The sequence below is a fragment of the Escherichia sp. GZ89 genome (genome assembly GCF_019366485.1).
Classification (GTDB): Bacteria; Pseudomonadota; Gammaproteobacteria; order Enterobacterales; family Enterobacteriaceae; genus Escherichia; species Escherichia fergusonii.
Genome location: NZ_JAEOHX010000005.1, coordinates 230,686 through 279,240, shown reverse-complemented (window position 1 = coordinate 279,240; position 48,555 = coordinate 230,686). Strand labels below are relative to the sequence as shown.

Sequence of the window (48,555 nt, the reverse complement as noted above, 5' to 3'; positions counted from 1 at the left end):
GCTCAGAGCAAAAATGCGGCTGAATCCGCGGCAACGCGCGCCGAGACAGCTGCAAAACGGGCAGAGGATATTGCATCTGCCGTGGCGCTTGAGGATGCAAGCACGACGAAAAAAGGGATAGTACAGCTCAGCAGTGAGACCAGCAGCGAATCTGAGACGCTCGCTGCAACACCGAAAGCGGTAAAGTCCGCATACGACAACGCTGAAACACGCCTTCGGAAAAACCAGAACGGGGCAGATATACCTGATAAAGACACCTTCGTAAAAAATATTGGCGCAGCGAAAGCTGCCAGCGGCAATATCAGCATCGGAGGAGACAGCAATAACTGGACGACGGCGCAATTTATCGAGTGGCTGGAGTCTAAGGGGGCGTTCAATCATTCATACTGGATGTGCAAAGGCTCATGGGCTTACGCTGCCAATAAAATCATCACGGATACCGGTTGTGGAAATATACAACTTTCTGGCGCTGTAGTTGAGGTTATGGGGGTTCGAGAGGCTATGACTATTCGCATCACCACCCCCACGACCGCAACGAACGGCGGAACCGTCAAGGCACAATTTACCTACATCAACCACGGTGACAATTATGCGCCAGGCTGGAGACGGGACTTTAATCGAGCTGGTGATTCAATGTCAGGCCAGTTAACTTTGGCGGATATGTCACAGCCATTAAGAACACCAGGTGGTGGCATATTTGCCAATGATGGCAACTTGTATATCAATAAACCGGGTTTCGCTGGATGGATTGATGCGCTCTTTTTGAAATTAACAGGAGGCACAATAACCGGGGCGCTTACCGTTAATGGCGGCATTAAGGGTAATGCTTCAACAGCTACGAAGTTGCAAACAGCGAGAAACATCAATGGTGTTAAGTTTGATGGCTCAGGCGATATCAACATTAATACATTGGTATCTCGTGGCCGAGTTACGGCGTTAAGCGGCTCTACTCAAGGCACTGCTGGCATTCAAATGTACGAGGCGTACAACAATGGCTACCCCACTGCTTATGGCAATGTGCTTCATATGAGAGGTGCGAATGCTGCTGGAGAGGGCGAATTGCTTATCGGGTGGAGTGGTACAAGCGGTGCACATGCTCCGGCATTTATTCGTTCGCGACGGGATACAACCGACGCCAACTGGTCGCCGTGGGCGCAGCTTTACACTACTGCCCATCCTCCGGCAGAGTTTTATCCAGTTGGCGCACCAATCCCGTGGCCATCAGATACCGTTCCGTCTGGTTATGCCCTGATGCAGGGGCAGACTTTTGACAAATCTGCCTACCCGAAACTTGCAACCGCTTACCCATCTGGTGTGATCCCTGATCTGCGTGGATGGACAATTAAGGGCAAACCCGCCAGTGGTCGCGCTGTATTGTCTCAGGAACAGGACGGTATTAAATCGCATGCCCACAGTGCCAGTGCATCCAGTACGGATTTGGGGACGAAAACAACCAGTTCGTTTGATTATGGTACTAAGACCACGAATAACACCGGAGCGCACACCCATAGTGTCAGTGGTACGGCTGCTTCTGCAGGGGCACATACACACACGGTTGCCTGTTACCCATCTGGCAATACCGAGCAGGGCGATAAAGCCCTCAAAGGTGCGTCTCGTGCAGGCTCGAGTACTGGCACATCGTCAGCCGGAGCGCATACCCACCCGGTGTCAGGTACTGCTGCAAGTGCAGGTGCACACGCGCATACTGTCGGTATTGGTGCTCATACGCACTCCGTTGCGATTGGCTCACACGGACACACCATCACCGTTAACGCTGCTGGTAACGCGGAAAACACCGTCAAAAACATCGCATTTAACTATATTGTGAGGCTTGCATAATGGCATTCAGAATGAGTGAACAACCACGGACCATAAAAATTTATAATCTGCTGGCCGGAACTAATGAATTTATTGGTGAAGGTGATGCATATATTCCGCCTCATACAGGTCTGCCAGCAAACAGTACCGATATTGCACCGCCAGATATTCCGGCTGGCTTCGTGGCTGTTTTCAACAGTGATGAGTCATCGTGGCATCTCGTTGAAGATCATCGGGGTAAAACGGTTTATGACGTGGCTTCCGGCGACGCGTTATTTATTTCTGAACTCGGTCCGTTACCGGAAAATGTTACCTGGTTATCGCCGGAAGGGGAGTTTCAGAAGTGGAACGGCACAGCCTGGGTGAAGGATACGGAAGCAGAAAAACTGTTCCGGATCCGGGAGGCGGAAGAAACAAAAAACAACCTGATGCAGGTAGCCAGTGAGCATATTGCGCCGCTTCAGGATGCTGCAGATCTGGAAATTGCAACGGAGGAAGAAATCTCGTTGCTGGAAGCATGGAAAAAGTATCGGGTATTGCTGAACCGTGTTGATACATCAACTGCACCTGATATTGAGTGGCCAGCAGCACCTGTAGGATAAAACAAAAACTTTATATAGAGTGCTCTTTTTACAATGTCAGATAAATGCTGGCCGAAATGTAATTCATTAGAAGTAAAAAACAGAATGGTTTGAGGGTGTGTCATCCCTTTATTATTAATAGTAAAAGGGATGACATTCTTTTTTAAGGAGTGTCTTTTTTATCGGAATATAAGTTGAGATAATGTTTAACTCGATTATAAAAATGTTTTTTCTTATCTCTTGGAATGCTTACTATTATATGCATTATGGGGCTTGTGTTTGCCGATAATTTAGCTGATGCATACATTGAAGCAAGGAATTCAATATCAGTATTGTCAAAATTAAAACTTTCTCCATCCATTTCAATTCCTTATGTGTTTGGCTCGGTATACTGTATCCCATGAGATTTTACGTAAATTGTCATATCTAATATTGCAATTATAATTGTAGCTAATTATTTTAAATTAGGTGAAAGTTTATTGCGAATGATTAACTCGGAAAAAAAGATTTCTCACGGTTAGTAAGTATATTAGGTCAGTATTCAGATATGAGTAGTGTTAACGACTAAATTTGCAATCACATATAGATTTTTGTTCTAATAAAGATGTTTTATTTGGCGATTCGTCAAGCATCTCCACTTAAGCAATCGTATATATTAAGAGTGCAAAAGAGAAGGGACAACGTTGCTCGCACTCTGGAATAAATATCGGGTATTGTTAAAGTGTGGTGATACATAATTGTACGGGATATTGAGTGGCCTGAAGTCCCAGTCATTGAGTAATCTTTTCGTGATATGCCGCAGAAACGTTGTATGCAGGAACGTGCTGCGGCTAACTGGTGAACTTTCGATAGTGCGGGTATTGAATGATTTCCAGCCGTTACCGATTTTACGTGCTAATTAGTGAACAAACCACTCGTCAGCAGACTCCCAGGTATCTTTCAGAGTTTCCTGAACAAAAGTTTTAGCTGAATCTTTATCGGCAGTGCGCGTAACAGAAAGGCCATCGTTGCTGGTGGTTTTTACGATCACCTCTACATCGTCATAACGCTTACTGATGCGTCGAGTTAATTCTTCCTTTAACGCATCCACAGCACCGTTTGGCATTTTAGTCATTTTCTCTTTGGCTATGCAGATCTCAATACGCATAAAAATCCCTCTACACTGTGTTTGTATACAGTATTATTTTTAACTGTATGAATAAACAGTGTCAATAGAACAAAGATTGCTGCATGTACAAATGTTCTTTGGCTACAAATACACCTACTGATCATGTTCTGCTATGCTCTGATACCTCCAAAATGTACAATCAGCGGCATGAATTTTTCTTTGTACATATGATTGTACATAATCAAAGAGACAACAATTATGACAAGCCTTTTGGCCGCAGAGGTAGCGAAAAGAAGAACCTTTGCAATTATTTCTCACCCGGACGCCGGTAAAACGACCATCACCGAGAAGGTGCTGCTGTTCGGACAGGCCATTCAGACTGCCGGTACAGTAAAAGGCCGTGGTTCCAACCAGCACGCTAAGTCGGACTGGATGGAGATGGAAAAGCAGCGTGGGATCTCCATTACCACCTCTGTGATGCAGTTTCCGTATCACGACTGCCTGGTTAACCTGCTCGACACCCCCGGGCACGAAGACTTCTCGGAAGATACCTATCGTACCCTGACGGCGGTGGACTGCTGCCTGATGGTTATCGACGCTGCAAAAGGTGTTGAAGATCGTACCCGTAAGCTGATGGAAGTTACCCGTCTGCGCGATACGCCGATCCTCACCTTTATGAACAAACTTGACCGTGATATCCGCGATCCGATGGAGCTGCTCGATGAAGTTGAGAACGAGCTGAAAATCGGCTGTGCGCCGATCACCTGGCCGATTGGCTGCGGCAAGCTGTTTAAAGGCGTTTACCACCTTTATAAAGACGAAACCTATCTCTATCAGAGCGGTAAAGGTCACACCATTCAGGAAGTCCGTATTGTTAAAGGGCTGAATAACCCGGATCTCGATGCTGCGGTTGGTGAAGATCTGGCACAGCAGCTGCGTGACGAACTGGAACTGGTGAAAGGCGCGTCTAACGAGTTCGACAAAGAATTGTTCCTTGCGGGCGAAATTACTCCAGTGTTCTTTGGTACTGCGCTGGGTAACTTCGGCGTCGATCATATGCTGGATGGCCTGGTAGAGTGGGCACCTGCGCCGATGCCGCGTCAGACTGATACCCGTACCGTAGAGGCGAGCGAAGATAAATTTACCGGCTTCGTATTTAAAATTCAGGCCAACATGGACCCGAAACACCGCGACCGCGTGGCGTTTATGCGCGTGGTATCCGGTAAATATGAAAAAGGCATGAAGCTGCGCCAGGTGCGCACCGCGAAAGATGTGGTGATCTCCGACGCGCTGACCTTTATGGCGGGCGACCGTTCGCATGTTGAAGAAGCGTATCCGGGCGACATCCTTGGTCTGCACAACCACGGCACTATTCAGATCGGCGACACCTTTACCCAGGGTGAGATGATGAAGTTCACCGGTATCCCGAACTTTGCGCCGGAACTGTTCCGTCGTATCCGCCTGAAAGATCCGCTGAAGCAAAAACAGCTGCTCAAAGGGCTGGTACAGCTTTCCGAAGAGGGCGCGGTGCAGGTGTTCCGTCCGATCTCCAACAACGACCTGATCGTTGGTGCGGTTGGTGTGCTGCAGTTTGATGTGGTGGTAGCGCGCCTGAAGAGCGAATACAACGTTGAAGCAGTGTATGAGTCAGTCAACGTTGCCACTGCACGCTGGGTAGAATGTGCGGACGCGAAGAAATTCGAAGAGTTCAAGCGTAAGAACGAAAGCCAACTGGCGCTTGATGGCGGCGATAACCTCGCTTACATCGCTACCAGCATGGTCAACCTGCGCCTGGCGCAGGAACGTTATCCGGACGTTCAGTTCCACCAGACCCGCGAGCATTAATTCTTGCCTCCAGGGTGCGGCAACCGCTGCGCCCTGTCAATTTCCCTTCCTTATTAGCCGCTTACGGAATGTTCTTAAAACATTCACTTTTGCTTATGTTTTAGCGGATATCCCGAGCGGTTTCAAAATTGTGATCTATATTTAACAAAGTAATGACATTTCTGGCGGCGTTAAATACCGTTCAATGCGTAGATATCAGTATCTAAAGCCGTCGATTGTCATTCTACCGATATTAATAACTGATTCAGAGGCTGTAATGGTCGTTATTCATCACCCATCGCTTTTGTGATGGCGACCATTGACTTCTGTAGAGGGTGAAGTCTCTCCCTATTCAGCAATGCAACCTCGTGTTGCCAGGCTCAAATTACGAGCAAACATACAGGAATAAATCGATGACTATGACAAGACTGAAGATTTCGAAAACTCTGCTGGCTGTAATGTTGACCTCTGCCGTCGCGACCGGCTCTGCCTACGCAGAAAACAACGCGCAGACTACCAATGAAAGCGCAGGGCAAAAAGTCGATAGCTCTATGAATAAAGTCGGTAATTTCATGGATGACAGTGCAATCACCGCGAAAGTGAAGGCGGCCCTGGTGGATCATGACAACATCAAGAGCACCGATATCTCTGTCAAAACCGATCAAAAAGTCGTGACCCTGAGCGGTTTCGTTGAAAGCCAGGCCCAGGCCGAAGAGGCAGTGAAAGTGGCGAAAGGCGTTGAAGGCGTGACCTCTGTCAGCGACAAACTGCACGTTCGCGACGCTAAAGAAGGCTCTGTGAAGGGCTACGCGGGTGACACCGCCACCACCAGTGAAATCAAAGCCAAACTGCTGGCGGACGATATCGTCCCTTCACGTAAAGTGAAAGTTGAAACCACCGATGGTGTGGTTCAGCTCTCCGGTACCGTAGATTCTCAGGCACAGAGCGACCGTGCTGAAAGTATCGCCAAAGCGGTAGATGGTGTGAAAAGCGTTAAAAATGATCTGAAAACTAAGTAATTCGTCGTAATTCGACCTCCCGAACTTTGTCGGGAGGCGCGATGTGCACCACACTAAAAATATCGCATTGAGTGATTTTCACGTTCATATCAAGCGGTGACATTAACTATGGTAAAGGAGACGCTTATGTTTCGTTGGGGCATCATATTTCTGGTTATCGCGTTAATCGCCGCCGCACTTGGGTTTGGTGGTCTGGCCGGTACTGCTGCAGGCGCAGCTAAAATTGTCTTTGTCGTCGGGATTATTCTGTTCTTGGTGAGTTTGTTCATGGGCCGAAAAAGACCCTAGATTTCAGACCATTAAGAAAATTTTATCCAAAGCCAGTCCAGCGGACTGGCTTTTGCGGTTTTAGCGAATAATAAATTGCGTTACTTTGTCATTCTTTCACAACAAAAACAGGAAGGCAGAGGTGGGGCAGCGAATACCTGTAACGCTTGGTAATATTGCGCCGTTGTCGCTAAGGCCGTTCCAGCCTGGACGGATTGCTCTTGTGTGCGAAGGCGGCGGACAGCGTGGAATTTTCACAGCTGGCGTGCTGGATGAGTTTATGCGCGCGCAGTTTAATCCTTTCGATCTTTATCTTGGCACATCTGCCGGAGCGCAGAACCTCTCGGCGTATATCTGCAATCAGCCCGGTTACGCGCGCAAAGTCATCATGCGTTACACCACAAAACGCGAATTTTTCGATCCATTGCGCTTTGTCCGTGGAGGAAATCTTATCGATCTCGACTGGCTGGTGGAGGCCACCGCAAGCCAGATGCCGTTGCAAATGGACACCGCAGCGCGGCTATTTGACAGCGGCAAATCGTTTTATATGTGTGCTTGTCGTCAGGATGACTATGCGCCGAATTACTTTTTGCCAACCAAACAGAACTGGCTGGATGTGATTCGCGCCTCCAGTGCAATACCTGGCTTTTATCGTAGCGGAGTGTCGCTGGAAGGCATTAATTACCTGGATGGCGGGATCAGTGATGCGATCCCGGTTAAAGAGGCGGCAAGGCAGGGAGCAAAAACGTTGGTCGTCATCCGCACTGTGCCGTCACAAATGTACTATACGCCGCAGTGGTTCAAACGCATGGAACGCTGGTTGGGTGACAGTAGCCTGCAGCCGCTGGTCAATCTGGTGCAGCATCATGAAACCAGCTATCGTGAGATTCAGCAATTTATTGAGAAACCACCGGGCAAGCTGCGGATATTCGAAATTTATCCGCCGAAGCCATTACATAGTATCGCGCTCGGCAGTCGGATTCCGGCGCTGCGTGAAGACTATAAGCTTGGTCGTTTATGCGGGCGTTATTTTCTGGCAACGGTCGGTAAGTTATTGACTGAAAAAGCGCCGCTGAGCCGCCATCTGGTGCCGGTGGTGACGCCGGAGTCGATTGTTATTCCTCCTGCACCCGTCGCCAACGATACGCTGGTTGCCGAAGTGAGCGACGCTCCGCAGGCGAATGACCCGACATTTAACAATGAGGATTTGGCTTGATTTGCCGTTATATCGACACCCACTGCCATTTTGATTTCCCGCCGTTTAGTGGCGATGAAGAGGCCAGCCTGCAACGCGCGGCACAAGCGGGCGTAGGCAAGATCATTGTTCCGGCCACCGAGGCGGCAAATTTTGCCCGTGTGCAGGCGTTAGCGGAAAATTATCAACCGCTGTATGCCGCTTTAGGGTTGCATCCGGGGATGTTGGAAAAACATAACGATGCGTCGCTGGAGCAGTTACAGCAGGCGCTGGAAAGGAATCCGGCGAAGGTGGTGGCGGTGGGGGAGATCGGCCTGGATCTCTTTGGTGACGATCCGCAATTTGAGAGGCAGCAGTGGTTGCTTGATGAACAACTGAAACTGGCGAAACGCTACGATCTGCCGGTGATCCTTCATTCACGGCGCACGCACGACAAACTGGCGATGCATCTTAAACGCCAAAATTTGCCACGCACTGGTGTGGTTCATGGTTTTTCCGGCAGTTATCAACAGGCCGAACGGTTTGTGCAGCTGGGTTACAAAATTGGCGTAGGCGGTACTATCACCTATCCACGCGCCAGTAAAACCCGCGATGTCATCGCAAAGCTGCCGCTGGCATCGTTGTTGCTGGAGACCGACGCACCAGATATGCCGCTCGATGGTTTTCAGGGGCAGCCTAATCGCCCTGAACAGGCCGCCCGTGTGTTTGCCGTGCTGTGCGAGTTACGCCCGGAACCCGCGGATGAGATTGCCGAAGTGTTGCTTAATAACACGTATGCGGTGTTTAACGTTCGTGGGTAGTCTGCCCTTCGTAAGCCGGATAAGGCGTTCACACCGCATCCGGCAGTCGACGCACAATGCCTGATGCGACGCTGACGCGTCTTATCATGCCTACAGGTCTGTGCCGAACCGTAGGCTGCATCCGCCATGTCACAAATACAGCGCCGGAAATATTAATCGGCTCACCCCGTGCTCCCGTAACGCATCAGCCAATTGCTCAACGTCTTCCGGCGTGGCGCTCGCCCAGCTTTGCGCCTCGCCATACACGCCGTGGGCATGAAACGCGTTCAGGCGTACCGGAACATCGCCAAGTCCCTTGATAAACGCCGCCAGCTCATCGATATGCTGCAAATAATCCACATGGTCTGGGATTACCAGCAAACGCAGTTCTGCCAGTTTGCCGCGCTCGGCAAGCAGACTAATGCTGCGCTTGATCTGCTGATTATCGCGTCCGGTTAGCTGTTGATGACATTCGCTTCCCCACGCTTTGAGATCGAGCATCGCGCCGTCGCACACCGGGAGTAATTTTTCCCAGCCGGTTTCGCTCAACATGCCGTTACTGTCCACCAGACAGGTGAGATGACACAGTTGTGGATCATTTTTGATGGCAGTAAACAGCGCCACCACAAACGGTAACTGGGTCGTGGCTTCGCCGCCGCTTACCGTTATCCCTTCAATAAACAGCACCGCTTTGCGGACGTGACTAAGCACCTCGTCCACGTTCATGGATTGCGCCATCGGCGTAGCGTGTTGTGGACACATCTTCAGGCAGGTATCACACTGCTCGCAGACGGCTGCGTTCCACACTACTTTGCTGTTAACAATCTGCAACGCCTGATGCGGACACTGTGGCACGCACTCACCGCAATCATTACAGCGCCCCATTGTCCACGGATTGTGACAGTTTTTGCAGCGCAGATTACAGCCCTGTAAAAACAGAGCCAGACGACTGCCTGGCCCGTCAACGCAGGAGAAGGGGATAATCTTACTGACTAAAGCGCATCTGCTGTTCATGGCTTATAACGCGCGGCTGGCGTTCCAGAATACGAGTGTTGCGTGCGGCTTCTTCTCCCAGCCAGGTGGTATTGGTACGTGAACCTTCGGCACGATATTTTTCTAAATCCGACAAACGCACCATATAACCGGTAACGCGAACCAGATCGTTACCGCTGACATTGGCGGTAAATTCACGCATTCCGGCTTTAAAGGCACCGAGGCAAAGCTGTACCAGCGCCTGCGGATTACGTTTGATGGTTTCGTCGAGCGTCAGAATATCGCTGATGCCGGAATAATAATAAGCATGATGCGGGGCGACAGTTTGCAGATGGGTGATCGGATCTGGCTCATCGCCATACGGCAAGCGTGCGCCCGGCGTGGTGCCAATATCAGAACTGATCCCCGACTGTGCGTGTAGCATGGCGCGTTTTTGCCAGCCATATTTCACGGGGGTATTGGCGACAAACTCCGCCAGTTGCGCGCTAATGCGATAACCCACTTCATTTGCGGCGGCTTCTTTACCGTAACGCGCGGCAATTCCTTCTTTTTCACACAGCAAGTTAACCGCTTCCGCCAGCCCATACATGCCAAACATCGGCACAAAACGTTCAGGATCAATCAACCCTTCTTTCACCAGGAAGCTATTCTCAAAGAAGTGTGATTGTTGATAGAGGAATTCACACCGTGCATCGATGATGGCGATCTGCTGCTGGCAGTAGTGCGGTAGAGTGCGTGTAAAGAAGTCATCCAGCGACTCACTGCGCTCGGCAATGGCTTTCAGGTTAAGGCGTACCAGCGTGCTGCCACCACCCGCTAACGGCAGTGAGTTGTAACAGCTCACAATCCCGTAGCTCCCTTTTGTGAAAATTTTATCATGCACGGGACCGTTGGCGATGTGCGGTTTGCTACATTCACAGATGTTTTTCGCCACTTCCAGCAGCAGGTCATCAGGGGTGATTTCAGGATCGTAGATAAAAGTCAGGTTCGGTGAAACCTGCTTCAGCTCTGCGTCTGCGCGTAAAATCGCACGGGTAATGGGCGAATCAGACGGGCCAATATTGGCGTGCATAAAGGCGTCTGGCAGGGTTCTGTCGAGGTAACGCCAGAAACGTTTTATTCGAATATCGATCTCGTTTTGTGTTAGAATTCTAACATACGGTTGCAACAACGCATCCAGTTGCCCCAGGTAGACCGGCATCGATGTGACCGAAGGAACGTGGTGGTAAAGAATGGTCAGCAGAGAGAGTGCGTCATCAAGATCTTTTGCGCCTTCCAGCTCCAGCCATTCTGAACCGTTGGCCAAAAAACGGGCGTAATCGGGTAAGACATAGCGCGGTTTATACGGCGCATGACCTTCAAACATATCGCAGATTACACCTTCATCCAGCGCGCGGCGGGCTTCGGCAGGCAACGCCGGGTAAGGCAGATTGTTTTCTGCTTCCAGCGCCAGAAAATGGCGTTTCTGCTCCGGGCTAAGTACCGGGCTGGTGACAATTTGCTGGCAACGTTGTTGCAGTGCATTTTCATGAGAAGTGGGCATCTTCTGTTCCTTTTATGCCGAAGGTGATGCGCCATTGTAAGAAGTTTCGTGATGTTCACTTTGATCCTGATGCGTTTGCCACCACTGACGCATTCATTTGAAAGTGAATTATTTGAACCAGATCGCATTACAGTGATGCAAACTTGTAAGTAGATTTCCTTAATTGTGATGTATATCGAAGTGTGTTGCGGAGTAGATGTTAGAATACTAACAAACTCGCAAGGTGAATTTTATTGGCGACAAGCCAGGAGAATGAAATGACTGATCTGAAAGCAAGCAGCCTGCGTGCACTGAAATTGATGGACCTGACCACCCTGAATGACGACGACACCGACGAGAAAGTGATCGCTCTGTGTCATCAGGCCAAAACTCCGGTCGGCAATACCGCCGCTATCTGTATCTACCCTCGCTTTATCCCGATTGCTCGCAAAACGCTGAAAGAGCAGGGCACCCCGGAAATCCGTATCGCTACGGTAACTAACTTCCCACACGGTAACGACGACATCGAAATCGCGCTGGCAGAAACCCGTGCGGCAATCGCCTACGGTGCCGATGAAGTTGACGTAGTGTTCCCGTACCGTGCACTGATGGCGGGTAACGAGCAGGTTGGTTTTGATCTGGTGAAAGCCTGTAAAGAGGCTTGCGCGGCGGCGAACGTACTGCTGAAAGTGATCATCGAAACTGGCGAACTGAAAGACGAAGCGCTGATCCGCAAAGCGTCTGAAATCTCCATTAAAGCGGGTGCTGATTTCATCAAAACCTCTACCGGTAAAGTGGCTGTGAACGCGACGCCGGAAAGCGCGCGCATCATGATGGAAGTGATCCGTGATATGGGCGTAGAGAAAACCGTTGGTTTCAAACCTGCGGGCGGCGTGCGTACTGCGGAAGATGCGCAGAAATATCTCGCGATTGCAGATGAACTGTTCGGTGCTGACTGGGCAGATGCGCGTCACTACCGCTTTGGTGCTTCCAGCCTGCTGGCAAGCCTGCTGAAAGCGCTGGGCCACGGCGACGGTAAGAGCGCCAGCAGCTACTAAGGCCTGATTTGCCGGATGACGCAGCGATGCTCATCCGGTTCCCCGATTACCTCGTCTCTTTTCCACGGGAGGTTACCTTGTTTCTCGCACAAGAAATTATTCGTAAAAAACGTGATGGTCATGCGCTGAGCGATGAAGAAATTCGCTTCTTTATCAACGGTATTCGCGACAACACTATCTCCGAAGGGCAGATTGCCGCCCTCGCGATGACCATTTTCTTCCACGATATGACAATGCCGGAGCGTGTCTCGCTGACGATGGCGATGCGAGATTCAGGAACCGTTCTCGACTGGAAAAGCCTGCATCTGAATGGCCCGATTGTTGATAAACACTCGACCGGCGGCGTCGGCGATGTGACTTCGCTGATGTTGGGGCCGATGGTCGCTGCCTGTGGCGGCTATATTCCGATGATCTCCGGTCGCGGCCTCGGCCATACTGGCGGTACGCTCGACAAGTTGGAATCCATCCCTGGCTTCGACATTTTCCCGGATGACAACCGTTTCCGCGAAATTATTAAAGACGTCGGCGTGGCGATTATCGGCCAGACCAGCTCACTGGCTCCGGCAGATAAACGTTTCTACGCGACCCGCGATATTACCGCAACCGTGGATTCCATCCCGCTGATCACTGCCTCGATCCTGGCGAAGAAACTTGCGGAAGGTCTGGACGCGCTGGTGATGGACGTGAAAGTGGGTAGCGGCGCGTTTATGCCGACCTACGAACTCTCTGAAGCCCTTGCCGAAGCGATTGTTGGCGTGGCTAACGGTGCTGGCGTGCGCACCACCGCGCTGCTCACCGATATGAATCAGGTGCTGGCCTCCAGTGCAGGTAACGCGGTTGAAGTTCGTGAAGCGGTGCAGTTCCTGACGGGTGAGTATCGTAACCCGCGTCTGTTTGATGTCACGATGGCACTGTGCGTGGAGATGCTTACCTCCGGCAAACTGGCGAAAGATGACGCCGAAGCGCGCGCGAAATTGCAGGCGGTACTGGACAACGGTAAAGCGGCAGAAGTCTTTGGTCGTATGGTTGCGGCACAAAAAGGCCCGACCGACTTCGTTGAGAACTACGCGAAGTATCTGCCGACAGCGATGCTGACGAAAGCAGTCTATGCTGATACCGAAGGTTTTGTCAGTGAAATGGATACCCGCGCGCTGGGAATGGCAGTGGTTGCAATGGGCGGCGGTCGCCGTCAGGCATCTGACACCATCGATTACAGCGTCGGCTTTACTGATATGGCGCGTTTGGGCGACCAGGTAGACGGTCAGCGTCCGCTGGCGGTTATCCACGCGAAAGACGAAAACAGCTGGCAGGAAGCGGCGAAAGCGGTGAAAGCGGCAATTAAACTTGCCGATAAAGCACCGGAAAGCACACCAACTGTCTATCGCCGTATCAGCGAATAACAGTATACTGATCTGATCATTTAAATTTGAAGCACTGAGTACGGAGAACATATGAAACGTGCATTTATTATGGTGCTGGACTCATTCGGCATCGGCGCTACAGAAGATGCAGAACGTTTTGGTGACGTCGGGGCTGACACCCTGGGTCATATCGCAGAAGCTTGCGCCAAAGGCGAAGCTGATAACGGTCGCAAAGGGCCGCTGAATCTGCCAAATCTGACCCGTCTGGGGCTGGCGAAAGCACACGAAGGTTCTACCGGTTTCATTCCGGCGGGAATGGACGGCAACGCTGAAGTTATCGGCGCGTACGCATGGGCGCACGAAATGTCATCCGGTAAAGACACCCCGTCTGGTCACTGGGAAATCGCCGGTGTCCCGGTTCTGTTTGAGTGGGGATACTTCTCCGATCACGAAAACAGCTTCCCGCAAGAGCTGCTGGATAAACTGGTCGAGCGCGCTAATCTGCCGGGTTACCTCGGTAACTGCCACTCTTCCGGTACGGTCATTCTGGATCAGCTGGGCGAAGAGCACATGAAAACCGGCAAGCCGATTTTCTATACCTCCGCTGACTCCGTGTTCCAGATTGCCTGCCACGAAGAAACCTTTGGCCTGGATAAACTTTACGAACTGTGCGAAATCGCCCGTGAAGAGCTGACCAACGGCGGCTACAACATCGGTCGTGTTATCGCTCGTCCGTTTATCGGCGACAAAGCCGGTAACTTCCAGCGTACTGGCAACCGTCACGACCTGGCTGTTGAACCGCCGGCACCGACCGTGCTGCAGAAACTGGTTGATGAAAAACACGGCCAGGTGGTTTCTGTCGGTAAAATTGCAGACATCTACGCTAACTGCGGCATCACCAAAAAAGTGAAAGCGACCGGCCTGGACGCGCTGTTTGACGCCACCATCAAAGAGATGAAAGAAGCGGGTGATAACACCATCGTCTTCACCAACTTCGTTGACTTCGACTCTTCCTGGGGTCACCGTCGCGACGTTGCCGGTTATGCTGCGGGTCTGGAACTGTTCGACCGCCGTCTGCCAGAGCTGATGTCTTTGCTGCGCGATGACGACATCCTGATCCTCACTGCTGACCATGGTTGTGATCCGACCTGGACCGGTACTGACCATACCCGTGAACACATTCCGGTACTGGTTTATGGCCCGAAAGTAAAACCAGGTTCGCTGGGGCACCGTGAAACTTTCGCGGATATCGGCCAGACTCTGGCAAAATATTTTGGTACTTCTGATATGGAATATGGCAAAGCCATGTTCTGATGGATTTGGGCGGAGCAGTGACTCCGCCTTTAATATGTCACAAAAAGGATAAAATGATGGCTACTCCACACATTAATGCAGAAATGGGCGATTTCGCTGACGTAGTTTTGATGCCAGGCGACCCGCTGCGTGCGAAGTATATTGCTGAAACTTTCCTTGAAGATGCTCGTGAAGTGAACAACGTTCGCGGTATGCTGGGCTTCACCGGTACTTACAAAGGCCGCAAAATTTCTGTAATGGGCCACGGTATGGGTATCCCGTCCTGCTCCATCTACACTAAAGAACTGATCACCGATTTCGGCGTGAAGAAAATCATTCGCGTTGGTTCCTGTGGCGCAGTTCTGCCGCACGTAAAACTGCGTGACGTAGTGATTGGTATGGGTGCCTGCACCGATTCCAAAGTTAACCGCATCCGTTTTAAAGACCATGACTTTGCAGCTATCGCTGACTTCGACATGGTGCGTAACGCGGTAGATGCAGCTAAAGCACTGGGCATTGATGCTCGCGTTGGTAACCTGTTCTCCGCTGACCTGTTCTACTCTCCGGACGGCGAAATGTTCGACGTGATGGAAAAATACGGCATCCTCGGCGTAGAAATGGAAGCTGCTGGTATCTACGGCGTGGCTGCAGAGTTTGGCGCGAAAGCACTGGCTATCTGCACCGTGTCTGACCACATCCGTACTCACGAGCAGACCACTGCCGAAGAGCGTCAGACCACCTTCAACGACATGATTAAAATCGCGCTGGAATCCGTTCTGCTGGGCGATAAAGAGTAATTGTGTTGCGCTGAAAGGCGATTGCCTTGTGAAGCCGGAGTGGGAAACTGCTCCGGCTTTTTAGTATCTATTCATCAATAGCGACTGATTTATAGATTTACTATTATTTTTCATATAGATAGAAAATTAAATCCATTCGAGTATCTATTCACGAATCTATTCATTTATGTTCAGCCGTCATCCAGTAAGGGCATATCAGCAACTCTGGCGGACAACCATAAATTCCTGCCATTTTGTTTTTGATGTTTGAACTAAGCCGTTCCGTCTTTTCGATTTGTTTTAGAGAATTAATCGAGATACCCAACATTTTACTAACTTCAGCAAGTGATAGTTTATGCCTGATACGCACGGCGGTTAGCCAGGATATACCCTGGCTGAACATTAAATTGATAATCTCCCGTTCCTGGTTCTTCAGATCGATCATATTTCCTTCCCTGGATATTTTAATCAGCGAGTTACCGCACCGCCCCTGCCATCCACGCCGATAATTCCCTTAGCTCTTTTTCCTGTTCAGGGAAGTCGACCAACAGAGCTTCACACTCTTGTTGCAGCATATCCGCGCGGTACAGGCAGCCTTGCAGCCGTCCGGCGAGGGCTTCCAGAGGTGCGGGGTTAAGGCTGTCCGTAAATACCTGGGCGCGGGTGATATGGCCTTTTTCGACGTCGAAATGCAGTTCCACGCCGCCCCAGGTAAAGCGTTCATCCAGCAGATGCGAGAACGCTGGAGCCTGTCCGAAATTCCATTCCCAGCTACTCTGGCGGGCAAAGGTTTCGGCGAAGTTCGGCAAGTCCGGCGTTTTGTCCGGGGAGATGATTTCCGCTTCTGTGCGCTCGCCATAATGGGCGAAAAAGGCTTCGGATATGGCCTCGCAAACCTGCTCATGGGTAATTCCCGGCAGCAATTCGGTCAGATTGGTCACGCGGGAACGTACCGACGTAATGCCTTTCGCCGCCAGTTTCTTTTTATCCGGGTTGAGATAGTTTGCCAGGCGGCTAAGGTCGGCATTGAGTAGCAAGGTGCCGTGATGGAAGCCACGATCTTTGGTTTCTCGATAGGCCGCGCCTGAGACTTTACGGTCGCCTTCGGCGGTTTTTACCACCAGATCGTTACGTCCGGACGCTTCGGCGCTGACACCGAGCGCGTTCAGTGCATTGAGCACAATCGAGGTGGAGATCGTTTTATCGTATTCCGGCTTGCCAGCCATGAAGGTAAAACAGGTATTGCCGAGATCGTGGAACACCGCGCCGCCACCGCTACTGCGCCGCGCCAGGCGGACGTTATCTTCTTCCATCCGCCGGGTATTACACTCTTTCCACGGGTTCTGCGCGCGACCAATCACCACGGTGTCAGCATTGCGCCAGAGAAACAAAACGCGCTGCGTGGCGGGCATCTGGCGAAAAATACACTCCTCCACCGCCAGGTTAAACCACGGATCGTAAGAGTCAGAGATGAGCAGGCGTAATGTGGACATAACGATTTCCTTTCTTGTAGTAATGGGTCACTCTTTTTTCTCGCTTTCTTCCTCTTCCGGCACCGGTTTGCTGGCGGTTAACAGGAAGGGGGATTGCTGCCAGCGGGTGCGTTTACCCTGTAGCAGCGTGCGGGTCAGCACTACGCCGATTGCCAGCGAGAGCAACAACATCAGGCGTAAAATGTTAGTGGTGTTATCCACCTGTTGAGCTTCGGTGGCGAGCGTATGGGTGTCGAGCGTCAGGCGCAGATAGCCAAGCGGACCATTTTTCCCTGCAATGGGTTCGACAATCTGCTGGTTAAAATAGCCGCCCGCTTTTTTACCGTCGAGCGCCAGCCGGTCACGCACTTCGACGCTTTCGCCAGAACGGGCGATAAGATCGCCTTGATCGTCATACACGCCCGCGTCGAGGATGCGGCTTTCATCCGTTAACTGATCGAGGATCGCCTGAATGCGTTTTTCATCCGGCGAGTCGGTGCGCATCAGCGGCGCAACGTTCAGCGTTACCTGCCGCGCCAGGGTGCGGGCCAGTTCTTCCAGCTGTGGATTACGCTGTCGCTGGTGGTTTTGACTAAACCATGATGCCCCCTGCATCAGCGCCACTAACAAGGCAAGACAGAACAGGACAATCACTGCCCGATGCAGCCGGAATTTCAGTTTTGTGCGAGCCATCTTCCACCCTTTGAAAATTTGAGACTTAATGTTGCCAGAAGCAATGGATACAAGGTAGCCTCATGCGTTATTTTCCCTGCTTCGAACGATTTTACAGGAGCCTTAATGCCTAACATTACCTGGTGCGACCTGCCTGAAGATGTCTCTTTATGGCCTGGTCTGCCTCTTTCATTAAGTGGTGATGAAGTGATGCCACTGGATTACCACGCAGGTCGTAGCGGCTGGCTGCTGTATGGTCGTGGGCTGGATAAACAACGTCTGACTCAGTACCAGAGCAAACTGGGCGCAGCGATGGTGATTGTTGCCGCCTGGTGCGTGGAAGATTATCAGGTGATTCGTCTGGCAGGTTCGCTTACCGCCCGGGCTACGCGCCTGGCCCATGAAGCACAACTGGATGTCGCGCCGCTGGGGAAAATTCCGCATCTGCGCACGCCAGGTCTGCTGGTGATGGACATGGATTCCACCGCCATTCAGATTGAATGTATTGACGAAATTGCCAAACTGGCCGGAACCGGCGAGATGGTGGCGGAAGTAACCGAGCGGGCGATGCGCGGCGAACTCGATTTTGCTGCCAGCTTGCGCAGTCGAGTGGCAACGCTGAAAGGCGCTGACGCCAATATTCTGCAACAGGTGCGGGAAAATCTGCCGCTGATGCCAGGTTTAACGCAGCTGGTACTCAAGCTGGAAACGCTGGGCTGGAAAGTGGCGATTGCCTCCGGCGGCTTTACTTTCTTTGCTGAATACCTGCGCGACAAGCTGCGCCTGACAGCCGTGGTAGCCAATGAACTGGAGATCATGGACGGTAAATTTACCGGCAATGTGATCGGCGACATCGTTGACGCGCAGTACAAAGCGAAAACTCTGACTCGCCTCGCGCAGGAGTATGAAATCCCGCTGGCGCAGACCGTGGCGATTGGTGATGGAGCCAATGACCTGCCGATGATCAAAGCGGCAGGGCTGGGGATTGCCTACCATGCCAAGCCAAAAGTGAATGAAAAGACGGAAGTCACCATCCGTCACGCTGACCTGATGGGGGTATTCTGCATCCTCTCTGGCAGCCTGAATCAGAAGTAATTGTCCGCCCGTCATCCTGCGGGCGGCACAGCATTAACGAGGTACACCGTGGCAAAAGCTCCAAAACGCGCCTTTGTTTGTAATGAATGCGGGGCCGATTATCCGCGCTGGCAGGGGCAGTGCAGCGCCTGCCATGCCTGGAACACCATCACCGAGGTGCGTCTTGCTGCGTCGCCAACGGTGGCGCGTAACGAGCGTCTCAGTGGCTATGCCGGTAGCGCCGGGGTGGCAAAAGTCCAGAAACTTTCCGATATCAGCCTTGAGGAGTTGCCGCGTTTTTCAACCGGATTTAAAGAGTTCGACCGCGTATTAGGCGGTGGGGTGGTGCCGGGAAGCGCCATTCTGATTGGCGGTAATCCAGGCGCAGGGAAATCCACGCTGCTACTGCAAACGCTGTGCAAACTGGCCCAGCAGATGAAAACGCTGTATGTCACCGGCGAAGAGTCGCTGCAACAGGTGGCAATGCGCGCTCATCGCCTCGGCCTGCCGACTGACAATCTCAATATGTTGTCGGAAACCAGCATCGAACAGATCTGCCTGATTGCCGAAGAAGAGCAACCGAAGCTGATGGTAATTGACTCCATCCAGGTGATGCATATGGCGGATGTACAATCATCACCTGGCAGCGTGGCGCAGGTGCGTGAAACGGCGGCTTATCTGACGCGCTTCGCCAAAACGCGTGGCGTGGCGATTGTCATGGTGGGGCACGTAACCAAAGATGGTTCGCTGGCAGGCCCTAAAGTGCTGGAACACTGTATTGACTGCTCGGTGCTTCTGGACGGCGATGCCGACTCCCGTTTCCGCACCCTGCGCAGCCATAAAAACCGCTTCGGCGCGGTAAATGAACTGGGCGTATTTGCGATGACCGAGCAGGGGCTGCGTGAAGTCAGTAACCCTTCGGCAATTTTCTTAAGTCGCGGCGATGAAGTGACCTCCGGCAGCTCAGTGATGGTGGTGTGGGAAGGAACGCGTCCGCTGCTGGTGGAGATCCAGGCGCTGGTCGATCACTCGATGATGGCGAATCCGCGCCGCGTGGCAGTGGGGCTGGAGCAAAACCGTTTGGCGATCCTGCTGGCGGTGTTGCACCGTCACGGTGGGTTGCAAATGGCCGATCAGGATGTATTTGTGAACGTGGTCGGCGGCGTGAAGGTGACGGAAACCAGTGCCGATTTAGCGTTACTACTGGCGATGGTTTCCAGCCTGCGCGACAGACCGCTACCGCAGGATCTGGTGGTGTTTGGTGAAGTCGGGCTGGCAGGGGAGATCCGCCCGGTGCCCAGCGGCCAGGAGCGGATTTCTGAAGCGGCGAAACATGGTTTTCGGCGGGCGATTGTTCCGGCAGCCAACGTGCCGAAAAAAGCGCCGGAAGGGATGCAGATTTTTGGCGTTAAAAAACTCTCCGACGCGCTTAGCGTGTTCGACGACTTATAATGAGAGATACGGAGGGAGATATGTCGTCATTTGATTATCTGAAAACTGCCATCAAGCAACAGGGCTGTACGCTACAGCAGGTCGCTGATGCCAGCGGTATGACCAAAGGGTATTTAAGCCAGTTACTGAATGCCAAAATTAAAAGCCCCAGCGCGCAAAAGCTGGAGGCGTTGCACCGTTTTTTGGGGCTTGAATTTCCCCGGCAGAAGAAAACTATTGGTGTCGTATTCGGTAAGTTCTACCCGCTGCATACCGGACATATCTACCTTATCCAGCGTGCCTGTAGTCAGGTTGACGAGTTGCATATCATTATGGGCTTTGACGATACCCGCGACCGCGCGTTGTTCGAAGATAGCGCCATGTCGCAGCAGCCCACGGTGCCGGATCGTCTGCGCTGGTTATTGCAAACTTTTAAATATCAGAAAAATATTCGCATTCATGCCTTCAACGAAGAGGGCATGGAGCCGTATCCGCATGGCTGGGATGTGTGGAGCAACGGCATCAAAAAGTTTATGGCTGAAAAAGGGATCCAGCCGGATCTGATCTACACCTCGGAAGAAGCCGACGCGCCGCAGTATATGGAACATCTGGGGATCGAAACGGTGTTGGTCGATCCGAAACGTACTTTTATGAGTATCAGTGGTGCGCAGATCCGCGAAAATCCGTTCCGCTACTGGGAATATATTCCTACCGAAGTGAAGCCGTTCTTTGTGCGCACCGTGGCGATCCTTGGCGGCGAATCGAGCGGTAAATCCACCCTGGTAAACAAACTTGCTAATATCTTCAACACTACCAGTGCATGGGAATATGGTCGCGATTATGTCTTTTCGCATCTTGGCGGCGATGAGATTGCATTGCAGTATTCCGACTACGATAAAATCGCGCTTGGACACGCTCAATATATTGATTTTGCAGTAAAATATGCCAATAAAGTGGCGTTTATCGACACCGATTTTGTGACAACTCAGGCGTTCTGCAAAAAGTACGAAGGGCGCGAGCATCCGTTCGTACAGGCGCTGATCGATGAATACCGTTTTGATCTGGTGATTCTGCTGGAGAACAACACGCCGTGGGTGGCGGATGGTTTACGCAGCCTCGGCAGTTCGGTGGATCGTAAAGAGTTCCAGAACTTGCTGGTGGAGATGCTGGAAGAGAACAATATCGAATTCGTGCGGGTTGAAGAAGACGATTACGACAGCCGTTTCCTGCGCTGCGTGGAGCTGGTGCGGGAGATGATGGGGGAGCAGGGATAATCATCTTTATAAGATGTTGAGTGATATTACTGATTCAAAAGTGTACTTAGTACTCCATTTTGGTGTACAATGTACCTGCCAGGGAGGGGTAATGGGCAAGGCGATAATATTTATAGAGACGCCAATGTTTACGCGTCAGATCAAGCAGATTGCAACCGATGATGAATTAAAGGAATTGCAAAAAGAACTCATCGGAACTCCCGATAAAGGTGATCTCATTCAGCAGACTGGTGGATTGCGTAAAGTCCGAATGGCTGCGGGTTCACAGGGAAAAAGTGGCAGTGTCAGAATAATTTACTTTCTGGCGACGGAAGAGATTATTTATTTGATTATGGCCTATCCGAAGAATGCCAAAGACAGTCTGACAGATACGGAAAAAGCTCAACTAAAGAAGTTGACGAAACTGCTCAAAGGTGAGGTATAAAATGAGTTTTTTTGATGAGTTGAAAACCTCTCTGGAAGAGGCTGTCGAGATTAAACAAGGTTTAAAAGAACCTGCACGGGTGACCCGCTACGAAATTGCGGATGTTAAAGCTATTCGTGAGCAACTCAACGTTTCGCAAAGTGAGATGGCAAAAGCTCTGGGAACCAGTGTGGATACCATTAAAAGCTGGGAATCGAAGCGAAGAAATCCTACGGGATTGGCTGCAAAAGTACTTGCCACAATTAAAGAAAATCCTGCCTTTTTCCGGGAACTTGCCTCCCATTAATCATTTAACTATTACCGGATGCGATGCTGGCGCGCCGCATCCGGCATTTTACGCATTACTTCGCAATACGCTTGTACTTGATACGCTTCGGCTCCAGCGCGTCTGCGCCCAGCGTGCGTTTCTTGTACTCTTCGTACTCGGTAAAGTTACCTTCGAAGAACTCAACTTTACCTTCATCCTGGTAGTCCAGGATGTGCGTGGCGATACGGTCGAGGAACCAACGGTCATGCGAGATAACCATCGCGCAGCCCGGGAACTCCAGCAGGGCGTTTTCCAGCGCACGCAGGGTTTCGATATCCAGGTCGTTGGTCGGTTCGTCGAGCAGCAGCATGTTGCCGCCAACCTGCAGCAGCTTCGCCAGATGCAGACGACCACGCTCACCACCGGAGAGTTCGCCAACGCGTTTACCCTGATCAACCCCTTTAAAGTTAAAGCGGCCAACGTAGGCGCGGCTTGGCATCTCGGTGTTACCGATCTTCATGATATCCAGCCCGCCGGAAACTTCTTCCCAAACGGTTTTGCTGTTATCCATTGAGTCACGGAACTGATCGACAGATGCCAGTTTCACCGTTTCACCTAAAGTGATGGTGCCGCTGTCTGGCTGTTCCTGACCAGAGATCATACGGAACAGGGTTGATTTACCCGCGCCGTTCGGACCGATGATCCCGACGATCGCCCCTTTAGGGATCGAGAAGCTCAGATCATCAATCAGCAGACGATCGCCGTAAGATTTACGCAGGTTGCTGACTTCCAACACTTTATCGCCCAGACGCGGTCCAGGTGGAATAAACAGTTCGTTGGTTTCGTTACGTTTCTGATATTCGGTGCTGTTCAGCTCTTCAAAGCGCGCCAGACGTGCTTTACCTTTCGACTGACGGCCTTTAGTTCCCTGACGTACCCACTCCAGCTCTTTCTCGATCGACTTACGACGCGCTGCTTCTTGTGAAGCTTCCTGCGCCAGACGCTGATCTTTCTGCTCCAGCCAGGAGGAGTAGTTACCTTCCCACGGAATACCTTCACCGCGGTCAAGTTCGAGGATCCAGCCTGCAACGTTATCGAGGAAGTAACGGTCGTGGGTAATCGCAACCACGGTGCCCTCGAAGTCGTGCAGGAAGCGTTCCAGCCATGCTACGGATTCGGCATCCAGGTGGTTGGTCGGTTCGTCGAGCAGCAGCATGTCTGGTTTTTCCAGCAGCAGGCGGCACAACGCCACGCGACGACGCTCACCACCGGAGAGGTTAGCGATTTTCGCGTCCCAGTCCGGCAGACGCAGCGCATCCGCCGCACGCTCCAGCTGAACGTTCAGGTTGTGACCGTCGTGAGCCTGAATGATCTCTTCCAGACGGCCTTGTTCAGCGGCCAGCTTGTCAAAATCGGCATCCGGATCGGCGTACAGCGCATAGACTTCATCCAGACGTTTCAGAGCGTTAACCACTTCAGAAACCGCTTCTTCAATGGACTCACGCACGGTGTGTTCCGGGTTCAGCTGAGGTTCCTGCGGCAGGTAACCAATCTTGATGTCTGGCTGCGGACGCGCTTCACCTTCGATGTCTTTATCAATGCCCGCCATAATGCGCAGCAGGGTAGACTTACCCGCGCCGTTCAGACCCAGGACACCAATTTTTGCCCCAGGGAAGAAACTCAGAGAGATGTTTTTCAAAATATGACGTTTCGGCGGAACAACTTTGCCGACACGATGCATGGTATAAACGAATTGAGCCACGTTGGACTTCGCCTCTATGTTTATCGTGATGATGAGTTTTCAAAGGCGAAGTGTAGCCTGTTTCCTTATCTAATCCCAGCCGGTCGATCACCCTCGCAGTAAAAGTAAAAAAGTGTCCGTAACGTGGCGTAAACGGCAATGACTGGTTAGCATAAATCTATTACGCGGCATGACGCTGTATTGATGTATTGACACTTAGAGGATGCGCTTGTGGAAAAAGCCAAACACGTTACCTGGCGGCTGTTGGCTGTCGGTGTCTGTCTGCTGACGGCCAGCAGCGTGGCGCGAGCCGACTCACTGGATGAGCAGCGTAGCCGTTACGCGCAAATTAAGCAGGCCTGGGATAATCGACAAATGGATGTGGTCGAACAAATGATGCCTGGACTGAAGGATTATCCACTTTATCCCTATCTGGAATACCGCCAGATCACCGATGATCTGATGAATCAACCGGCGGTCACTGTCACTAACTTTGTTCGCGCTAACCCCACGCTTCCTCCCGCTCGCACGCTACAATCTCGTTTCGTCAATGAACTGGCGCGGCGTGAAGACTGGCGTGGTTTGTTAGCCTTTAGCCCGGAAAAGCCCGGAACTACCGAAGCGCAATGTAATTACTACTATGCGAAATGGAACACCGGGCAGAGTGAAGAAGCCTGGCAAGGGGCGAAAGAGCTGTGGCTAACCGGCAAGAGCCAGCCTAACGCCTGTGACAAGTTATTTAGTGTCTGGCGTGCGTCAGGCAAACAAGATCCGCTGGCGTATTTAGAGCGTATCCGTCTGGCGATGAAAGCGGGTAACACGGGTCTGGTGACAGTGCTGGCAGGTCAGATGCCTGCTGATTACCAGACTATCGCCTCGGCGATTATTTCTCTGGCGAACAACCCTAATACGGTACTGACCTTCGCGCGTACAACCGGTGCGACCGATTTTACCCGTCAAATGGCGGCGGTGGCGTTTGCCAGCGTGGCGCGGCAGGATGCTGAAAATGCACGGCTGATGATCCCGTCGCTTGCCCAGGCACAGCAGCTTAATGAAGATCAGATTCAGGAACTGCGCGATATCGTCGCCTGGCGTTTGATGGGCAACGATGTCACCGACGAGCAGGCGAAATGGCGCGATGACGCCATTATGCGCTCGCAATCCACCTCGTTGATTGAACGCCGAGTACGGATGGCGCTTGGCACTGGCGATCGGCGTGGACTGAATACCTGGCTGGCGCGTTTGCCGATGGAAGCGAAAGAGAAAGATGAATGGCGTTACTGGCAGGCCGATTTATTGCTGGAACGCGGACGTGAAGCTGAAGCGAAAGAGATTCTGCATCAACTCATGCAACAGCGTGGTTTCTACCCAATGGTTGCTGCACAGCGCATCGGCGAAGAGTATGAGCTGAAGATTGATAAAGCGCCGCAGAATGTTGACAGCACCCTGACTCAGGGGCCGGAGATGGCGCGCGTGCGCGAGTTGATGTACTGGAATCTCGATAACACCGCGCGTAGCGAGTGGGCCAATCTGGTGAAGAGCAAGTCAAAAACAGAGCAGGCACAGCTGGCACGGTATGCTTTCAACAACCAATGGTGGGATCTCAGCGTTCAGGCGACGATCGCCGGGAAGTTGTGGGATCATCTGGAAGAACGATTCCCGCTGGCCTACAACGATTTTTTCAAACGTTACACCAGCGGTAAGGAGATCCCGCAAAGCTATGCGATGGCGATTGCCCGTCAGGAGAGCGCCTGGAATCCGAAAGTGAAGTCACCGGTAGGGGCCAGCGGGCTGATGCAGATTATGCCTGGTACGGCGACCCATACGGTGAAGATGTTCTCTATTCCTGGCTACAGCAGCCCTGGGCAATTGCTGGATCCGGAAACGAACATCAACATCGGCACCAGTTACCTGCAATATGTTTATCAGCAGTTTGGCAATAACCGTATTTTCGCCTCAGCAGCTTATAACGCCGGACCTGGACGAGTGCGCACCTGGCTTGGCAACAGCGCTGGTCGAATCGACGCAGTGGCATTTGTCGAGAGTATTCCGTTCTCTGAGACGCGCGGTTATGTGAAGAACGTGCTGGCTTATGACGCTTACTACCGCTATTTCATGGGGGATAAACCAACGTTGATGAGCGCCACGGAATGGGGACGTCGTTACTGATCCGCACGTTTATGATATGCTATCGTACTCTTTAGCGAGTACAACCGGGGGAGGCATTTTGCTTCCCCCGCTAACAATGGCGACATATTATGGCCCAACAATCACCCTATTCAGCAGCGATGGCAGAACAGCGTCACCAGGAGTGGTTACGTTTTGTCGACCTGCTTAAGAATGCCTACCAAAACGATCTCCATTTACCGTTGTTAAACCTGATGCTGACGCCAGATGAGCGCGAAGCGTTAGGGACTCGCGTGCGTATTGTCGAAGAGCTGTTGCGTGGCGAAATGAGCCAGCGTGAGTTGAAAAATGAACTCGGCGCTGGCATCGCGACGATTACGCGTGGATCTAACAGTCTGAAAGCCGCGCCTGTCGAGCTGCGCCAGTGGCTGGAAGAGGTGTTGCTGAAAGATCACTGATACACGACATTATGAAACGGACTCAGCGCCAGGATCACCGCCTGGTGATAGACGCTGGCGCGAGTGAGCTTCCCGGCGGTAAATACGCCGATTGCACCTTCTTTACGGCCAATTTCATCAATGCCGGTATAACGCGACATCACGGGGCCGAGCGCCTCGCCTTCACGCACTTTCTCCAGAATCACCTCAGGCAACGGCAAAGTTGCCGAACGCGCTTCGCCACGCTGGCTGGCGTTTTCAATCACCACCCAACTGAAGGTGCTGTCGCCATCAATCCCCGCTTCAATCGCCACCCAAAAATCAGCCTCTGGATGTAAACAGCGGGCATTTGCCACCCGATTTCGTGCGCCAGCGCGCGTTTCCTCACTGCCAAAGGGCTGTTCCGGTACACCGCTCTCGACGGCAACGGATGCAATATGGCAGGATCCTTCGCCGAAGATCTCGTGAAATGCCTGCAGAATGGCCTGAATTTTAGCGGGATTGGTGGTCGCACAGACAACTTGGTGCATAATCAGCATTACTCAGAAAATTAACGTTACAGCAGTATACGGAAAAAAAGCATGTTACAGGTATACCTAGTCCGCCACGGTGAAACGCAGTGGAACGCCGAGCGACGTATTCAGGGCCAGTCTGACAGCCCGCTGACTGCCAAAGGTGAGCAACAGGCGATGCAGGTGGCGACCCGTGCCAAAGAGCTTGGCATTACGCATATCATCAGTAGCGATTTAGGGCGCACCCGCCGCACGGCGGAAATCATCGCCCAGGCCTGCGGCTGCGATATTCTCCTTGATCCTCGTCTGCGTGAATTAAATATGGGTGTACTGGAAACAAGAAATATCGATTCACTCACCGAAGAAGAAGAAAACTGGCGTCGCCAGCTGGTCAATGGCACCAAGGATGGCCGGATCCCACAAGGGGAATCAATGCTGGAATTAAGTGAGCGTATGCATTCCGTACTGGCGTCTTGCCTGGAGCTGCCGCAGGGAAGCCGACCTTTACTGGTGAGTCATGGTATCGCGTTGGGATGTCTGGTGAGTACCATTCTGGGTTTACCTGCATGGGCAGAGCGTCGCTTACGTCTGCGTAACTGTTCTATTTCGCGCGTGGACTATCAGGAAAGCCAGTGGCTGGCGTCAGGTTGGGTAGTAGAAACCGCAGGGGACGTCTCACATCTGGATGCCCCTGCGTTAGATGAGTTACAGCGTTAACGACGGACAGGAATCAGCAATTCGCAGCGTAGATTCATCGGGCGATCCCCCGCTTTGGCATCTTCTGCCGGGTAGTATCGCTCAATATCCTGACCTTTACGGCGCGTGAGATTCAGTGTAGGCATACAAGTGCCGTAAACCGTCAGGATAAATTCCTGTACGCCTGTTCCCAGACCTTCGTAGGTAAACATTACATATTCGCCGCCCTGCAACAGTACCGGATACCCCGCCTGCACATAGCCGTTGGCTTGATCCTGAGGCAAAGCAGTGGTGTAAAACACTTCCTGTTCGTCATCTCTCTCCTGGCTTGGACGCGTTTCGTTCAGACCGTAAAGCACTGGCGGAATTGCCGGAGCATTACCCAGGAAATCGTGCCAGAACTGATAGCGCATTTCGTGGCGGAAATCGGAGATTTCTTCCAGCGAGCAGGAGTAACTTTGCGTGACGCCGATCAGTGGCGTGTCATCCAGCGTCACAAATTTGTGCTCTGGCATGGTGAATTCACCTAAACGCAGCGGTGGGCGAATACCAAACGCACTCCATTCTGGAGAACGACGATACAGCGCAGGAGTCTGGGCAAACTGCTTCTTGAATGCGCGGGTAAAAGTTTGTTGAGAGTCGAAACGGTATTGCAGTGCGATGTCCAGAATCGGACGTGCAGTCAGGCGAAGCGCAACAGCAGATTTCGATAAACGACGGGCACGGATATACGCGCCAATCGCATGGCCCGTGACATCCTTAAACATTCTTTGCAGATGCCACTTGGAATAACCTGCTTTCGCCGCCACATTATCGAGTGACAACGGTTGATCCAGGTGACCTTCCAGCCAAATTAAGAGGTCGCGAATAATGCCGGCCTGATCCATAAAATATCCTCATCCTTTAAACAACGAGTACCTGACATCAGGTAAATGGATAATAGCATTTTTTGCTATTTTAGCATTCAGTGTTTTTTTTGCTTTTAAATGCTCTTGCTGATTCATCACAAGATAATTCTGGTAATTATGTGATCTATAAAAAATTTCTTTTAAAATGGCGTGAATTTATCCATTCAGATTTTTAGAGATGGTAACAATATGAAATATAAGCATTTAATCATGGCGTCTTTGCTGGCTTTTATCGGCCACGCAGCACATGCAGAACAAATTGGTTCAGTTGATACAGTGTTCAAGATGATCGGCCCGGATCACAAAATTGTTGTCGAGGCGTTTGATGATCCGGAAGTGAAAAATGTCACTTGCTATGTCAGTCGGGCGAAAACAGGGGGAATTAAGGGAGGGCTGGGGCTGGCGGAAGATACATCTGATGCAGCAATCTCCTGCCAGCAGGTCGGGCCGATTGAGTTGAGCGACAGAATTAAAAACGGCAAAGCCCAGGGCGAGGTAGTGTTTAAGAAACGCACATCGTTACTGTTTAAATCCTTACAGGTGGTGCGTTTCTATGACGCCAAACGTAATGCGCTAGCTTATCTGGCCTACTCCGACAAAGTGGTCGATGGCTCACCAAAAAATGCGATTAGCGCAGTACCTGTGATGCCGTGGCGGCAATAAGCGAGTAATGCGATGCAACAAGTCCGGGTCTGGTTAGTGGAAGATGAGCAAGGGATCGCCGACACGTTGATCTACATGCTTACTCAAGAAGGATTTCTTGTTGAGGCTTTTGAGCGGGGATTGCCTGCTCTGGAAAAAGCGCATTTTCAAGTGCCGGATGTCGCTATTCTCGATGTTGGTTTGCCCGATATCAGTGGATTTGAGTTATGCCGTCAGCTGCTGGAGCGCCATCCGGCGCTGCCCATTCTTTTCCTGACCGCCCGTAGTGATGAAGTGGATCGCCTGCTGGGGCTGGAAATCGGTGCCGATGATTATGTTGCAAAACCATTCTCACCCCGCGAAGTCTGCGCCAGAGTGCGAACGCTGCTGCGGCGGGTAAAGAAATTTTCTGCACCTTCGCCTGTTATCCGCTGTGGTCAGTTTGAGCTGAACGAACCCGCTGCACAGATAAGCTGGTGTGATACTCCATTGCAGCTCACGCGCTATGAATTTTTACTGTTAAAAACACTGATTATGTCGCCAGGCCGTGTCTGGTCACGCCAGCAGTTGATGGATAAAGTCTGGGCGGATGCACAGGATACTTTTGACCGAACGGTAGATACCCATATTAAAACGCTACGCGCTAAGTTACGGGCAATTAACCCGGCACTTTCACCAATCAATACACATCGCGGAATGGGATACAGTCTGGGGAGCGCCTGATGCGCATTGGAATGCGATTGCTGCTTGGCTACTTTCTCATTGTTGCCGTTGCCGCGTGGTTTGTGTTGTCGATTTTCGTTCAGGAAATAAAACCTGGCGTGCGGCGGGCTACCGAAGGAACACTGATAGATACCGCCACACTTCTGGCAGCACTTGCGAAAGAGGATATTCTTTCCGGTGATCCGGCACATGGGCAGCTGGCACAGGCTTTTACCCAACTGCAGGATCGTCCGTTTCGCGCCAGTATTGATGGTATCAACAAGGTACGTAATGAGTACCATGTTTATATGACCGATGCACAAGGTCGTGTGTTATTTGATTCTGCCCGTAAAGCGCAAGGTGAGGATTATTCCCGCTGGAATGATGTCTGGCTGACGTTGCGAGGGCAATACGGCGCGCGTAGCACCCTGCAAAATCCTGCTAATCCCGAAAGTACAGTGATGTATGTCGCCGCACCTGTTATGGATGGTACGCAGCTCATTGGTGTACTGAGTGTAGGCAAGCCAAACGCGGCAATGGCGCCTGTCATTAAGCGCAGCGAGCGCCGCATCCTCTGGGCGAGTGCACTATTACTGGGGATTGCGCTGGTGATAGGGGGCGCGATGATCTGGTGGATAAATCGCTCAATTGCCCGGCTGACAAATTATGCTGACTCTATTACTGAAAATAATCCCGTGCCTTTACCGGAATTAGGCAGCAGTGAATTGCGAAAACTGGCACAGGCACTGGAAAGCATGCGCGTGAAGCTGGAGGGGAAAAACTATATTGAACAATATGTTTATGCATTAACACATGAGCTAAAAAGTCCGCTGGCAGCCATTCGTGGCGCGGCAGAAATTTTGCGTGAAGGGCCACCACCAGAAATAGTGACTCGCTTTACAGAAAACATTCTGACGCAAAATGCCAGAATGCAGACGTTGGTGGAGACCTTACTGCGTCAGGCACGGCTGGAAAATCGGCAGGAGGTGACTTTTTCCCCGGTCAATGTCGATGCTCTGTTTAAGCAAGTTACTGAGGCGCGTGCGGTGCAACTGGCGGCGAAGAAAATCACTTTAGAAATACTTCCATCTGATTATTGGGTGTTAGCAGACCCCGCTTTGCTGGAGCAGGCAACAGGGAATTTGCTGGATAATGCTATCGATTTTACGCCAGAAAACGGCACTATCATTCTTAGCGCTTTCGCCCAGGAAAATAGTGTGACATTGAATATACAAGATACGGGGTACGGCATTCCTGACTACGCATTGCCCCGTATTTTCGAGCGTTTCTACTCATTACCGCGTGAAAATGGCCTGAAAAGTAGTGGGTTGGGGCTGGCATTTGTCAGAGAGGTTGCCCGCTTACTGAAAGGTGATGTCACTCTGCAAAATGTGGCTGAAGGTGGCGTACTGGCTTCGTTATCACTTCACCGTTACTTCACATAACTTCAAATTCTCTGCACATAACCTTTTTATTCTGCAAGCCTTGCAAAGGAGAAGGTTATGTTGAGATCCCCATTGTTGTGGAAAATTGTCACGTTAAGTGGCGCTATTTTGTTGTTACTGATTCCGTTGTCGATGATCCGCCTGGTGGTCACTGAACGAGCCCATTACCTGAGTAATGTTGAAGATTCGATTCGACAAAGTACCAGTGGTTCGCAAAAAGTTGTTGGTCCGCTCATCGCGATTCCGGTTACAGAGTTGTACACCGTACTTGAGGATGACAAAGAGGTTGAACGCAAGCGTAGTTTTATACATTTCTGGTTACCTGAATCGTTGATGGTTGATGGCAATCAGAATGTTGAAGAACGCAAAATTGGTATTTATTCCGGGCAAGTATGGCACAGCGATTTATCGATGAAAGCAGACTTTGACACGGCGCGGTTAAGTGAACTGAATAAACCCAATATTACTCTTGGAAGACCATTTATTGTGGTTGGTGTGGGCGATGCCAGGGGAATAGGCCTTGTTAAAGCACCGCAGATCAATGGTAATACCTTGAGTGTTGAACCTGGCACGGGATTGCAGGACCACTCGTCTGGCGTACATATTCCATTGCCAGAGGGGTTTTCGCTTAATGAGAACCTCAGTTTGGCAATGTCGTTAAGTTTGAGTGGAACGGGCAGTTTCTCCGTTGTGCCTACCGGGCGCAATAGTGAAATGACGTTAACCAGCAACTGGCCACACCCCAGTTTTTTAGGCGATTTTTTACCTTCACAACGTGAAGTCAGTGCATCAGGATTCCACGCACAATGGCAAAGTAGTTGGTTTGCCAATAATCTGGGGGAGCGTTTATCAAAAGCCGATACAATTCAATGGCTTCAATTACCGTCATTTAGTGTTGCCGTCGCAACACCTGCAGATCAATATCAGCTAGCTGACCGGGCAACAAAATATGCCATTTTGTTGATTTCTCTTACCTTTATGGCTTTTTTCGTATTCGAAACCACAACGGAACAGCGATTGCACCCGATACAATATCTGTTGGTTGGTTTGTCGTTAGTCATGTTCTATCTGCTGTTGCTGGCGTTAGCAGAACATATTGGATTTACTCTGGCGTGGGTTGTCGCAAGCCTGGTCGGATCATTGATGAATGGCGTTTATCTTCAGGCAGTGCTGAAAGGTTGGCGCGTTAGTCTGGTATTTACACTGGCGCTATTAATGCTCGATGGTGTGATGTGGGCGCTATTACGTTCTGAAGACAGTGCGTTATTGCTCGGAACCAGCGTACTGTTATTAGCCTTAGGGGGGATGATGTTTGTAACACGGCATATCGACTGGTATGCACTTTCTCTGCCCAAAATGAAGAATGCGAAAATTGCACACACAGATATGAGCGATGAATTACGGATCTGGAAATAGATTTTTTTCAGGCAATAAAAAACGGCGCCGGGAGCGCCGTTTTTACTGATTCAAAAGGAAGGTCATTAATCTTCCAGGTCACCGCAGAAGCGGTAGCCTTCGCCGTGGATGGTGGCGATGATTTCCGGGGTATCCGGCGTAGATTCGAAGTGCTTACGAATACGACGAATTGTCACATCTACGGTACGGTCGTGCGGCTTAAGTTCACGGCCGGTCATTTTCTTCAGCAGTTCAGCACGAGACTGAATTTTGCCAGGGTTTTCGCAGAAGTGAAGCATGGCGCGGAACTCGCTACGCGGCAATTTGTACTGCTCGCCATCAGGGCCGATCAAGGAGCGGCTGTTGATATCGAGTTCCCAACCGTTGAACTTGTAGCTTTCAACGCTACGACGTTCTTCGCTGACAGTACCCAGATTCATGGTACGAGACAGCAGGTTGCGAGCACGGATAGTCAGTTCGCGTGGGTTAAACGGTTTGGTGATGTAATCGTCTGCACCGATTTCGAGGCCGAGAATTTTATCGACTTCGTTATCGCGGCCAGTCAGGAACATCAGAGCAACGTTAGCTTGCTCACGCAGCTCACGTGCTAACAGAAGACCGTTCTTCCCGGGTAAATTGATATCCATGATCACCAGGTTGATGTCATATTCAGAGAGGATCTGATGCATTTCCGCGCCATCTGTCGCTTCGAAAACATCATAGCCTTCCGCTTCGAAAATACTCTTCAACGTGTTGCGTGTTACCAACTCGTCTTCAACGATAAGAATGTGCGGGGTCTGCATGTTTGCTACCTAAATTGCCAACTAAATCGAAACAGGAAGTACAAAAGTCCCTGACCTGCCTGCTGCATGTCGCAAATTAACATGTCAGGCGTAACATGACTAAAGTACGTAATTGCGTTCTTGATGCACTTTCCATCAACGTCAACAACATCATTAGCTTGGTCGTGGGTACTTTCCCTCTGGACCCGACAGTGTCAAAAACGGCTGTCATCCTAACCATTTTAACAGCAACATAACAGGCTAAGACGTAGCGGACACTCAATAAAACTACGCTTCGTTGACATATATCAAGTTCAATTGTAGCACGTTAACAGTTTGGTGAAATGCTTGTAGCTAAATGTTAGCTTTCATCACAATTTTTCAATATTCCAACTAGTTGCACGTACTAACTAATAAATGCAGTGAATCCAATTAGTGCGATTCATTCTAAATTAAATTATCCTAAATAAACATGAGGATATACAGCTTTTGTTAACATAAAAAGCGGTGGTAACGTCAAGAAACAGTTTAGCGTTTTTTACTAAATGTGAAATGCTTTTAACGTGTTTTTCGTTAAAATCTTGTAAATTCGCGCTGCGTAATAAGCTGACATTTACGCTTGTTTGCCAGGGCAAAGAGTAAAAGAGCAACACTATGCGATTAACAATTATTCTGGTTGCGCCTGCCAGAGCGGAAAATATTGGTGCGGCAGCACGGGCGATGAAAACTATGGGATTTCATGAGATGCGTATCGTCGATAGCCAGGCTCATCTCGAACCCGCCACGCGTTGGGTTGCTCACGGCTCGGGAGATATTATTGATAATATTGCGGTTTTTTCGAGTCTTGCTGAAGCGTTACAGGACGTGGATTTTACTATTGCAACCACGGCACGAAGCCGGGCGAAGTTTTATTACTACGCGACGCCAACAGAACTGGTGCCTTTGTTGGAGGAAAAATCGTCATGGATGAATCATGCAGCACTGGTTTTTGGCCGGGAAGATTCAGGTCTGACGAATGAAGAGTTGGCTCTTGCAGATATTCTCACTGGTGTGCCAATGGTGGCAGATTACCCTTCGTTAAATTTGGGTCAGGCAGTAATGGTCTACTGCTATCAATTAGCAAACTTAATGCAACAACCCATTAAAGCCCTCGACATGAGTGATGAACATCAGCTGACTGCATTACGCACGCGTGTGATGCGGCTTTTATCAACATTAGACGTGGCTGATGACGTAAAACTGGTGGAATGGTTGCAACAGCGATTGGGGCTATTAGGACAACGAGATACAGCAATGTTGCATCGTTTACTGCACGATATTGAAAAAAACATCGCCAAATAAAAACGCATATTTTAGGATTTTTTTAGCTTTATACCCTGCCTGCAAGTAGTGATTGTTGCTTTTGTTGGTTGAATGTCGCAGAACACCCAGCATGTTGTGAACTAATTACGTAAAGTGACAAAACTAAAAAATTATTGACTTAGGTCACTAAATACTTTAACCAATATAGGCATACAGCACAGACAGATAAAAATTACAGAGTACACAACATCCATGAAACGCATCAGCACCACCATTACCACCACCATCACCATTACCACAGGTAACGGTGCGGGCTGACGCGTACAGGAAAAACAGAAAAAAGCCCGCACCTGAACAGTGCGGGCTTTTTTTTCGACCAAAGGTAACGAGGTAACAACCATGCGAGTGTTGAAGTTCGGCGGTACATCAGTGGCAAATGCAGAACGGTTTCTGCGTGTTGCCGATATTCTGGAAAACAATGCCAGGCAGGGGCAGGTAGCGACCGTTCTTTCTGCTCCCGCAAAAATTACCAACCACCTGGTTGCGATGATCGAAAAGACCATCGGCGGTCTGGATGCCTTAACCAATATTAGCGATGCAGAACGGATCTTCTCTGAATTGTTAAGTGGGCTGGCAGCTGCACAGCCGGGATTTCCGCAAGCACAACTGAAGGCTTTTGTTGAGCAAGAATTCGCGCAGATTAAACATGTTCTGCATGGTATCAGCCTGTTGGGGCAATGCCCGGACAGCGTTAATGCTTCAATCATTTGTCGTGGCGAAAAGATGTCCATTGCCATCATGGCAGGCCTGCTGGAGGCGCGTGGGCATAAAGTTACCGTTATTGATCCTGTTGAGAAATTATTGGCCGTCGGTCACTACCTGGAATCGACGGTTGATATTGCTGAATCTACCCGCCGTATAGCAGCTGGACGTATTCCTTCTGACCATATGGTGCTGATGGCCGGTTTTACTGCCGGTAATGAAAAAGGGGAACTTGTGGTGCTCGGGCGCAACGGCTCCGATTATTCCGCAGCGGTACTGGCAGCGTGTTTACGCGCCGATTGTTGCGAGATCTGGACTGATGTCGATGGTGTCTATACCTGCGACCCACGTCAGGTACCGGATGCCCGATTACTTAAGTCGATGTCGTACCAGGAGGCTATGGAACTCTCCTATTTCGGCGCCAAAGTCCTCCATCCTCGAACCATCACTCCCATCGCCCAGTTCCAGATTCCCTGCCTGATAAAAAATACCGGAAACCCGCAAGCACCAGGAACGCTGATTGGCGCCAGCCGCGACGAAGATGATCTGCCGGTGAAGGGCATTTCAAATCTCAATAATATGGCGATGTTCAGCGTCTCCGGGCCGGGGATGAAGGGAATGGTCGGCATGGCTGCTCGCGTGTTTGCGGCAATGTCTCGCTCAGGAATTTCGGTAGTCCTGATTACGCAATCCTCCTCTGAGTACAGCATTAGCTTCTGTGTACCGCAGGCTGACTGTGCACGTGCTAAGCGGGCATTGCAGGATGAGTTTTATCTTGAACTGAAAGAGGGCTTGCTGGAACCTCTGGCAGTCACTGAGCGTCTGGCAGTCATCTCCGTGGTAGGCGATGGTATGCGCACATTGCGTGGCATCTCGGCAAAATTCTTTGCTGCTCTGGCGCGCGCCAATATCAATATTGTTGCGATTGCTCAGGGATCTTCTGAGCGCTCCATTTCAGTGGTAGTCAATAACGATGATGTCACTACTGGTGTGCGTGTTACGCATCAGATGCTGTTCAATACTGATCAAGTGATTGAAGTGTTCGTCATTGGTGTGGGTGGCGTTGGTGGCGCATTGCTTGAGCAATTAAAACGTCAACAATCCTGGCTTAAGAGTAAACATATCGATTTACGCGTTTGTGGTGTTGCCAACTCCAAAGCGCTGTTGACTAACGTTCATGGCCTAAATCTTGAGAACTGGCAGGCGGAACTGGCCCAGGCGAAAGAGCCGTTTAATTTAGGGCGCTTAATTCGCCTGGTGAAAGAATATCATCTGCTTAATCCGGTAATTGTTGACTGTACCTCCAGCCAGGCGGTTGCGGATCAGTATGCTGACTTCCTGCGCGAAGGTTTCCATGTGGTGACGCCAAACAAAAAGGCCAACACTTCGTCGATGGACTACTACCATCAACTGCGTTATGCCGCAGCAAAATCCCGACGTAAATTCCTCTACGACACCAACGTAGGGGCAGGCTTACCCGTTATAGAAAACTTACAAAACCTGCTGAATGCAGGGGATGAGTTACTGCATTTTTCTGGCATTCTTTCCGGCTCACTCTCTTTCATATTCGGTAAGCTGGATGAAGGAATGAGTTTCTCTGAGGCGACTACACTGGCACGGGAAATGGGCTATACCGAGCCAGATCCACGAGACGATCTTTCGGGTATGGATGTTGCGCGTAAATTGTTGATCCTCGCTCGTGAAACCGGACGTGAACTGGAACTGTCAGATATCGTGATTGAGCCCGTACTGCCACAAGGTTTCGATGCTGAAGGCGATGTTCCTGCATTTATGGCGAATCTGTCACAACTCGATGACGCCTTTGCTGCTCGGGTGGCAAAAGCCCGTGATGAGGGCAAAGTATTACGTTATGTTGGCAATATCGAAGAAGACGGCGTATGTCGGGTGAAAATTGCCGATGTTGATGGCAACGATCCGCTGTTTAAAGTGAAGAATGGCGAGAATGCGCTGGCTTTCTATACCCATTATTACCAACCACTGCCGTTGGTATTGCGCGGTTACGGTGCAGGTAACGATGTTACAGCCGCCGGAGTTTTCGCGGACCTGCTGCGTACCCTTTCATGGAAGTTAGGAGTCTGAAATGGTTAGAGTTTATGCCCCAGCTTCCAGTGCCAATATGAGCGTGGGATTCGACGTGCTGGGAGCGGCTGTTACGCCAATCGATGGTTCATTGTTAGGAGATGTCGTCGGCGTTGAAGCTGCGGACAGTTTCAGTTTGCAGAATCTGGGGCGTTTCGCCAGCAAGCTTCCATCAAAGCCACGTGAAAACATCGTTTATCAGTGCTGGGAACGTTTTTGCCAGGAACTGGGTAAACAAATTCCAGTGGCAATGACCCTGGAAAAAAATATGCCGATCGGTTCGGGCTTAGGTTCAAGTGCTTGTTCCGTGGTCGCGGCGCTGGTCGCGATGAACGAATATTGCGGCAAACCGCTTAATGATACACGCCTGCTGGCGATCATGGGGGAGCTGGAAGGTCGTATTTCCGGCAGTATTCATTACGATAATGTCGCGCCATGTTTTCTCGGTGGGATGCAACTGATGATCGAAGAAAATGGCATCATCAGCCAACAAGTTCCAGGTTTCGACGAGTGGTTGTGGGTGTTGGCTTATCCGGGAATCAAAGTGTCAACGGCCGAAGCGCGGGCGATACTTCCGGCACAGTATCGCCGTCAGGATTGTATTGCCCACGGGCGGCATCTGGCGGGCTTTATCCATGCCTGTTATTCACGTCAGCCACTTTTGGCTGCGAAATTAATGAAAGATGTCATCGCTGAGCCGTATCGCGAACGCTTGCTGCCTGGCTTTAGTCAGGCCCGTCAGGCGGTGGCGGAAATTGGCGCAGTGGCGAGCGGTATCTCCGGTTCTGGCCCAACGTTATTCGCGTTGTGTGATAAACCGGATACTGCGCAGCGTGTTGCGGAGTGGCTGGCAAAAAATTATCTGCAAAATCAGGAAGGCTTTGTTCATATTTGCCGGCTGGATACGGCGGGCGCACGGGTACTGGAATAATCGATGAAACTTTATAATCTGAAAGATCACAACGAACAGGTCAGTTTTGCGCAAGCTGTTACACAAGGGCTGGGCAAAAACCAGGGGTTATTTTTTCCGCACGAGCTGCCAGAATTTAGCCTGACGCAAATCGACGAAATGCTGGAACAGGATTTTGTGCCACGTAGCGCAAAGATTCTTTCCGCTTTCATTGGTGATGAAATTCCCAATGAAATCCTTGAAGAACGTGTACGAGCGGCATTTGCGTTCCCGGCACCGGTGAGTAAGGTGGAAAAAGATGTTGGTTGTCTGGAACTCTTCCATGGGCCGACACTGGCGTTTAAAGATTTCGGCGGGCGCTTTATGGCGCAAATGTTGACGCATATCGCAGGCGACAAACCAGTCACCATCCTGACTGCGACTTCTGGCGATACTGGGGCTGCAGTGGCCCATGCGTTCTATGGTTTGCCAAATGTGAAAGTTGTCATCCTTTACCCGCGCGGCAAAATCAGCCCACTACAAGAAAAATTGTTCTGTACGTTGGGGGGCAATATTGAAACTGTCGCCATTGACGGCGATTTCGATGCCTGTCAGGCACTAGTGAAGCAGGCGTTTGATGACGAAGAGCTGAAAGTCGCGCTGGGGCTAAATTCAGCAAATTCTATTAACATCAGCCGCTTGCTGGCGCAAATCTGCTATTACTTCGAAGCTGTCGCCCAGTTACCTCAAGAGGCGCGCAATCAGCTGGTGATCTCTGTACCCAGTGGCAATTTTGGTGATTTGACTGCTGGTCTGTTGGCGAAATCACTCGGTTTGCCAGTAAAACGTTTTATCGCCGCGACCAACGTAAACGATACGGTGCCACGTTTCCTGAAAGAGGGTAAATGGTTGCCAAATGCTACCCAGGCGACGTTATCTAACGCGATGGATGTTAGCCAGCCGAACAACTGGCCGCGCGTAGAAGAACTGTTCCGGCGTAAAATCTGGCAACTGAAAGAGCTGGGTTATGCGGCGGTAGATGATGAAACTACCCGACAGACTATGCGCGAGCTCCAGGTTCTGGGTTATACCTCTGAACCACATGCCGCTGTGGCTTACCGTGCGCTGCGTGACCAGTTAAATCCAGGAGAGTATGGCTTGTTCCTGGGAACTGCGCATCCGGCGAAATTTAAAGAAAGCGTTGAAGAGATTCTTGGTACAACGTTGGATCTACCAAAAGAACTGGCGGAACGCGCTGACTTGCCATTGCTTTCGCATAATCTGCCAGCCGATTTTGCCGCGCTGCGTAAGCTGATGATGGAACGCGTTTAACGTTCTTCGCCGGAATAGACCTGACCGTGTCTATTCCGGCATTTTTACATCAAATGTGCAGAAAATATGGAGGAAATCGACAGGTAAAAAGGAGGAATTCTCAATAAATGCGGTAACTTACAGATTGGGATTGCGGATAATAACAACCCTCGTTCCGCTGGTGTACTCTCCTGTTATCGACCCATAACGGGCAGTAATAACAGGAGTAACCTATGAAACTTTTGAAGCCAGTGCTTCTTGCACTCTCCATGATGCTGGTAGCTCCCTTGGCTGTTCAGGCGGCAGAAATTACCCTTGTTCCGGCAGTAAAATTACAGATTGGTGATCGAGATAATCGCGGTTATTACTGGGATGGTGGTTACTGGCGTGACCACGGCTGGTGGAATAAACACTATGAATGGCGGGGAAATCGTTGGCATCGACATGCACCGCCGCCGCCACGTCATCACAAACCTAATAAGCATCATAATGATCATCGCGGCGACCACGGGCCAGGCAGAGGCCATCGTTAATTCACCTGGAATAGCGCTACTTGCGTAGCGTTATTCTTATTGTTCGTGACGTTTAAACACCAACTCGCCATTTGCAGACGCTTCTTCATCAAAGAAATAACCTTCGCGATTAAAGTCCTTTAACTGTTCTGGCTTCGTCAGGCGATTATCAATAATAAAACGACTCATCAGGCCACGCGCTTTCTTAGCGTAAAAACTGATCACTTTAAATTTACCGTTTTTCTCGTCGAGGAAGACCGGTTTAATCAGTTCGGCATTGATTTTTTTTGGCTTCACGGATTTGAAGTATTCATCTGACGCCAAATTAATAACAAAACGTATGCCTTGCGCGTCAATAACTTCGTTCAATTTATGGGTAATCACATCGCCCCAAAATTGATAGAGATCTTTACCTTTTGCATTTTCAAGGCGGATCCCCATTTCCAGGCGATAAGGTTGCATTAAATCCAGTGGGCGCAATACGCCGTATAGACCAGAAAGCATGCGTAAATGCTGTTGGGCAAAATCGAAATCTTCTTCACTGAACGTCTCGGCTTGCAAACCGGTATAGACGTCGCCTTTAAATGCCAGAATAGCCTGACGGGCATTTTCCGGTGTGAAATTTGGCTGCCAGTCATGAAAACGAGTGGCATTGAGATCAGCAAGCTTGTCGCTGATATTCATCAGCTTTTTAATTTGTGGAGCAGAAAGTTTACGGGCTTCATGAATGAGTTGCTGGGAGTGATCTAACAGCTCCGGCAGCGTGAAGCGCGTGGTAGCCAATGGGCTTTGATAATCGAGAGTTTTTGCAGGTGAAATAAGAATCAACATATCCAGTCCTTGCAGGAAATTTAAGGCGACTTTAGCAAAAAAACAGGATCAATTGATCGATAGTTGCAATTACTCTCGTGGTACTTCATCCCAGGCGTCCGGGGAGAGCTGCTGTTCAATATCCGGGTAGCGCATTGGATCGAACGTTGGACGCACACCAAGTTTGCGCTGTCGCAGATAATCACTGGCAATAGTGTGCACCACGGGGGAAAGCAGCAGAATTGCCGTCAGGTTAGTGATCGCCATACAGGCCATAATGATATCGGTCAGCTGCCACATTAAGGGAAAGCTCATCACTGTGCCTAAAATCACTGTGCAGCAGGTTGCTATACGCAGCCCCCATATCGCAGTTGGATTATCCAGATGCAAGAAATAGAGATTGTTTTCTGCATAAATATAATTCGCGACAATAGAGCTGAAGGCAAACAGGATCACGATAATCGCTACAAAACTGGCGCCCCATTCACCTACCAGTACAGTCATAGCTTTCTGCACAAGATGAATACCTTCTATTGGCGCAAATGGCGTACCGTGACCTGCCAGCAAAACCAGCATTGCTGTTGCGCTACACACTACCAGGGTATCGATAAAAATGCCGATCATTTGCACGATACCCTGAGCAGCAGGGTGGGGGGGCCACGATGCAGCTGCGGCGGCAGCATTTGGTGTAGAACCCATACCCGCTTCGTTAGAAAACATACCACGCTGGAAACCACTGGTAATTGCCTGACTTAGGGTATAACCCGCAACGCCTCCGGCAGCTTCCTGCCAGCCGAATGCACATTTAATAATCGTTAACAGGATCGCTGGAATCTGCTCAATATTCATGAGGCAAATCACCACGCTGGCAAGTATCCAGATCAACGCCACGACGGGTATAAACCATTGCATCAGACGGGCTACGCCTTGTATCCCTCGCAACACAGCCAACAGCATCAGTACTGCAAGTGCCACGCCGCTGATCAGAGGCGGGAAATCAAATGCAAAATGCAACGCCCGGGAAACCGAATTAGCCTGCACACCGTTAATGATTAGCCCATAAGCAATCAACAGAAAGACGGCAAACAACACGCCCATCCAACGCATCCCGAGGCCTCGTGCCATATACCATGCCGGGCCACCACGAAATTGCCCGTTACGGTCACGCTCTTTATAGAGCTGCGCGAGAGAACACTCGGCAAAAGATGTCGCCATTCCCAGGAAGGCAACGACCCACATCCAAAAGATTGCGCCGGGGCCGCCAGTGGTGATAGCCAGCGCTACGCCAGCAAGGTTACCACTCCCTATGCGCGCAGCGAGGCTGGTACAGAGTGCCTGAAAAGCGGTTAAGCCCCCGGATTGCGGATAAAGACTATTTTTCAGACTTTTGCCAAACTGGCGGATATAACGAAACTGAACGAATCCGGTACGCCACGTAAACCAGCAACCTGCCCCAAAGAGCAGGTAGATCATGACCGAACCCCAGAGAATACTATTAATAAATGAGAAAAAATCAGGCATTAACATCCCTCTTACTGCCGGTACGCCAGAACTATCCTGTGTTAACGTTATCAACTGATTAACAGTATATACCCTGAGGCATGACTTAATCGGCGCTATCATACATGAGGTCGTCATTCATAAAGGCGGGTGATATCAACGTCGAGTCAGAAAAGTTGATGTCTTTCGTGGAGTGTGCAGCGCATTGTCTGCGGTTGCGATGTCACGATGTCGTGATATCATCGGGGGCAGACCGGTTACATCCCCCTAACAAGCTGTTTAAAGAGAAATACTATCATGACGGACAAATTGACCTCCCTTCGTCAGTACACAACTGTAGTGGCCGACACCGGAGATATCGCGGCAATGAAGCTGTATCAGCCGCAGGATGCCACAACCAACCCTTCTCTCATTCTCAACGCAGCTCAGATCCCTGAATACCGCAAGTTGATTGATGATGCTGTTGCATGGGCTAAGCAGCAGAGCAGTGATCGTGCTCAGCAAATCGTTGATGCTACCGACAAACTGGCGGTAAACATTGGGCTTGAGATCCTTAAACTGGTACCAGGACGCATCTCTACAGAAGTTGATGCGCGTCTTTCTTATGACACCGAAGCCTCTATTGCCAAAGCTAAACGCCTGATCAAGCTCTATAACGATGCAGGCATCAGCAATGATCGTATTCTGATCAAGCTGGCATCTACCTGGCAGGGTATCCGCGCCGCTGAGCAACTGGAAAAAGAAGGTATCAACTGTAACCTGACTCTGCTGTTCTCCTTCGCGCAGGCGCGTGCATGTGCAGAAGCGGGTGTTTATCTGATCTCTCCGTTTGTTGGTCGTATTCTGGACTGGTACAAAGCCAATACCGATAAGAAAGAGTACGCACCGGCGGAAGATCCGGGTGTGGTTTCTGTTTCAGAAATCTACCAGTATTACAAAGAGCACGGTTACGAAACTGTCGTTATGGGGGCAAGCTTCCGTAACATGGGCGAAATCCTGGAGTTGGCTGGTTGTGACCGCCTGACTATTGCCCCAGCACTGTTGAAAGAGCTGGCAGAAAGTGAAGGTGCGGTAGAGCGTAAACTGTCCTTCTCTGGCGAAGTGAAAGCGCGTCCGGAGCGCATCACTGAATCTGAGTTCCTGTGGCAACACAACCAGGATCCGATGGCAGTAGATAAACTGGCGGATGGCATTCGTAAGTTTGCTGTTGACCAGGAAAAACTGGAAAAAATGATCGGCGAACTGCTGTAATCATACTTAGCGTGACCGTAAATTCGGTCACGCTACCTCTTCTCAAACCTGTCTGTCATTCCCTTCGCAGTGTATCATTCTGTTTAACGAGACTGTCTAAACGGAATAATCTTGATGAATACTTTACGCATTGGACTTGTGTCTATCTCTGATCGCGCCTCCAGTGGTGTCTACCAGGATAAAGGCATCCCGGCCCTGGAAGCATGGCTGGCAACTGCACTAACCACTCCTTTTGAAGTGGAGACCCGCTTAATCCCTGATGAGCAGGCTATTATTGAACAAACGCTATGTGAACTAGTCGATGAAATGAGTTGCCATCTGGTTCTGACAACGGGCGGCACTGGTCCGGCACGACGTGATGTTACACCAGATGCAACACTGGCAGTAGCTGACCGCGAGATGCCAGGGTTTGGTGAGCAAATGCGCCAGATTAGTTTGCATTTTGTGCCGACAGCGATCCTTTCACGCCAGGTGGGAGTCATTCGTAAACAGGCGTTGATTCTTAATTTGCCTGGCCAGCCGAAATCTATTCAGGAGACACTGGAAGGGGTAAAAGATGCTGAAGGTAAAGTTCTTGTACCGGGGATATTTGCCAGCGTGCCTTACTGCATACAATTACTCGAAGGGCCATACATTGAAACAGCAGCGGAAGTAGTTGCGGCATTCAGACCAAAGAGTGCAAGAAGAGAAGTTAAAGAATAAAAAATCCCCCCGGTGCGGGGGGAATTCAAACAATTAGTGAGACTCACCAATCGGCAGAACGGTACGGCCAAACTGCTCATTCAGCACTTCACCCATTGCCAGATAGATTGCACTGGCACCGCAGATCAGGCCAATCCAGCCTGCAAAATGGATAATAGCTTCATTGCCAGCAATGTTACCTACAGCCAACAATGCAAACAGTACAGTCAGGCTCAGGAATACAAACTGCAAAACGCGTGCGCCTTTCAGCGTGCCAAAGAACATAAACAGCGTAAACACACCCCAGAGCCCCAGATATACGCCAAGGAACTGAGTGTTCGGTGCATCTGTCAGACCCATTTTCGGCATCAGCAGAATAGCAACCAGTGTCAGCCAGAAAGAACCATAAGAAGTAAAAGCGGTTACGCCAAAGGTGTTGCCCTTTTTGTACTCCATCAAGCCAGCAAAAATTTGCGCGATACCGCCGTAAAAAATGCCCATGGCGATAATGATACCGTCGAGAGCAAAGAAACCCACGTTATGCAGGTTAAGCAGAATGGTGGTCATGCCGAAGCCCATCAGGCCCAGCGGTGCCGGGTTAGCCAACTTAGTGTTGCCCATAATTCCTCAGAATCATCATTGATTGAATGGTGAAATAATTTCCCTGAATAACTGTAATGATTTCAGGGCGCGGCATAATAATCAGGCAAAAGGGCACTGTCTATGATCTTATGAAGGAAATTGCATAATTTTTGCTACAGGTTGGCGGAGATCGGCGCGATTAGCAGGTGGTCAAACATACCTGCCACAACGCCGTGGAAAGCTCATGGTTGCGGGTATTAATAACTGCATTTCACTAATATTTTAATTTTATTAACTTTTTTTGATGAGATTAGCTTAATCGATTACTGTGCAAAATGCATTCTGCTGGCTGACGTCATTTTTATAAGCAAATAAACAAAAATTTTTTTGTTCTCCCCCTTGATGACGTGGGTTACGACCCCATCTAGTAGTCAACCGCATGAGTGAGTCTGCAAAAAAACGAATTGGGTAAGTTGAAACTGTCAGTTTCGCCCCTATTACAGACTCATACCACATGATGACCGAATATAAAGTGGAGACGTTTAGATGGGTAAAATTATTGGTATCGACCTGGGTACTACCAACTCTTGTGTAGCGATTATGGATGGCACCACTCCGCGTGTGCTGGAGAACGCCGAAGGCGATCGCACCACGCCTTCTATCATTGCCTATACCCAGGATGGTGAAACTCTGGTTGGTCAGCCGGCTAAACGTCAGGCAGTGACAAACCCGCAAAACACCCTGTTTGCGATTAAACGCCTGATTGGCCGCCGCTTCCAGGACGAAGAAGTACAGCGTGATGTTTCCATCATGCCGTTCAAAATTATTGCTGCTGATAACGGCGACGCTTGGGTCGAAGTTAAAGGCCAGAAAATGGCACCGCCGCAGATTTCTGCTGAAGTGCTGAAAAAAATGAAGAAAACCGCTGAAGATTACCTGGGCGAACCGGTAACTGAAGCTGTTATTACCGTACCGGCATACTTTAACGATGCTCAGCGTCAGGCAACCAAAGACGCAGGCCGTATCGCTGGTCTGGAAGTAAAACGTATCATCAACGAACCGACCGCAGCTGCGCTGGCTTACGGTCTGGACAAAGGTACTGGCAACCGTACTATCGCGGTTTATGACCTGGGTGGTGGTACTTTCGATATTTCTATTATCGAAATCGACGAAGTTGACGGCGAAAAAACCTTTGAAGTTCTGGCAACCAACGGTGATACCCACCTGGGTGGTGAAGACTTCGACAGCCGTCTGATCAACTACCTGGTTGAAGAATTCAAGAAAGATCAGGGCATTGACCTGCGCAACGATCCGCTGGCAATGCAGCGCCTGAAAGAAGCGGCAGAAAAAGCGAAAATCGAACTTTCTTCCGCTCAGCAGACCGACGTTAACCTGCCGTATATCACTGCAGACGCGACCGGTCCGAAACACATGAACATCAAAGTGACTCGTGCGAAACTGGAAAGCCTGGTTGAAGACCTGGTAAACCGTTCCATTGAGCCGCTGAAAGTTGCACTGCAGGACGCTGGCCTGTCCGTATCTGATATCGACGACGTTATCCTCGTTGGTGGTCAGACTCGTATGCCAATGGTTCAGAAGAAAGTTGCTGAATTCTTTGGTAAAGAGCCGCGTAAAGACGTTAACCCGGACGAAGCTGTAGCTATCGGTGCTGCTGTTCAGGGTGGTGTTCTGACTGGTGACGTAAAAGACGTACTGCTGCTGGACGTTACCCCGCTGTCTCTGGGTATCGAAACCATGGGCGGTGTGATGACGACGCTGATCGCGAAAAACACCACTATCCCGACCAAGCACAGCCAGGTGTTCTCTACCGCTGAAGACAACCAGTCTGCGGTAACCATCCATGTGCTGCAGGGTGAACGTAAACGTGCGGCTGATAACAAATCTCTGGGTCAGTTCAACCTGGATGGTATCAACCCGGCACCGCGCGGTATGCCGCAGATCGAAGTTACCTTCGATATCGATGCTGACGGTATCCTGCACGTTTCCGCGAAAGACAAAAACAGCGGTAAAGAGCAGAAGATCACCATCAAGGCTTCTTCTGGTCTGAACGAAGATGAAATCCAGAAAATGGTACGCGACGCAGAAGCGAACGCCGAAGCTGACCGTAAGTTTGAAGAGCTGGTACAGACCCGCAACCAGGGCGACCATCTGCTGCACAGCACCCGTAAGCAGGTTGAAGAAGCAGGCGACAAACTGCCGGCTGACGACAAAACTGCTATCGAGTCTGCGCTGACTGCACTGGAAACTGCTCTGAAAGGTGAAGACAAAGCCGCTATCGAAGCGAAAATGCAGGAACTGGCACAGGTTTCCCAGAAACTGATGGAAATCGCCCAGCAGCAACATGCCCAGCAGCAGACTGCCGGTGCTGATGCTTCTGCAAACAACGCGAAAGATGACGATGTTGTCGACGCTGAATTTGAAGAAGTCAAAGACAAAAAATAATCGCCCTATAAACGGGTAATTATACTGACACGGGCGAAGAGGAATTTCCTCTCCGCCCGTGCATTCATCTAGGGGCAAATCAAAAAAGATGGCTAAGCAAGATTATTACGAGATTTTAGGCGTTTCCAAAACAGCGGAAGAGCGTGAAATCAAAAAGGCCTACAAACGCCTGGCCATGAAATACCACCCGGACCGTAACCAGGGTGACAAAGAGGCCGAGGCGAAATTTAAAGAGATCAAGGAAGCTTATGAGGTTCTGACCGACTCGCAAAAACGTGCGGCATACGATCAGTATGGTCATGCTGCGTTTGAGCAAGGCGGCATGGGCGGCGGCGGTTTTGGCGGCGGCGCGGACTTCAGCGATATTTTTGGTGACGTTTTCGGCGATATTTTTGGCGGCGGGCGTGGTCGTCAACGTGCGGCGCGCGGTGCTGATTTACGCTATAACATGGAGCTCACCCTCGAAGAAGCTGTACGTGGCGTGACCAAAGAGATCCGCATTCCGACTCTGGAAGAGTGTGACGTTTGCCACGGTAGCGGTGCAAAACCAGGTACACAGCCGCAAACCTGTCCGACCTGTCATGGTTCTGGTCAGGTGCAGATGCGCCAGGGCTTCTTTGCCGTGCAGCAGACCTGTCCACACTGTCAGGGCCGCGGTACGCTGATCAAAGATCCGTGCAACAAATGTCATGGTCATGGTCGTGTTGAGCGCAGCAAAACGCTGTCCGTTAAAATTCCGGCAGGGGTGGACACTGGAGACCGCATCCGTCTTGCGGGCGAAGGTGAAGCGGGCGAGCATGGCGCACCGGCAGGCGAT

Annotated in this window: 48 protein-coding genes and 1 other annotated feature (1 of these 49 only partly in view); of the genes, 34 read left to right on the top strand and 14 right to left on the bottom strand. The window is 50.5% G+C overall.

Features of this window, described 5'->3' with window-relative positions:
* Positions 1-117: 117 nt before the first annotated feature.
* Both K0335_RS22490 and K0335_RS11315 read left to right on the top strand, forming a co-directional pair.
* Entirely contained in the window at positions 118-1,839 is a 1,722-nt protein-coding gene (locus K0335_RS22490; RefSeq protein WP_374940496.1) for a tail fiber protein, read from the top strand.
* On the top strand, positions 1,839-2,420 hold the full coding sequence (locus K0335_RS11315; RefSeq protein ID WP_023138561.1) for a tail fiber assembly protein: 582 nt from the start codon (positions 1,839-1,841) through the stop codon (positions 2,418-2,420). The genes K0335_RS22490 and K0335_RS11315 overlap by 1 nt, the downstream gene beginning before the upstream one ends.
* Before the next feature lie 142 nt (positions 2,421-2,562).
* Here K0335_RS11315 and K0335_RS11310 read toward each other — a convergent pair whose 3' ends face one another.
* Both K0335_RS11310 and K0335_RS11305 read right to left on the bottom strand, forming a co-directional pair.
* Positions 2,563-2,760, bottom strand: a complete 198-nt coding sequence (locus K0335_RS11310) for a hypothetical protein (RefSeq protein WP_000348577.1) — start codon at positions 2,758-2,760, stop codon at positions 2,563-2,565.
* 537 nt (positions 2,761-3,297) lie between these two features.
* Positions 3,298-3,546, bottom strand: a complete 249-nt coding sequence (locus tag K0335_RS11305; protein WP_001217546.1) for a DinI-like family protein — start codon at positions 3,544-3,546, stop codon at positions 3,298-3,300.
* 219 nt (positions 3,547-3,765) lie between these two features.
* Here K0335_RS11305 and prfC point away from each other — a divergent pair, with 219 nt between their 5' ends.
* The 5 genes from prfC (at position 3,766) to K0335_RS11280 (ending at position 8,612) form a co-directional block, all read left to right on the top strand.
* The gene (gene prfC, locus K0335_RS11300; protein ID WP_000202563.1) at positions 3,766-5,352 is read left to right on the top strand and encodes a peptide chain release factor 3; all 1,587 of its coding nucleotides are present in this window, start codon (positions 3,766-3,768) and stop codon (positions 5,350-5,352) included.
* A gap of 392 nt (positions 5,353-5,744) precedes the next feature.
* A complete protein-coding gene (gene osmY, locus K0335_RS11295; RefSeq protein WP_001295410.1) occupies positions 5,745-6,350 on the top strand; it encodes a molecular chaperone OsmY in 606 nt (201 codons plus the stop codon).
* A 126-nt stretch (positions 6,351-6,476) separates the two neighbouring features.
* Positions 6,477-6,638, top strand: coding sequence for a DUF1328 domain-containing protein (locus K0335_RS11290; protein WP_000490275.1), 162 nt, complete (start codon positions 6,477-6,479; stop codon positions 6,636-6,638).
* Positions 6,639-6,759: 121 nt separating this feature from the next.
* Complete coding sequence (locus K0335_RS11285) at positions 6,760-7,833, top strand: patatin family protein (protein WP_002431697.1); 1,074 nt, start codon at positions 6,760-6,762, stop codon at positions 7,831-7,833.
* Positions 7,830-8,612, top strand: a complete 783-nt coding sequence (locus K0335_RS11280) for a metal-dependent hydrolase (protein ID WP_219393826.1) — start codon at positions 7,830-7,832, stop codon at positions 8,610-8,612. Before K0335_RS11285 ends, K0335_RS11280 begins: the two co-directional genes overlap by 4 nt.
* 129 nt (positions 8,613-8,741) lie before the next feature.
* On the opposite strand, the gene K0335_RS11275 is transcribed toward K0335_RS11280, so the two are convergent.
* Together K0335_RS11275 and K0335_RS11270 are read right to left on the bottom strand one after the other, a co-directional pair.
* Positions 8,742-9,605, bottom strand: coding sequence for a YjjW family glycine radical enzyme activase (locus K0335_RS11275; RefSeq protein WP_104919934.1), 864 nt, complete (start codon positions 9,603-9,605; stop codon positions 8,742-8,744).
* Positions 9,577-11,127 (bottom strand): YjjI family glycine radical enzyme, encoded by a 1,551-nt coding sequence (locus tag K0335_RS11270; RefSeq protein ID WP_160193824.1) that lies wholly within the window; start codon positions 11,125-11,127, stop codon positions 9,577-9,579. Before K0335_RS11270 ends, K0335_RS11275 begins: the two co-directional genes overlap by 29 nt.
* A 257-nt stretch (positions 11,128-11,384) precedes the next feature.
* On the opposite strand from K0335_RS11270, the gene deoC reads away from it, so the two are divergent.
* From deoC to deoD, 4 genes are all read left to right on the top strand, one after another.
* Positions 11,385-12,164: a deoxyribose-phosphate aldolase gene (deoC, locus tag K0335_RS11265; protein WP_001295412.1), complete on the top strand. Its 780-nt coding sequence runs from the start codon at positions 11,385-11,387 to the stop codon at positions 12,162-12,164.
* A 77-nt stretch (positions 12,165-12,241) separates the two neighbouring features.
* Positions 12,242-13,564 (top strand): thymidine phosphorylase, encoded by a 1,323-nt coding sequence (deoA, locus tag K0335_RS11260; RefSeq protein WP_000477829.1) that lies wholly within the window; start codon positions 12,242-12,244, stop codon positions 13,562-13,564.
* A gap of 51 nt (positions 13,565-13,615) precedes the next feature.
* Positions 13,616-14,839, top strand: a complete 1,224-nt coding sequence (deoB, locus tag K0335_RS11255; protein WP_000816471.1) for a phosphopentomutase — start codon at positions 13,616-13,618, stop codon at positions 14,837-14,839.
* Positions 14,840-14,895: 56 nt separating this feature from the next.
* A complete protein-coding gene (deoD, locus tag K0335_RS11250) occupies positions 14,896-15,615 on the top strand; it encodes a purine-nucleoside phosphorylase (protein WP_000224875.1) in 720 nt (239 codons plus the stop codon).
* A 160-nt stretch (positions 15,616-15,775) separates the two neighbouring features.
* Here deoD and K0335_RS11245 read toward each other — a convergent pair whose 3' ends face one another.
* Genes K0335_RS11245 through K0335_RS11235 form a run of 3 tightly spaced genes read right to left on the bottom strand, consistent with a single transcriptional unit; the run spans position 15,776 to position 17,759 of the window.
* Entirely contained in the window at positions 15,776-16,039 is a 264-nt protein-coding gene (locus K0335_RS11245; RefSeq protein ID WP_000566247.1) for a helix-turn-helix domain-containing protein, read from the bottom strand.
* A gap of 31 nt (positions 16,040-16,070) precedes the next feature.
* Complete coding sequence (gene lplA, locus K0335_RS11240) at positions 16,071-17,087, bottom strand: lipoate--protein ligase LplA (RefSeq protein WP_104919937.1); 1,017 nt, start codon at positions 17,085-17,087, stop codon at positions 16,071-16,073.
* A 27-nt stretch (positions 17,088-17,114) separates the two neighbouring features.
* Positions 17,115-17,759 carry a YtjB family periplasmic protein gene (locus tag K0335_RS11235; protein ID WP_000124606.1) on the bottom strand — a complete coding sequence of 215 codons (645 nt, stop codon included), beginning with the start codon at positions 17,757-17,759 and terminating at the stop codon, positions 17,115-17,117.
* Positions 17,760-17,864: 105 nt separating this feature from the next.
* Here K0335_RS11235 and serB point away from each other — a divergent pair, with 105 nt between their 5' ends.
* The 5 genes from serB to nadS all read left to right on the top strand — a co-directional run bounded on the left by serB (position 17,865) and on the right by nadS (position 22,227).
* Positions 17,865-18,833: a phosphoserine phosphatase gene (gene serB, locus K0335_RS11230; RefSeq protein ID WP_001132947.1), complete on the top strand. Its 969-nt coding sequence runs from the start codon at positions 17,865-17,867 to the stop codon at positions 18,831-18,833.
* A gap of 48 nt (positions 18,834-18,881) precedes the next feature.
* A complete protein-coding gene (gene radA / locus K0335_RS11225) occupies positions 18,882-20,264 on the top strand; it encodes a DNA repair protein RadA (protein ID WP_001029698.1) in 1,383 nt (460 codons plus the stop codon).
* Positions 20,265-20,284: 20 nt separating this feature from the next.
* A complete protein-coding gene (nadR, locus tag K0335_RS11220; RefSeq protein ID WP_000093812.1) occupies positions 20,285-21,517 on the top strand; it encodes a multifunctional transcriptional regulator/nicotinamide-nucleotide adenylyltransferase/ribosylnicotinamide kinase NadR in 1,233 nt (410 codons plus the stop codon).
* Between the two features lie 91 nt (positions 21,518-21,608).
* Positions 21,609-21,941 carry a type II toxin-antitoxin system RelE/ParE family toxin gene (locus K0335_RS11215; RefSeq protein ID WP_000513551.1) on the top strand — a complete coding sequence of 111 codons (333 nt, stop codon included), beginning with the start codon at positions 21,609-21,611 and terminating at the stop codon, positions 21,939-21,941.
* Between the two features lies 1 nt (position 21,942).
* A complete protein-coding gene (gene nadS / locus K0335_RS11210; protein ID WP_000007436.1) occupies positions 21,943-22,227 on the top strand; it encodes a NadS family protein in 285 nt (94 codons plus the stop codon).
* A 55-nt stretch (positions 22,228-22,282) separates the two neighbouring features.
* Here nadS and ettA read toward each other — a convergent pair whose 3' ends face one another.
* Positions 22,283-23,950 (bottom strand): energy-dependent translational throttle protein EttA, encoded by a 1,668-nt coding sequence (ettA, locus tag K0335_RS11205; RefSeq protein ID WP_000046749.1) that lies wholly within the window; start codon positions 23,948-23,950, stop codon positions 22,283-22,285.
* A gap of 210 nt (positions 23,951-24,160) precedes the next feature.
* Here ettA and sltY point away from each other — a divergent pair, with 210 nt between their 5' ends.
* The gene (gene sltY, locus K0335_RS11200) at positions 24,161-26,098 is read left to right on the top strand and encodes a murein transglycosylase (protein WP_000409424.1); all 1,938 of its coding nucleotides are present in this window, start codon (positions 24,161-24,163) and stop codon (positions 26,096-26,098) included.
* Between the two features lie 89 nt (positions 26,099-26,187).
* On the top strand, positions 26,188-26,514 hold the full coding sequence (gene trpR, locus K0335_RS11195; RefSeq protein ID WP_000068678.1) for a trp operon repressor: 327 nt from the start codon (positions 26,188-26,190) through the stop codon (positions 26,512-26,514).
* Here trpR and yjjX read toward each other — a convergent pair.
* Entirely contained in the window at positions 26,508-27,023 is a 516-nt protein-coding gene (gene yjjX, locus K0335_RS11190; RefSeq protein WP_024256797.1) for an inosine/xanthosine triphosphatase, read from the bottom strand. The genes trpR and yjjX overlap by 7 nt on opposite strands.
* A 51-nt stretch (positions 27,024-27,074) precedes the next feature.
* Between yjjX and gpmB the strand changes: the two genes are divergently transcribed.
* The gene (gene gpmB / locus K0335_RS11185) at positions 27,075-27,722 is read left to right on the top strand and encodes a 2,3-diphosphoglycerate-dependent phosphoglycerate mutase GpmB (protein WP_104919938.1); all 648 of its coding nucleotides are present in this window, start codon (positions 27,075-27,077) and stop codon (positions 27,720-27,722) included.
* Here the strand turns inward: gpmB and robA are convergent.
* Positions 27,719-28,588 (bottom strand): MDR efflux pump AcrAB transcriptional activator RobA, encoded by an 870-nt coding sequence (robA, locus tag K0335_RS11180; protein WP_000371663.1) that lies wholly within the window; start codon positions 28,586-28,588, stop codon positions 27,719-27,721. The two genes, gpmB and robA, sit on opposite strands and share 4 nt — an antisense overlap.
* A gap of 210 nt (positions 28,589-28,798) precedes the next feature.
* Between robA and creA the strand changes: the two genes are divergently transcribed.
* From creA to creD, 4 genes are read left to right on the top strand one after another with little or no spacing between them, the layout of a single operon-like run.
* Positions 28,799-29,272: a protein CreA gene (gene creA / locus K0335_RS11175; protein WP_000875492.1), complete on the top strand. Its 474-nt coding sequence runs from the start codon at positions 28,799-28,801 to the stop codon at positions 29,270-29,272.
* A gap of 12 nt (positions 29,273-29,284) precedes the next feature.
* Positions 29,285-29,974, top strand: a complete 690-nt coding sequence (gene creB, locus K0335_RS11170; protein WP_001188059.1) for a two-component system response regulator CreB — start codon at positions 29,285-29,287, stop codon at positions 29,972-29,974.
* Positions 29,974-31,398, top strand: coding sequence for a two-component system sensor histidine kinase CreC (gene creC, locus K0335_RS11165; protein WP_104919939.1), 1,425 nt, complete (start codon positions 29,974-29,976; stop codon positions 31,396-31,398). Before creB ends, creC begins: the two co-directional genes overlap by 1 nt.
* Positions 31,399-31,455: 57 nt before the next feature.
* Entirely contained in the window at positions 31,456-32,814 is a 1,359-nt protein-coding gene (creD, locus tag K0335_RS11160) for a cell envelope integrity protein CreD (RefSeq protein ID WP_104919940.1), read from the top strand.
* Positions 32,815-32,879: 65 nt separating this feature from the next.
* On the opposite strand, the gene arcA is transcribed toward creD, so the two are convergent.
* A complete protein-coding gene (arcA, locus tag K0335_RS11155; protein ID WP_001194358.1) occupies positions 32,880-33,596 on the bottom strand; it encodes a two-component system response regulator ArcA in 717 nt (238 codons plus the stop codon).
* A gap of 95 nt (positions 33,597-33,691) precedes the next feature.
* On the opposite strand from arcA, the gene yjjY reads away from it, so the two are divergent.
* The 7 genes from yjjY (at position 33,692) to K0335_RS11120 (ending at position 40,472) form a co-directional block, all read left to right on the top strand.
* On the top strand, positions 33,692-33,832 hold the full coding sequence (gene yjjY / locus K0335_RS11150; RefSeq protein WP_001541509.1) for a protein YjjY: 141 nt from the start codon (positions 33,692-33,694) through the stop codon (positions 33,830-33,832).
* Positions 33,833-34,229: 397 nt separating this feature from the next.
* Complete coding sequence (locus K0335_RS11145; RefSeq protein WP_104919941.1) at positions 34,230-34,916, top strand: tRNA/rRNA methyltransferase; 687 nt, start codon at positions 34,230-34,232, stop codon at positions 34,914-34,916.
* Between the two features lie 213 nt (positions 34,917-35,129).
* Complete coding sequence (thrL, locus tag K0335_RS11140; protein WP_001386572.1) at positions 35,130-35,195, top strand: thr operon leader peptide; 66 nt, start codon at positions 35,130-35,132, stop codon at positions 35,193-35,195.
* Positions 35,131-35,251: a sequence feature (Thr leader region), on the top strand. It overlaps the preceding gene by 65 nt.
* 25 nt (positions 35,252-35,276) lie before the next feature.
* Positions 35,277-37,739: a bifunctional aspartate kinase/homoserine dehydrogenase I gene (gene thrA / locus K0335_RS11135; protein WP_001264663.1), complete on the top strand. Its 2,463-nt coding sequence runs from the start codon at positions 35,277-35,279 to the stop codon at positions 37,737-37,739.
* 1 nt (position 37,740) lies between these two features.
* The gene (thrB, locus tag K0335_RS11130) at positions 37,741-38,670 is read left to right on the top strand and encodes a homoserine kinase (RefSeq protein ID WP_000252740.1); all 930 of its coding nucleotides are present in this window, start codon (positions 37,741-37,743) and stop codon (positions 38,668-38,670) included.
* A gap of 3 nt (positions 38,671-38,673) precedes the next feature.
* On the top strand, positions 38,674-39,960 hold the full coding sequence (gene thrC, locus K0335_RS11125; RefSeq protein ID WP_000781090.1) for a threonine synthase: 1,287 nt from the start codon (positions 38,674-38,676) through the stop codon (positions 39,958-39,960).
* A gap of 212 nt (positions 39,961-40,172) precedes the next feature.
* Positions 40,173-40,472, top strand: a complete 300-nt coding sequence (locus tag K0335_RS11120) for a DUF2502 domain-containing protein (RefSeq protein ID WP_104919942.1) — start codon at positions 40,173-40,175, stop codon at positions 40,470-40,472.
* Positions 40,473-40,508: 36 nt separating this feature from the next.
* On the opposite strand, the gene yaaA is transcribed toward K0335_RS11120, so the two are convergent.
* A complete protein-coding gene (gene yaaA / locus K0335_RS11115; RefSeq protein WP_219393825.1) occupies positions 40,509-41,282 on the bottom strand; it encodes a peroxide stress protein YaaA in 774 nt (257 codons plus the stop codon).
* A gap of 69 nt (positions 41,283-41,351) precedes the next feature.
* Complete coding sequence (locus K0335_RS11110) at positions 41,352-42,782, bottom strand: sodium:alanine symporter family protein (RefSeq protein WP_001112548.1); 1,431 nt, start codon at positions 42,780-42,782, stop codon at positions 41,352-41,354.
* Between the two features lie 276 nt (positions 42,783-43,058).
* Here K0335_RS11110 and tal point away from each other — a divergent pair, with 276 nt between their 5' ends.
* Both tal and mog read left to right on the top strand, forming a co-directional pair.
* A complete protein-coding gene (gene tal / locus K0335_RS11105; protein ID WP_000130195.1) occupies positions 43,059-44,012 on the top strand; it encodes a transaldolase in 954 nt (317 codons plus the stop codon).
* A gap of 114 nt (positions 44,013-44,126) precedes the next feature.
* The gene (gene mog / locus K0335_RS11100) at positions 44,127-44,714 is read left to right on the top strand and encodes a molybdopterin adenylyltransferase (protein ID WP_046083027.1); all 588 of its coding nucleotides are present in this window, start codon (positions 44,127-44,129) and stop codon (positions 44,712-44,714) included.
* 33 nt (positions 44,715-44,747) lie between these two features.
* Here mog and satP read toward each other — a convergent pair whose 3' ends face one another.
* On the bottom strand, positions 44,748-45,314 hold the full coding sequence (gene satP / locus K0335_RS11095) for an acetate uptake transporter (protein ID WP_000528529.1): 567 nt from the start codon (positions 45,312-45,314) through the stop codon (positions 44,748-44,750).
* 507 nt (positions 45,315-45,821) lie between these two features.
* Here satP and dnaK point away from each other — a divergent pair.
* On the top strand, positions 45,822-47,738 hold the full coding sequence (gene dnaK / locus K0335_RS11090; RefSeq protein ID WP_000516135.1) for a molecular chaperone DnaK: 1,917 nt from the start codon (positions 45,822-45,824) through the stop codon (positions 47,736-47,738).
* Between the two features lie 88 nt (positions 47,739-47,826).
* A protein-coding gene (dnaJ, locus tag K0335_RS11085; RefSeq protein ID WP_001118464.1) for a molecular chaperone DnaJ crosses the window boundary here: on the top strand, positions 47,827-48,555 show its 5' portion. 402 nt of this gene lie beyond the right edge of the window; only the first 729 of its 1,131 coding nucleotides appear in the window; it begins with the start codon at positions 47,827-47,829; its stop codon lies off the right edge, out of view.

Excerpts from the sequence above, each read along its gene's own strand:
- creC (WP_104919939.1), top strand. The coding sequence starts at position 29,974 with ATGCGCATTGGAATGCGATTGCTGCTTGGCTACTTTCTCATTGTTGCC.
- robA (WP_000371663.1), bottom strand. The coding sequence starts at position 28,588 with ATGGATCAGGCCGGCATTATTCGCGACCTCTTAATTTGGCTGGAAGGT.
- K0335_RS11120 (WP_104919942.1), top strand. The coding sequence starts at position 40,173 with ATGAAACTTTTGAAGCCAGTGCTTCTTGCACTCTCCATGATGCTGGTA.
- prfC (WP_000202563.1), top strand. The coding sequence starts at position 3,766 with ATGACAAGCCTTTTGGCCGCAGAGGTAGCGAAAAGAAGAACCTTTGCA.
- tal (WP_000130195.1), top strand. The coding sequence starts at position 43,059 with ATGACGGACAAATTGACCTCCCTTCGTCAGTACACAACTGTAGTGGCC.
- K0335_RS11110 (WP_001112548.1), bottom strand. The coding sequence starts at position 42,782 with ATGCCTGATTTTTTCTCATTTATTAATAGTATTCTCTGGGGTTCGGTC.
- yjjX (WP_024256797.1), bottom strand. The coding sequence starts at position 27,023 with ATGCACCAAGTTGTCTGTGCGACCACCAATCCCGCTAAAATTCAGGCC.
- K0335_RS11235 (WP_000124606.1), bottom strand. The coding sequence starts at position 17,759 with ATGGCTCGCACAAAACTGAAATTCCGGCTGCATCGGGCAGTGATTGTC.
- dnaK (WP_000516135.1), top strand. The coding sequence starts at position 45,822 with ATGGGTAAAATTATTGGTATCGACCTGGGTACTACCAACTCTTGTGTA.
- lplA (WP_104919937.1), bottom strand. The coding sequence starts at position 17,087 with ATGTCCACATTACGCCTGCTCATCTCTGACTCTTACGATCCGTGGTTT.
- creB (WP_001188059.1), top strand. The coding sequence starts at position 29,285 with ATGCAACAAGTCCGGGTCTGGTTAGTGGAAGATGAGCAAGGGATCGCC.
- K0335_RS11315 (WP_023138561.1), top strand. The coding sequence starts at position 1,839 with ATGGCATTCAGAATGAGTGAACAACCACGGACCATAAAAATTTATAAT.
- serB (WP_001132947.1), top strand. The coding sequence starts at position 17,865 with ATGCCTAACATTACCTGGTGCGACCTGCCTGAAGATGTCTCTTTATGG.
- mog (WP_046083027.1), top strand. The coding sequence starts at position 44,127 with ATGAATACTTTACGCATTGGACTTGTGTCTATCTCTGATCGCGCCTCC.
- creA (WP_000875492.1), top strand. The coding sequence starts at position 28,799 with ATGAAATATAAGCATTTAATCATGGCGTCTTTGCTGGCTTTTATCGGC.
- K0335_RS11310 (WP_000348577.1), bottom strand. The coding sequence starts at position 2,760 with ATGGATGGAGAAAGTTTTAATTTTGACAATACTGATATTGAATTCCTT.
- thrA (WP_001264663.1), top strand. The coding sequence starts at position 35,277 with ATGCGAGTGTTGAAGTTCGGCGGTACATCAGTGGCAAATGCAGAACGG.
- K0335_RS11270 (WP_160193824.1), bottom strand. The coding sequence starts at position 11,127 with ATGCCCACTTCTCATGAAAATGCACTGCAACAACGTTGCCAGCAAATT.
- K0335_RS11275 (WP_104919934.1), bottom strand. The coding sequence starts at position 9,605 with ATGAACAGCAGATGCGCTTTAGTCAGTAAGATTATCCCCTTCTCCTGC.
- K0335_RS11305 (WP_001217546.1), bottom strand. The coding sequence starts at position 3,546 with ATGCGTATTGAGATCTGCATAGCCAAAGAGAAAATGACTAAAATGCCA.
- K0335_RS11215 (WP_000513551.1), top strand. The coding sequence starts at position 21,609 with ATGGGCAAGGCGATAATATTTATAGAGACGCCAATGTTTACGCGTCAG.
- trpR (WP_000068678.1), top strand. The coding sequence starts at position 26,188 with ATGGCCCAACAATCACCCTATTCAGCAGCGATGGCAGAACAGCGTCAC.
- yjjY (WP_001541509.1), top strand. The coding sequence starts at position 33,692 with ATGACTAAAGTACGTAATTGCGTTCTTGATGCACTTTCCATCAACGTC.
- satP (WP_000528529.1), bottom strand. The coding sequence starts at position 45,314 with ATGGGCAACACTAAGTTGGCTAACCCGGCACCGCTGGGCCTGATGGGC.
- K0335_RS11245 (WP_000566247.1), bottom strand. The coding sequence starts at position 16,039 with ATGATCGATCTGAAGAACCAGGAACGGGAGATTATCAATTTAATGTTC.
- nadS (WP_000007436.1), top strand. The coding sequence starts at position 21,943 with ATGAGTTTTTTTGATGAGTTGAAAACCTCTCTGGAAGAGGCTGTCGAG.
- deoB (WP_000816471.1), top strand. The coding sequence starts at position 13,616 with ATGAAACGTGCATTTATTATGGTGCTGGACTCATTCGGCATCGGCGCT.
- deoD (WP_000224875.1), top strand. The coding sequence starts at position 14,896 with ATGGCTACTCCACACATTAATGCAGAAATGGGCGATTTCGCTGACGTA.
- creD (WP_104919940.1), top strand. The coding sequence starts at position 31,456 with ATGTTGAGATCCCCATTGTTGTGGAAAATTGTCACGTTAAGTGGCGCT.
- arcA (WP_001194358.1), bottom strand. The coding sequence starts at position 33,596 with ATGCAGACCCCGCACATTCTTATCGTTGAAGACGAGTTGGTAACACGC.
- K0335_RS11290 (WP_000490275.1), top strand. The coding sequence starts at position 6,477 with ATGTTTCGTTGGGGCATCATATTTCTGGTTATCGCGTTAATCGCCGCC.
- deoC (WP_001295412.1), top strand. The coding sequence starts at position 11,385 with ATGACTGATCTGAAAGCAAGCAGCCTGCGTGCACTGAAATTGATGGAC.
- osmY (WP_001295410.1), top strand. The coding sequence starts at position 5,745 with ATGACTATGACAAGACTGAAGATTTCGAAAACTCTGCTGGCTGTAATG.
- thrC (WP_000781090.1), top strand. The coding sequence starts at position 38,674 with ATGAAACTTTATAATCTGAAAGATCACAACGAACAGGTCAGTTTTGCG.
- yaaA (WP_219393825.1), bottom strand. The coding sequence starts at position 41,282 with ATGTTGATTCTTATTTCACCTGCAAAAACTCTCGATTATCAAAGCCCA.
- K0335_RS11145 (WP_104919941.1), top strand. The coding sequence starts at position 34,230 with ATGCGATTAACAATTATTCTGGTTGCGCCTGCCAGAGCGGAAAATATT.
- gpmB (WP_104919938.1), top strand. The coding sequence starts at position 27,075 with ATGTTACAGGTATACCTAGTCCGCCACGGTGAAACGCAGTGGAACGCC.
- thrB (WP_000252740.1), top strand. The coding sequence starts at position 37,741 with ATGGTTAGAGTTTATGCCCCAGCTTCCAGTGCCAATATGAGCGTGGGA.
- nadR (WP_000093812.1), top strand. The coding sequence starts at position 20,285 with ATGTCGTCATTTGATTATCTGAAAACTGCCATCAAGCAACAGGGCTGT.